At 64.6% G+C, this 57,671-nt stretch carries 49 protein-coding genes (2 of these 49 running past the window's edge); 28 read left to right on the top strand and 21 right to left on the bottom strand.

The features are described from left to right. Positions 1-1,073 carry the 3' portion of an alpha-amylase family protein gene (locus OVY01_RS02505; RefSeq protein ID WP_267845393.1) on the top strand. The gene continues 592 nt to the left of window position 1, outside the view, so 1,073 of the gene's 1,665 nt are visible here — the last part of the coding sequence; its start codon lies beyond the left edge, outside the window; its stop codon occupies positions 1,071-1,073. 24 nt (positions 1,074-1,097) lie between these two features. Here OVY01_RS02505 and OVY01_RS02500 read toward each other — a convergent pair whose 3' ends face one another. Further along, complete coding sequence (locus tag OVY01_RS02500) at positions 1,098-3,425, bottom strand: FdhF/YdeP family oxidoreductase (RefSeq protein WP_267845392.1); 2,328 nt, start codon at positions 3,423-3,425, stop codon at positions 1,098-1,100. 308 nt (positions 3,426-3,733) lie between these two features. On the opposite strand from OVY01_RS02500, the gene OVY01_RS02495 reads away from it, so the two are divergent. Both OVY01_RS02495 and OVY01_RS02490 read left to right on the top strand, forming a co-directional pair. After that, on the top strand, positions 3,734-5,176 hold the full coding sequence (locus OVY01_RS02495) for an aminotransferase-like domain-containing protein (RefSeq protein ID WP_267845391.1): 1,443 nt from the start codon (positions 3,734-3,736) through the stop codon (positions 5,174-5,176). Then, positions 5,173-5,490 carry an ArsR family transcriptional regulator gene (locus OVY01_RS02490; RefSeq protein ID WP_267845390.1) on the top strand — a complete coding sequence of 106 codons (318 nt, stop codon included), beginning with the start codon at positions 5,173-5,175 and terminating at the stop codon, positions 5,488-5,490. Before OVY01_RS02495 ends, OVY01_RS02490 begins: the two co-directional genes overlap by 4 nt. A gap of 90 nt (positions 5,491-5,580) precedes the next feature. Here the strand turns inward: OVY01_RS02490 and OVY01_RS02485 are convergent, their stop codons facing one another. Next, positions 5,581-6,273: a thiopurine S-methyltransferase gene (locus OVY01_RS02485; RefSeq protein WP_267845388.1), complete on the bottom strand. Its 693-nt coding sequence runs from the start codon at positions 6,271-6,273 to the stop codon at positions 5,581-5,583. Between the two features lie 224 nt (positions 6,274-6,497). On the opposite strand from OVY01_RS02485, the gene OVY01_RS02480 reads away from it, so the two are divergent. Further along, the gene (locus OVY01_RS02480) at positions 6,498-6,767 is read left to right on the top strand and encodes a hypothetical protein (protein ID WP_267845387.1); all 270 of its coding nucleotides are present in this window, start codon (positions 6,498-6,500) and stop codon (positions 6,765-6,767) included. Positions 6,768-6,791: 24 nt separating this feature from the next. Here OVY01_RS02480 and OVY01_RS02475 read toward each other — a convergent pair whose 3' ends face one another. Beyond that, on the bottom strand, positions 6,792-8,057 hold the full coding sequence (locus tag OVY01_RS02475; RefSeq protein WP_267845386.1) for an MFS transporter: 1,266 nt from the start codon (positions 8,055-8,057) through the stop codon (positions 6,792-6,794). Positions 8,058-8,163: 106 nt separating this feature from the next. Between OVY01_RS02475 and OVY01_RS02470 the strand changes: the two genes are divergently transcribed. Then, entirely contained in the window at positions 8,164-8,928 is a 765-nt protein-coding gene (locus OVY01_RS02470; RefSeq protein WP_267845385.1) for an AraC family transcriptional regulator, read from the top strand. Between the two features lie 115 nt (positions 8,929-9,043). After that, positions 9,044-9,547: a BLUF domain-containing protein gene (locus tag OVY01_RS02465; RefSeq protein WP_267845384.1), complete on the top strand. Its 504-nt coding sequence runs from the start codon at positions 9,044-9,046 to the stop codon at positions 9,545-9,547. Positions 9,548-9,641: 94 nt separating this feature from the next. Here the strand turns inward: OVY01_RS02465 and OVY01_RS02460 are convergent, their stop codons facing one another. Then, the gene (locus OVY01_RS02460; RefSeq protein ID WP_267845383.1) at positions 9,642-10,355 is read right to left on the bottom strand and encodes a gamma-glutamylcyclotransferase; all 714 of its coding nucleotides are present in this window, start codon (positions 10,353-10,355) and stop codon (positions 9,642-9,644) included. A gap of 210 nt (positions 10,356-10,565) precedes the next feature. Beyond that, positions 10,566-11,120, bottom strand: coding sequence for a low affinity iron permease family protein (locus OVY01_RS02455; RefSeq protein ID WP_267845382.1), 555 nt, complete (start codon positions 11,118-11,120; stop codon positions 10,566-10,568). A gap of 262 nt (positions 11,121-11,382) precedes the next feature. Between OVY01_RS02455 and OVY01_RS02450 the strand changes: the two genes are divergently transcribed. The 7 genes from OVY01_RS02450 to OVY01_RS02420 all read left to right on the top strand — a co-directional run bounded on the left by OVY01_RS02450 (position 11,383) and on the right by OVY01_RS02420 (position 19,521). Beyond that, positions 11,383-12,939, top strand: coding sequence for a methyl-accepting chemotaxis protein (locus tag OVY01_RS02450; RefSeq protein ID WP_267845381.1), 1,557 nt, complete (start codon positions 11,383-11,385; stop codon positions 12,937-12,939). A gap of 139 nt (positions 12,940-13,078) precedes the next feature. Further along, the gene (locus OVY01_RS02445) at positions 13,079-14,908 is read left to right on the top strand and encodes a CocE/NonD family hydrolase (protein WP_267845380.1); all 1,830 of its coding nucleotides are present in this window, start codon (positions 13,079-13,081) and stop codon (positions 14,906-14,908) included. 53 nt (positions 14,909-14,961) lie between these two features. Beyond that, positions 14,962-15,843: a transporter substrate-binding domain-containing protein gene (locus OVY01_RS02440; RefSeq protein ID WP_267845379.1), complete on the top strand. Its 882-nt coding sequence runs from the start codon at positions 14,962-14,964 to the stop codon at positions 15,841-15,843. 3 nt (positions 15,844-15,846) lie between these two features. After that, positions 15,847-16,380 (top strand): GNAT family N-acetyltransferase, encoded by a 534-nt coding sequence (locus OVY01_RS02435; RefSeq protein WP_267845378.1) that lies wholly within the window; start codon positions 15,847-15,849, stop codon positions 16,378-16,380. Between the two features lie 122 nt (positions 16,381-16,502). Beyond that, positions 16,503-16,931 carry a TOBE domain-containing protein gene (locus tag OVY01_RS02430; protein ID WP_267845376.1) on the top strand — a complete coding sequence of 143 codons (429 nt, stop codon included), beginning with the start codon at positions 16,503-16,505 and terminating at the stop codon, positions 16,929-16,931. Between the two features lie 190 nt (positions 16,932-17,121). Next, the gene (locus tag OVY01_RS02425) at positions 17,122-17,934 is read left to right on the top strand and encodes an alpha/beta hydrolase family protein (protein ID WP_267845375.1); all 813 of its coding nucleotides are present in this window, start codon (positions 17,122-17,124) and stop codon (positions 17,932-17,934) included. A 285-nt stretch (positions 17,935-18,219) separates the two neighbouring features. Further along, positions 18,220-19,521, top strand: a complete 1,302-nt coding sequence (locus tag OVY01_RS02420) for an MFS family transporter (protein ID WP_267845373.1) — start codon at positions 18,220-18,222, stop codon at positions 19,519-19,521. A 93-nt stretch (positions 19,522-19,614) separates the two neighbouring features. Here the strand turns inward: OVY01_RS02420 and OVY01_RS02415 are convergent, their stop codons facing one another. Beyond that, a complete protein-coding gene (locus tag OVY01_RS02415) occupies positions 19,615-20,850 on the bottom strand; it encodes a hypothetical protein (protein WP_267845371.1) in 1,236 nt (411 codons plus the stop codon). A 714-nt stretch (positions 20,851-21,564) separates the two neighbouring features. On the opposite strand from OVY01_RS02415, the gene rbsK reads away from it, so the two are divergent. Then, positions 21,565-22,494 carry a ribokinase gene (gene rbsK / locus OVY01_RS02410; protein ID WP_267845370.1) on the top strand — a complete coding sequence of 310 codons (930 nt, stop codon included), beginning with the start codon at positions 21,565-21,567 and terminating at the stop codon, positions 22,492-22,494. A 152-nt stretch (positions 22,495-22,646) separates the two neighbouring features. Here rbsK and deoR read toward each other — a convergent pair whose 3' ends face one another. Further along, a complete protein-coding gene (gene deoR / locus OVY01_RS02405; protein ID WP_267845369.1) occupies positions 22,647-23,411 on the bottom strand; it encodes a DNA-binding transcriptional repressor DeoR in 765 nt (254 codons plus the stop codon). A 120-nt stretch (positions 23,412-23,531) separates the two neighbouring features. On the opposite strand from deoR, the gene deoC reads away from it, so the two are divergent. Next, positions 23,532-24,209 (top strand): deoxyribose-phosphate aldolase, encoded by a 678-nt coding sequence (deoC, locus tag OVY01_RS02400; RefSeq protein WP_267845367.1) that lies wholly within the window; start codon positions 23,532-23,534, stop codon positions 24,207-24,209. Here deoC and OVY01_RS02395 read toward each other — a convergent pair. Continuing rightward, entirely contained in the window at positions 24,203-24,466 is a 264-nt protein-coding gene (locus OVY01_RS02395) for a DUF3820 family protein (RefSeq protein ID WP_267847640.1), read from the bottom strand. The genes deoC and OVY01_RS02395 overlap by 7 nt on opposite strands. A 357-nt stretch (positions 24,467-24,823) precedes the next feature. Between OVY01_RS02395 and OVY01_RS02390 the strand changes: the two genes are divergently transcribed. From OVY01_RS02390 to OVY01_RS02375, 4 genes are all read left to right on the top strand, one after another. Further along, positions 24,824-25,573, top strand: a complete 750-nt coding sequence (locus OVY01_RS02390) for a gluconate 2-dehydrogenase subunit 3 family protein (protein WP_267845365.1) — start codon at positions 24,824-24,826, stop codon at positions 25,571-25,573. A gap of 3 nt (positions 25,574-25,576) precedes the next feature. Next, positions 25,577-27,355: a GMC family oxidoreductase gene (locus OVY01_RS02385; protein ID WP_267845363.1), complete on the top strand. Its 1,779-nt coding sequence runs from the start codon at positions 25,577-25,579 to the stop codon at positions 27,353-27,355. Between the two features lie 13 nt (positions 27,356-27,368). Further along, positions 27,369-28,688: a cytochrome c gene (locus OVY01_RS02380; RefSeq protein WP_267845362.1), complete on the top strand. Its 1,320-nt coding sequence runs from the start codon at positions 27,369-27,371 to the stop codon at positions 28,686-28,688. 118 nt (positions 28,689-28,806) lie between these two features. Then, positions 28,807-30,357 carry a methyl-accepting chemotaxis protein gene (locus OVY01_RS02375; RefSeq protein WP_267845360.1) on the top strand — a complete coding sequence of 517 codons (1,551 nt, stop codon included), beginning with the start codon at positions 28,807-28,809 and terminating at the stop codon, positions 30,355-30,357. A 74-nt stretch (positions 30,358-30,431) separates the two neighbouring features. Here OVY01_RS02375 and OVY01_RS02370 read toward each other — a convergent pair whose 3' ends face one another. Together OVY01_RS02370 and OVY01_RS02365 are read right to left on the bottom strand one after the other, a co-directional pair. Then, positions 30,432-34,643, bottom strand: coding sequence for a CheR family methyltransferase (locus OVY01_RS02370; protein WP_267845358.1), 4,212 nt, complete (start codon positions 34,641-34,643; stop codon positions 30,432-30,434). Between the two features lie 183 nt (positions 34,644-34,826). Then, positions 34,827-35,372 carry a hypothetical protein gene (locus OVY01_RS02365; protein ID WP_267847639.1) on the bottom strand — a complete coding sequence of 182 codons (546 nt, stop codon included), beginning with the start codon at positions 35,370-35,372 and terminating at the stop codon, positions 34,827-34,829. A gap of 241 nt (positions 35,373-35,613) precedes the next feature. On the opposite strand from OVY01_RS02365, the gene OVY01_RS02360 reads away from it, so the two are divergent. After that, a complete protein-coding gene (locus OVY01_RS02360; RefSeq protein ID WP_267845357.1) occupies positions 35,614-36,417 on the top strand; it encodes a transglutaminase-like domain-containing protein in 804 nt (267 codons plus the stop codon). Between the two features lie 114 nt (positions 36,418-36,531). Here the strand turns inward: OVY01_RS02360 and OVY01_RS02355 are convergent, their stop codons facing one another. Beyond that, the gene (locus OVY01_RS02355) at positions 36,532-36,837 is read right to left on the bottom strand and encodes a hypothetical protein (RefSeq protein ID WP_267845355.1); all 306 of its coding nucleotides are present in this window, start codon (positions 36,835-36,837) and stop codon (positions 36,532-36,534) included. 10 nt (positions 36,838-36,847) lie between these two features. On the opposite strand from OVY01_RS02355, the gene OVY01_RS02350 reads away from it, so the two are divergent. Further along, positions 36,848-38,713, top strand: coding sequence for a TonB-dependent siderophore receptor (locus OVY01_RS02350; protein ID WP_267845353.1), 1,866 nt, complete (start codon positions 36,848-36,850; stop codon positions 38,711-38,713). A gap of 450 nt (positions 38,714-39,163) precedes the next feature. Beyond that, positions 39,164-40,069 carry a sensor domain-containing diguanylate cyclase gene (locus OVY01_RS02345; protein ID WP_267845351.1) on the top strand — a complete coding sequence of 302 codons (906 nt, stop codon included), beginning with the start codon at positions 39,164-39,166 and terminating at the stop codon, positions 40,067-40,069. 128 nt (positions 40,070-40,197) lie between these two features. Here the strand turns inward: OVY01_RS02345 and OVY01_RS02340 are convergent, their stop codons facing one another. After that, positions 40,198-40,419 carry a hypothetical protein gene (locus OVY01_RS02340; RefSeq protein ID WP_267847762.1) on the bottom strand — a complete coding sequence of 74 codons (222 nt, stop codon included), beginning with the start codon at positions 40,417-40,419 and terminating at the stop codon, positions 40,198-40,200. On the opposite strand from OVY01_RS02340, the gene OVY01_RS02335 reads away from it, so the two are divergent. Next, positions 40,352-41,923: a methyl-accepting chemotaxis protein gene (locus tag OVY01_RS02335; protein ID WP_267845349.1), complete on the top strand. Its 1,572-nt coding sequence runs from the start codon at positions 40,352-40,354 to the stop codon at positions 41,921-41,923. The two genes, OVY01_RS02340 and OVY01_RS02335, sit on opposite strands and share 68 nt — an antisense overlap. A gap of 21 nt (positions 41,924-41,944) precedes the next feature. On the opposite strand, the gene pncA is transcribed toward OVY01_RS02335, so the two are convergent. The 3 genes from pncA to glmS form a co-directional block, all read right to left on the bottom strand. Beyond that, a complete protein-coding gene (gene pncA, locus OVY01_RS02330; RefSeq protein WP_267845347.1) occupies positions 41,945-42,586 on the bottom strand; it encodes a bifunctional nicotinamidase/pyrazinamidase in 642 nt (213 codons plus the stop codon). 64 nt (positions 42,587-42,650) lie between these two features. Beyond that, positions 42,651-43,520 (bottom strand): MOSC domain-containing protein, encoded by an 870-nt coding sequence (locus OVY01_RS02325; RefSeq protein WP_267845346.1) that lies wholly within the window; start codon positions 43,518-43,520, stop codon positions 42,651-42,653. Positions 43,521-43,619: 99 nt separating this feature from the next. Continuing rightward, positions 43,620-45,449 carry a glutamine--fructose-6-phosphate transaminase (isomerizing) gene (gene glmS, locus OVY01_RS02320; RefSeq protein WP_267845345.1) on the bottom strand — a complete coding sequence of 610 codons (1,830 nt, stop codon included), beginning with the start codon at positions 45,447-45,449 and terminating at the stop codon, positions 43,620-43,622. Between the two features lie 163 nt (positions 45,450-45,612). On the opposite strand from glmS, the gene OVY01_RS02315 reads away from it, so the two are divergent. Together OVY01_RS02315 and OVY01_RS02310 are read left to right on the top strand one after the other, a co-directional pair. Beyond that, positions 45,613-46,098, top strand: coding sequence for an Lrp/AsnC family transcriptional regulator (locus OVY01_RS02315; protein WP_267847638.1), 486 nt, complete (start codon positions 45,613-45,615; stop codon positions 46,096-46,098). A 138-nt stretch (positions 46,099-46,236) separates the two neighbouring features. Next, positions 46,237-46,941, top strand: coding sequence for a CPBP family intramembrane glutamic endopeptidase (locus OVY01_RS02310; protein WP_267845344.1), 705 nt, complete (start codon positions 46,237-46,239; stop codon positions 46,939-46,941). On the opposite strand, the gene OVY01_RS02305 is transcribed toward OVY01_RS02310, so the two are convergent. Then, complete coding sequence (locus tag OVY01_RS02305; protein WP_267845342.1) at positions 46,938-47,756, bottom strand: GNAT family N-acetyltransferase; 819 nt, start codon at positions 47,754-47,756, stop codon at positions 46,938-46,940. The two genes, OVY01_RS02310 and OVY01_RS02305, sit on opposite strands and share 4 nt — an antisense overlap. Before the next feature lie 58 nt (positions 47,757-47,814). Beyond that, positions 47,815-48,381 (bottom strand): GNAT family N-acetyltransferase, encoded by a 567-nt coding sequence (locus tag OVY01_RS02300; protein WP_267845341.1) that lies wholly within the window; start codon positions 48,379-48,381, stop codon positions 47,815-47,817. Here OVY01_RS02300 and OVY01_RS02295 point away from each other — a divergent pair. Next, positions 48,380-48,532, top strand: coding sequence for a hypothetical protein (locus OVY01_RS02295; RefSeq protein WP_267847761.1), 153 nt, complete (start codon positions 48,380-48,382; stop codon positions 48,530-48,532). The two genes, OVY01_RS02300 and OVY01_RS02295, sit on opposite strands and share 2 nt — an antisense overlap. 52 nt (positions 48,533-48,584) lie before the next feature. Here the strand turns inward: OVY01_RS02295 and OVY01_RS02290 are convergent, their stop codons facing one another. Then, complete coding sequence (locus tag OVY01_RS02290) at positions 48,585-50,066, bottom strand: amino acid permease (RefSeq protein ID WP_267845339.1); 1,482 nt, start codon at positions 50,064-50,066, stop codon at positions 48,585-48,587. A 242-nt stretch (positions 50,067-50,308) separates the two neighbouring features. Here OVY01_RS02290 and OVY01_RS02285 point away from each other — a divergent pair, with 242 nt between their 5' ends. Continuing rightward, on the top strand, positions 50,309-50,860 hold the full coding sequence (locus OVY01_RS02285; protein ID WP_267845338.1) for a TIGR00645 family protein: 552 nt from the start codon (positions 50,309-50,311) through the stop codon (positions 50,858-50,860). An 80-nt stretch (positions 50,861-50,940) separates the two neighbouring features. Here OVY01_RS02285 and OVY01_RS02280 read toward each other — a convergent pair whose 3' ends face one another. Next, on the bottom strand, positions 50,941-52,734 hold the full coding sequence (locus tag OVY01_RS02280) for a tannase/feruloyl esterase family alpha/beta hydrolase (RefSeq protein WP_267845336.1): 1,794 nt from the start codon (positions 52,732-52,734) through the stop codon (positions 50,941-50,943). 259 nt (positions 52,735-52,993) lie between these two features. Here OVY01_RS02280 and OVY01_RS02275 point away from each other — a divergent pair, with 259 nt between their 5' ends. Then, the gene (locus OVY01_RS02275) at positions 52,994-54,751 is read left to right on the top strand and encodes an IlvD/Edd family dehydratase (RefSeq protein ID WP_267845335.1); all 1,758 of its coding nucleotides are present in this window, start codon (positions 52,994-52,996) and stop codon (positions 54,749-54,751) included. A gap of 6 nt (positions 54,752-54,757) precedes the next feature. On the opposite strand, the gene OVY01_RS02270 is transcribed toward OVY01_RS02275, so the two are convergent. Then, on the bottom strand, positions 54,758-55,477 hold the full coding sequence (locus OVY01_RS02270) for a FadR/GntR family transcriptional regulator (RefSeq protein WP_267845333.1): 720 nt from the start codon (positions 55,475-55,477) through the stop codon (positions 54,758-54,760). Between the two features lie 154 nt (positions 55,478-55,631). After that, positions 55,632-57,671, bottom strand: the 3' portion of a protein-coding gene (locus tag OVY01_RS02265) for a putative bifunctional diguanylate cyclase/phosphodiesterase (RefSeq protein WP_267845331.1). It continues 312 nt past the right edge of the window; the window shows 2,040 of its 2,352 coding nt (coding positions 313-2,352); its start codon lies beyond the right edge, outside the window; its stop codon occupies positions 55,632-55,634.

Raw genomic sequence — 57,671 nt, 5'->3', positions numbered from 1 at the left:
TCCGCATGGATGCGGTGCCGTTCGTGATCGCGACCAAGGGCGCCGACGTCAAGCGTCCCGCGCGACAGTACGACATGTTGCGCACCTTCCGCGAGTTCCTGCAATTTCGCAAGGGCGACGCGATCATTCTCGCCGAGGCCAACGTGCTGCCCGATGCCGATCTCCAGTACTTCGGCGACGTGGGCGAACGCCTGCAGATGATGTTCAATTTCCAGGTGAATCAGAACACGTTCTACACGCTGGCGAGCGCGGATACCGCGCCGCTCAAAAAGGCGCTGCTGGCTACCCGGCCGCGACCGGCCACCGCGCAGTGGGGCGTGTTCCTGCGCAATCACGACGAACTCGACCTGGGTCGGCTGACGCCCGCGCAACGCAAGACGGTGTTCGCCGCGTTCGGGCCGAAGCCCGACATGCAGCTGTACGGGCGGGGCGTGCGTCGACGGCTCGCGCCGATGCTGGGCGGCGACCGGCGCCGCCTCGAGCAGGCCTACAGCCTGATGCTGACGCTGCCCGGCACGCCGGTGTTCCGCTATGGCGATGAAATCGGGATGGGCGACGATCTCGATTTGCCGGAGCGCGAATGCGCGCGCACGCCGATGCAATGGTCGACGGAGCCGCACGGCGGCTTCACCCTGCATGACAAGCCCGTGGCCCCGGTAATTGCCGGCGGGGAATACGGCTTCGAGCGGGTGAATGTCGCCAGCCAGCGGCGCGATCCGAATTCCTTCCTGAACTGGACCGAACGCGTGATCCGGATGCGTCGCGAAATGCCGGAGATCAGCTGGGGCGATTTCGCGGTGCTGCGCCTGCCGCAAAACGACGTGCTCGGGCTGCGCTACGACTGGCGCGACAACGCCGTGCTGTGCCTGCACAATTTCAGCGGCGCGGCGCGCACGGTGCGGTTTCGCACCGCGCCGGGCAAGGCCGCGAGCCCGTCGCTGGTCAATCTCCTGTCCGACGACCACAGTCAGGCGGACGCGGGATGCTGGCACACGGTGGTGCTCGAACCGTATGGCTATCGCTGGTATCGGGTCGGCGGCCTCGATTACCTGCTCAAACGCAGCGAGGTGTAGACCCGCACCGCGTGCACCGCACCCTCAGGCGGCCACGGCCGGCGCCCGGGCGCGGTGGAGCAGCACCGGAATCGACTTCGACGTGGGTGTGTTGGCGATGTCGGCGACGCTGTTCAGCGGTACCAGCGGATTCGTTTCCGGATAATAGGCGCCCACGCAGCCGCGTGGAATATCGTAGGCGACCAGCAGGAAACCGTCTGCCCGTCGTTCGATCCCGTCTTCCCAGACCGTGGTGATGTCAACCCATTCGCCCGCCTGAAAGCCGAGCATCGCCAGGTCTTCCGCGTTCACGAACACCACGCGCCGTTGTCCGTATACGCCGCGATAACGGTCGTCCAGGGCGTAGATCGTGGTGTTGTACTGGTCATGCGAGCGGGTGGTCATCAGCGTCATCAGACGCTCGCCGTGCAATTGCCTCGCGCGGCGTATCGGCGTATCCCACTGGATGCCATGCACGACGAAATTCGCCTTGCCGGTAGGGGTTTTCCATTCGCGCTCGCGCGCCGCGACACGCAGATGAAAACCGCCGGGATGGGCGATGCGCTCGTTGTAATCCTGAAATCCGTCGAGCGCGCGCGCCATGACGTCGCGAATGCCCGCGTAGTCGGCCGCATAGCCGAGCCAGTCGATCTTCGCGCTGCCCAGCGTCGCGTGCGCGATGCCGGCCACGATCGCGGTCTCCGACACCAGTTCCGCGGACGCCGGCTTGTTCATGCCGTACGAGACGTGCACCATGCTCATCGAATCCTCGACCGTCACGCCCTGCGCGACGCCGTTCTGCATGTCGATCTCGGTGCGCCCGAGCGTCGGCAGGATGAGCGCCTGCGCGCCATGCACGAGGTGGCTGCGGTTGAGCTTGGTCGTCACGTGCACGGTCAGCGCGCAGGCGCGCAGCGCGTCCCAGGTGCGGGCCGTGTCGGGCGTCGCGAGCGAGAAATTGCCGCCCAGGCCGATGAGCACCTTGACCTTGCCCGCCAGCATCGCTTCGATCGATTCGACCACATCGTAGCCGTGCGCGCGCGGCGGCGCGAAATCGAAGACCTTGCCGAGCCGGTCGAGGAAGGCGGCCGTCGGCTTCTCCTCGATGCCGACCGTACGGTTGCCCTGGACGTTCGAGTGGCCGCGTACCGGGCACAGGCCCGCGCCCCGGCGGCCGATGTTGCCGCGCATCAGCATCAGGTTCGAGAGCATCTGGACGGTCGCGACCGAGTTCTTGTGCTGCGTCAGGCCCATGCCCCAGGTCGCGATGACCCGCTCGCCCTTCACATAGATGCGCGCGAGGCCCTCGATGTCCTCGCGGGCCACCCCGCTCTCGGCCGCCAGCGCGTCCCAGTCCTCGGTGCGCAGGTCGTCGGCGAAGCGTTCGAAGCCGAGCGTGTGTTCGGCGAGGAACGCCAGGTCGAGCACGCGTTCGCTTTCCGGTCCCCGCGCCCGGGCGTCGTCGTCGAGTTCGAGCACATGTTTGGCGACGCCCTTGATGAGCGCGAAATCGCCGCCGATTTTCGGCTGAATGAAGGTGGACGCGATCTTCGTGCTGGAGAGCGTCAGCATTTCGAGCGGATGCTGCGGGCTGGCGAAACTCTCCAGGCCACGTTCGCGCAGCGGATTGATCGACACGATGGTCGCGCCGCGCTTCGCGCAGTCCCGCAATTCGCCCAGCATGCGCGGATGGTTCGTCGCCGGGTTCTGGCCGAAGATCAGCAGCGTGTCCGCATGTTCGAAGTCGTCCAGCGTCACCGTACCCTTGCCCACGCCCACCGTGACCGGCAGGCCGCGGCTGGTCGCTTCGTGGCACATGTTCGAGCAATCGGGGAAGTTGTTGGTGCCATAGAGGCGCACGAACAACTGGTACAGAAAGGCGGCCTCGTTGCTGGCGCGCCCCGAGGTGTAGAAGGCGGCCTCGTCCGGGCTGTCGAGGCGGTTCAGGTGCGAGGCGATCAGCGCATAGGCGTCTTGCCAACCGATCGGCTGGTATTTGTCGGTGACGGCGTCGTAGACCATCGGCGCGGTGAGCCGGCCGTATTGTTCGAGTTCGTATTCCGACCGCGCCATCAGGGCGGTGACCGTGTGCTCCTCGAAAAACGCCGGCGTCACGCGCTTGCTGGTGGCTTCCGCGGCCACGGCCTTGACGCCGTTCTCGCAGAATTCGAAGGTCGAGTTGTGTTCCCGGTCCGGCCAGGCGCATCCCGGACAATCGAAGCCGTCGGGCTGGTTCTGGCGCAACAGCGTACGGTAGTTGTTCCCCGCGACTTTTTCCCTGACGAGGTGCAGGGCAACGTACTTCAACGCGCCCCAGCCCGCGGCGGGGTGGGTATAGGGGGCGATGCGACCTTCCGGCTGCGCTTTCTTCATGATCCGTGCTCCATGGGTACGGTACGTCGTCGCGCTCGCCGTGCGCGGCGGCACGTGGCGACGGCGCTCCGGCACGGCGCGGCTGTTCGCAACGCCGGGTCCGAAGACCGAAGCCTCCAGGGTAGGGGCAATATCCGGTGGGCGGGGCATACACATCCGGCCCCGCCGGAGGAGCACAGTTCGGTGGCGGCAGCCGTGCACGCGTAGAATTGTGCTGTCGGCACGTCGCCGGGGGCATGTGGCGCAGCCTGCCGACGTCGCCCGTCATCCGGCGCGCGGCAAGGTGGGGTCCGTTCGGGAGACAGGCGGTGACGTTGTTCGAAAAACTCGCCGCAGACATCGAGGAGTTGATTCAGCGCGGCGTGTTTCTGCCAGGCGAGCGCCTGCCGTCGATCCGGCAGACCGGCAAGCACCGGCGTCTGAGCATCACGACCGTGGTGCGCGCCTATCTGTTGCTCGAAGGCAGGGGGCTGGTGGAAAGCCGGCCGCAGTCCGGCTATTTCGTCCGGGCAACACCCCTGGCCGCCGCAGCGCCGGTACCGGCAAAGGAGCTGGAGGTCTCGCAGCCGAACGCGGCGTCGGCGAAGGTGGACGTGAGCCGGCTGGTACTCGCGACGCTGCGTTCGATCCGTACCGATGCGGCGGTGCCGCTCGGCTCGCCGTACCCGGACCCGGCCTTGTTTCCGGTACGGAAGATCAATACCTACGGGCATGCGATTGCGCGCCGTCAGCCGTTGTGGGGCGTGACCGACGAACTGCCGCCGGGCAACCCCGAACTGATCCGGCAGATCGCCCGGCGTTATCTTGAAAATGGCCTGTCGGTGGACCCGAACGAGATCGTCGTGACCATCGGCGCCACCGAGGCGATCAATCTCTGTCTGCAGGCGGTGGCCCGCCCGGGCGACACGATCGCGGTGGAATCGCCGACCTTTTACGCGATGCTGCACGCGATCGAGCGCATGGGCATGCGCGCGATCGAAGTCGCGACCGACCCCCGCACGGGCATCGACATCGACGCGCTGTCCGGTATCCTCGCCCGCGAGCGCATCGCCGCCTGCATGGTCATGCCGAATTTCCAGAATCCGCTGGGCTTCCAGATGCCCGACGAGAACAAACGGCGGCTGGTGGAACTGCTCGCTGCGCACGACGTCCCGCTCATCGAGAATGACGTCTACCACGAACTGTATTTCGGCGACGCCCATCCCAGTGCGTTGAAGTCGCTCGACAAGAAGGGGCTGGTGCTGCACTGCGCGTCGTTCTCGAAAAGTCTGACCCCGGCCTATCGCATCGGCTGGGCGATACCGGGGCGGTATCGCGATCGGGTGGAAAAGCTCAAGTTCCTCAACACGCTGACCACGCCGACGGTGCCGCAACTGGCGATTGCCGAGTACCTGACGCATGATGGGTACGAGCATCACCTGCGTCGCGTGCGCGGCGCATACCGGCAGCAGGCGAAGCTGATGCGCACGATGGTCAAGCGCTTCTTCCCGGAAGGCACGCGCACGTCGCACCCGGTGGGTGGCTATGTGCTCTGGGTCGAGCTGCCCGCGGCGGTGGATTCGATGATGCTGTACCGGCTCGCGCTCGAGCAGCACATCACGATCGGACCCGGAACGATGTTCTCGGCCTCGGATGCCTACCGCAACTGTATCCGGCTCAACTACAGCTATCCCTGGTCGCCGGCGATCGAACAGGCGCTGATCGTGGTCGGCAGGCTTGCCGCGTCGCTCATGCAGGGAGATTTTCATTGACCGCGAAAGAGACACCCGACATTGCCGGCAGCGCGCCGGCCCCCACGCCGTCTTTCGACGCCGAGGCGATCGACCCCTTGCAGGTCGCCGTGCTGCTGGAACTATGGACGGCGTGGCAGGCATCGCCGCGACAGCCCTGGTCGCTGGCGAAGCTGGCGAAGCGCGTGGGCGTGCCGATGAGCGTGCTGCGCCGCGCGCTGACGCAGCTCGATTCGAGCGGACTGGTCGCCCTGAGCGCCCCCGAGGCGGCGCGCGCCACCGCGGCATTGAGCGCGACGGGGTGCGAGCTGTGTGCGCAGTTGCTGCAGACCTGAAATAGTCGAAGCAGAACCCAAACTCACACTCAACACCAAACGCGAACCCGGACCGCCCGGTGCGGGACGGGCGGCGCGCGGCATGGCGTCCTACGTCCCGGGTCGCGTGTCTGCCGAGACGTCATGCGCACGGCGCTGCATCCTGTACACCACGCTGTCCAGGCAGGTGACACCGCGCGCGGCGAAGGCGGGTTCGGCCGCGAGGATATCGGCCCGCGCGATTTCCCGTGCCGACGACTGTGGCGCGAACAGCGCCTGGACCGATGCCTCGGGGAGGGAAAAAGGCGGTCCGGCCCGCTGCGCCTGCGGGTAGTCCAGCGTGATCAGCAGGCCGCGATACGTTGCGGCAAGCTGCCCGTAGACATGCGCGACATAGTGCTGCTGCATCGCCGGCGGGAGCGCGATCAGCGCCGCGCGGTCATAGATGGCGGCACAGTCCGCGAAATGCGCCGCGTCGAGCGCGAAGATGTCGCCGCGGATGATCTCGATATTTCCCGCGCGGTAGCGCTCCCCCTGGGGCGAGGCATGCCGCGTGGGCCGTAGACCGTTCTCGGCGAAGAACTGTTCGACGGCCAGCGCCGAGAGTTCGACGCCGAGCACCGCATGGCCGCGTTCGGCGAGCCAGAGCATGTCCAGGGACTTGCCGCACAAGGGAACCAGCACCTGCGTTCCCGGCGCGAGTTCCAGCGCGGGCCAGTGCGCCGGGAGATCGGGCATGACATGATCCTGGTGAAAATGCGTGCGGCCGTCGCGCCAGCGCTCCAGCCAGAAATCGGCGTCCATGGCCCATCCTCGTGCGGTGAAAGTTTTGCGCCGTCGTGCGCGGCGCGCTCGATTGTCGCCCAGGCGGGAGCGAGCGTCCAGATGTGGCGCCGCTTGCTGGATGGGTACGGCCGCCGTGCGTTCGGCACGCCGTCTTGCGACCTGAACGCCGCCACGGGCGGCATGGCATGCCCTTTGCTCGGAAGGAAGCGGGAACTTCATTGACAGCAATACGGGAAAGCACCATGACGAACGGAACACGACGCATCGCCGCATGGCTCGCCGCGATGGCCCTGGCGGCATCGGGCGCGGCATTCGCGCAGAATAGCGGCAGCGGGGCGGGCGACGATGGCGGCGGGGGCAAGGACGGCCCGGCCGGCATGGACATCGGCGCGATCGGCACGAAGCAGACAGCGGGCGGCGCGACACGCACCGCGCGCGCGACCGGCGAAAAAACACGCAGGCCGCACAAGCATGCTGGCCCGACGGCGGCGTCCGGCACGAGCCGGCCCTGACCGCGACGGATTGACGGAACGCCGCTAGCGCGCCGGGGAACGCCCGGTCGCCCCCGACGCCGCGGCAGCCGGGACAGCAGCCGGGAGTGCGCGCCGCGTCTCGGGCAACAGCACCGCGACCGCGCCCAGTAGCGGCAGGAACGCGATCATTCGATACACGATGTCGATACCGGCCTTGTCCGCCAACAGCCCCAGTACCGCCGCGCCCAGGCCGCCCATGCCGAACGCGAAACCGAAGAACAGGCCGGAGACCATCCCCACCTTGCCCGGAATCAACTCCTGCGCGTAGACCAGGATCGCCGAGAATGCCGACGACAGGATCAGCCCGATCAGGATCGTCAGCGTCGTGGTCCAGAAAAGATCGGCGTGCGGCAGCAGCAGGGCGAACGGCGCGACCCCCAGAATCGATGCCCAGATCACCGGTTTGCGGCCGATGCGGTCGCCGATCGGGCCGCCGGCGAGCGTGCCGAGCGCAGAGGCGAACAAAAAGACGAACAAATGCATCTGTGCGCTGCGTACCGACAGGCCGAACTTGCCGATCAGATAGAAGGTGTAGAACGTGCTGAGCCCGGCAATATAAAAGTATTTCGAGAAAATCAGCACGAGCAGCACGCCGATCGCGCCGCCCACGCGCCGCCGCGACAAGGTGACGGCGGCCGGGTGCCGCACCGCGCGCGTGGTGCGCCGATGATGCGCGTACCAGCGGCTGACGCCGGTCAGCAAGCCGACGCCCAACAGCGCGGCCAGCCCGAACCATGCGAGACTGCGTTGCCCGAACGGGACGATGATCGCCGCCGCCAGCAGGGGGCCCAGTGCGGTCCCCGAATTGCCGCCCACCTGGAACAACGACTGCGCCATCCCGTGCCGTCCGCCGGAGGCCATGCGCGCGACCCGGGAAGATTCCGGATGGAAGATCGACGAACCGGTGCCCACCAGCGCCGCGGCCACCAGGACGAGGCCGAAGCTCGGCGCGAACGCGAGCAGCATCAGACCGGCGAGCGTGAAGCCCATGCCCACCGGCAGGGAATACGGCATCGGCCGGCGGTCGGTGTACGACCCGACGAGCGGTTGCAGCAGCGACGCGGTCAACTGGTAGGTCAGCGTGATCAGGCCGATCTGTCCGAAGCTCAGGTGGAAGGTGCCTCTGAGAATCGGATAGATGGCGAGAATCAGCGACTGCATCATGTCGTTGACCAGATGCGCGGTACTGATCGCGCCCAGCACGCCGAATTCGGTGCGGGGAGGATCCGCCGGAAGCGCCGGCGCGGGAGAAGAGGACAGGGTCGTCATGGCAAAGGCCGGGAAGATGGCGGATACGAAGTGGCATCTTAGAGATAGAATATGCGTCTGTCTCGCGCCGTTCGGACAGCAAACCTCTCGAAAAGGGCATCGGCCGATGACATTTCCCTCGCTGGACGACGTCGATCGCAGCCCGATGCCCGTGATGTGCCGCGCGCGGAACTACGCGGCGGAACTTCGGATTCCGGACCACTCGCACATGAAGTGCCAGCTCATCTATGCGCTGCATGGCGTGGTGGTGGTGGCGTCCGCCGGCGGGCATTGGGTCGTGCCGTCCACGCGCGGTATCTGGATGCCGGCCGGGACGACGCATCGCATCCGCTGCGTGGGTGCGGTGCAAATGCGCAGCATCTATGTCGCGCCGGACGCGGTTCCCGGTCTGCCTGCCATTTCCCAGGTGGTCGGCATTTCGCCATTGCTGCGCGAATTGATCCAGGCGGCCAGCCGGATCGTCCTGCCGTATGCGGAGGATTCGCGCGATGGCCGGCTGATGCGGTTGCTGCTGGATGAATTACAGGTATTGCCGGTTTTGCCGCTGCATTTGCCGCAGCCTGCCGATGCCGGTCTGCAACGCATCTGCGACCGATTGCGCGATTACCCGGACGACCCGACCACGCTCGGCGCATGGGCCGGTATCCTGCGTATCGATGTGAAGACGATCCAGCGCCGCTTCGCGCGGGAGACCGGCATGACCTTCGGGCAATGGCGGCAGCAGGCGCGTTTGCTGCAGGGCCTGGAGCGGCTGGCGAACGGCGAGAAAGTCCTGGATGTGGCGCTGGCGCTCGGCTACGACAGCCCGAGCGCGTTCGCGACGATGTTCAAGCGGCATTTCGGACAGCGACCCAGCGAGTTTTTCCGATGATCCGGCCGGTAGCATTTCCGACGCAGTACATCGCAATTAGGGAAAAGGATTGTCGCGGGTGCGCGAATTGGCTTGTTAAAATACCGTACCTATTCCGGAAATGGAGAACATCGCCATGGGACGCGCTTTGTCGGATTCCTCGCATTCGGAGTTTTGTCTGCTGTATATCAGCCGCATGGCGCCGGGCGTCACCCGCGCGGATGTCGATCGTCTCGTGACGAAATCGATCGCGCGCAACGCGGTGGAAGGCATCACCGGTTTCCTCATCAAGGCGGGCGGCCACTTCGTGCAGTATCTCGAAGGCCCCAGACAGGTCGTGGTCGACTGCTTCGCCCGGATGGAGAAGGACCGACGGCACACCGACGTTTCCCTGGTGGCTTGCCATGCACTGCCGCGGCGCTGCTTCGCCAGTTGGGAAATGGGGTATTTCTGGGGCGACGAAAACGGCGTCGAGCAACTGGAATCCGTTTTCAAGACGTGGCACGACGGCGATGCCGCGCTGATCGACGAGGCGATGCGCATCTACGGGAAAGCGCAACAGTCGGCCATGGCCGGCGATCTTGCCGTCGGCAGCCCGCCCGAGTACGGCGTTTTGCTGAATCGGGCCGCGGCATCCTGACGCGGTCTGCCGCGCGGTCTGCCTGCGCGCGGCCTGGCCGTACGCCGCGCATCGCGTCCGATCGGATCGCGTATCAATAAGCGGCCGCGCCGCGTCAATAAGCGGCCGCGCCGCGTATCAGCGCCGCGCTGCGGCCGGCGCGTTGCCGGTGGCGCAGCAGGCATTGCCGGATCCGCACCGCGAGTTCGATGATGTACAGATCGCGCATCTGATGGTGTTCGAGCGCCGCGGCGAGCTTGAAGACGTATTCGGCATTGCTGCCCCACGGGCCCCGTGCCTCGGCAATCAGCGGCGCGACCGTCTCGATCTCGCTGTCGCATTCGTAGTGCGGATGATCCTGGTCCGCGACGAACACGATGGCACGCACCGGCGTGCCGTCTGCCATGCGTACCGGCGCCCAGATGGGGCGATAGGTACCCATCGCCATTTCCCGGATCCAGATCAGCCGCAATTCCTCTTCGCGGGTCGCCGCGGCGAGCCGATAGACGACGCCATCGGTACGTCCGCCGTTACGCAGGCCCAGCATCCTGCCGGGCGTGTGCGCCGCCGCGCGTCCGACCGTCAGCCGCTGGCAAAAACTGCGATGCCAGCCGTCCAGGCAGGCGGCGTGCCGCTCGGCGTGGTCGGTGAGGGGATTCCAGATCAGCGACCCATAGCCGAAAATCCAGATATCCGCGTCCTCCGGCTGGCCCGCCAGCATCGCCGTCATCGACCGGGCGATATCCGCTTCGGACCAGCGCAGTTCGCTGGGAAGGCCATCCAGCGCCGACAGATAGGCGCCGGAAGAGAGTGCAAGCCGTGTCAGCATCGTGTTGTCGATTGGAGGGCGTGACTCGACACTACACCTGCAAGCGCAAATGACGAAATAACGAATGCGCATATGGATATATCCAGGTGCCTGGCGTGGCGGGGCCGCCACGCCAGGGTGGCACCCTGCGCCGTCACAGCTGTGTATGCCCGTCTGGGTGGCGCGGCGTGGGGACCGCCGCGCGCCCGTGCCCGGTTCCGGCGGGCGTTTTCAGCGTGCGGGCTCGTCCGTCATGATCTGCCGGGTGTTTTTCTGGCGGAGCAGGTCGGCGATGTGTCCGGGCAGGGTCTCGGGCTGCACCGGGTCGCCGCGCTGCGCGCGCTCGGCGAGATCGTTGTAGAACCCCGCGAGCGTGCGCAACTGGTCCTCGCTGGCATCCTCGATGCCGATCAACTGGTTGTCCGCCGATTTGTGCGAGGCGAGCAACTCGTTGAGTTTCAAATGCATGGCGATGCTGTCCTTGTTCTGGCTTTGCTGGATCAGGAACACCATGAGGAAGGTCACGATCGTCGTGCCGGTGTTGATCACCAGCTGCCAGCCATCCGAATAATGGAAGGTGGGCCCCAGCGCCGCCCAGAGAACCACCACGAACACGGACGTGCAGAAGGTGATGGGCGAGCCGGCCCAGCGGGTGACGCGGCTCGCGAAGCGGTCGAAGGCGCGCATGGCCGGATGGGCGCCGGCGAACGACGGGTCGGCCGTCGTGGTCACGGAGTCGAGCGCGACATCGTGCGGGGGCGGGGTGGGACGTGCGGGATCTTTCATGGCGATGACGATAGGTGGAATTGCCGCATGCGGGAACACGCACAGGATAGCGCAAGCCATCGCCCCGGCGCCGGATGGCGAAGTGGCGGCGCACTTCAGTAATTCCGTCTGGTGCCGTTATCTGTTCCATCCGGAAGGTTTCCCTTTCCGAAACCATGCCCGACCGTGACGGCCTGCGTTCGACGAAAGGATTTTCCATCGCCGCGGACAGTGATCTCGACGACGCCGCATCGTCGGACAGCAATACCCGAAGAGGACTGATATGAACATTACGCAACGCATTTCCGCCGCCATGCTGATCTTCGCCGCCGCGCTCGTCGCCGTGGGCGGCTATGGTCTTCGTTCGCTTGGCCAGTCCAGCGATCGCTTCGACTACCTGAAGGCCAACACGCTCGCCAGCGTCTCGGACCTGGACAAGGTCACTGCGACCACGGGGATCATTCGGATACGGGTGCTGCAATCCCTGCTGACGCAGGATGCCGCGCAGCGCGATTCCGCCATCGCGGAGGTGACCCACGGTCTCGACGACCTCGACAGCACGCTGCGGGATTACGCGAAGAACGATATTTCCGACGAGAAGGACCGGCAGATGACGGCCGCCAATCAGCACGCCGCGCAGGGCGTACGCGAGAATATCGAGAAACTGTACCGCGAGGCGAAAACCGACGGCAACGTCGTGGCGTTCGACCGCAGCATCGGCGTGAACGGCGCCGTCGGCCCCTACAAGCAGGCCGTCACGGAACTGGGCGACGGGCTGCAGGCGCAAATCGACTACAACAACCAGTTGGGCGATACGCTGCAGAAACAGAACCACGCAACCTATGTCGCCACGGCCACGATTCTGTCCGCCATGATCATCGGTGCGCTGCTGGTGGCCGGCGGCCTGTCCTTCGTCACGCTGCGCTACGTGCGTGCGAGTCTCAACGGCATCCGCGGCACCCTGGAATATGCGAGCACTTCGCTGGATCTTTCGCGCCCGGCGCAGGTGCAGCGCCTCGACGAGGTGGGATATACCGCGCAAGCCTTCAACGTGCTGATGACCCGGATGACCGAGGTCCTGGGCAGCGTGCGCAGCGCGACCGAAACCGTCGGCGTCTCGACACGCGAGATCGCCTCGGGCAATCTGGATCTGTCGTCCCGCACCGAAGAGCAGGCCGCGTCGCTGGCCCAGAGCGCGGCCAGCATGAACCAGTTGACCACGACGGTCCGCCAGAACGCCGACAACGCGCACCAGGCGAACGTGCTGGCGGGTACGGCAGGGGACGTCGTGACGCGCGGCATCGACATCGTCGGCAAAATGAATACCACGATGCAGGAGATCTCCACCAACTCGCAGCAGATCGCCGAAATCACGACGCTGATCGAGGGCATCGCGTTCCAGACGAATATCCTGGCGCTGAACGCGGCGGTCGAGGCCGCGCGGGCGGGCGAAAACGGCAAGGGGTTCGCCGTCGTCGCGGGCGAGGTGCGGACGCTGGCGCAACGCTCGGCGGCGGCCGCCAACGAGATCAAGGAACTCATCGGCGCATCGGTGATCACGATCAAGGCCGGCAATGGTCAGGCGGTCGAGGTCAACAGCGCGATGCTGGAGGTCAATCAGGCGATCCGCCGGGTGACGGATGTCGTCGCCGAGATCGCTTCCGCATCCGACGAACAGCGTCAAGGGATCGAACAGGTCGACCAGGCGGTCACGCAGATGGACGAAGTGACCCAGCAGAATGCCGCGCTGGTGGAGGAAGCGTCCGCCGCGGCGCAGTCGCTCGACGATCAGGTCGTGATTCTGCGCGACTCGGTGGCGCGTTTCACGCTGGCCGCCTGAAGGCGGGGCGGCAGGCTTTTCGCATCGCGTCGTCGCGGACCGGCCTTTTCACGAAACGGCCGGCTTCGTCGTGGTCGGCGACAGGATTTTGACCATTCCGGGCTGCGGTATCATCCGCCTGTACTCTACAGGATGGCCCATGTCCGACCGCGACGACCAGCACGGTGCCTGGCACGTTCCACCGAGCGCCTATCTCGCGACGCGTCCCGCCGAATTCGGTCTGCCGGCCCAGCCGCGATCGTCCTATCTCACGATGCGCGATGGTTGCCGGCTGGCGGCCGATATCTACCTGCCGCAAAGCGATTCGCCACGGGGCGGCGCCGCACAGCGGCGCTTCCCGACGCTGCTCATCTTCACCCCGTATTACCGGCGTTTCGCGACCGACGGCAGCGTGGCGGAAGCCGCGCCCGCCGCGGCGCGTTACCGCGATCGTTTCGTGCCGCGCGGTTACGCCGTGATGGTCGTCGACGTGCGCGGCACCGGCGCGAGCTTCGGCACCCGCGATGCGTTGCGTTCCCCGGCGGAGCGCGAGGACTACGGCGAGGTCGCGCAATGGACGATCGAACAGGACTGGTCCGACGGCGTGATCGGTTCGACCGGCATTTCCTACGTGGGCGCCGCCGCCTGTTTTCTCGCCAGCACCGGTCATCCCGCGGTCAAGGCGATCGCGCCGTTGTTCGGCGTGTCCGATATCTATAGCGAACAGCTGTTTCCCGGCGGCCTGCTGTCGAAGGTCTGGACCGGCGCCTACGACGATCTGATGCTCGCGATGGATCACGACCGCCGCGACCTGCTAGGCACGTTCTCCTATTATGCGGAACCGGGCCTGCGGGGCCCGCATCCCACGGACGAGGATACGGATGGCGCCCTGCTCGCCGCGGCAATCCGCGAACATCTCGGCAATTTCACGCTGGCCGACGCGGCGCCCGAATTCGCCTTTCGCGACGAGGGCATGCTGCACGATCCCGCTCTCACGCTCGCCGCCTGTAGTCCCTATCACTATCTCGAACAGGTCGCGCCGGACGTGCCGATCTACTCCGTTTCGGGCTGGTTCGATGGTGCCGGCTACAGCAACGGGGCGATTTCCCGTTTCCTGACGCGCGGCAACGGTCGCGACCGTTTGCTGCTGGGTGCCTGGGATCACGGCGCGCGCACCAACGTCTCGCCCTGGCGCGAGGCCACCGCGCCGCAATTCGATCTGCTGGCGGAACTGCTGCGCTTTTTCGACACGCATTTGCAGGGGCGCGACACCGGGCAGGAACGCGAGGCGCCGGTCCACTATTTCAATCTGCATGCCGAATCCTGGATCGCGGCGCCGGCCTGGCCCCCGACGCGCGACAGCGTGCGCCTGTATCCGGGCGCGGGCACCCTGGAGGCCGTGCCGCCCGCCGCCGCCTCGGACCGCTACCAGGTGGATTTCACGACCGGCACCGGTATCCAGAGCCGATACGAAAGACTCGGCGCGGCCGGGGTCGTCGACTACTATCCGGACTGGACGCGGCGTTGCGCGGCGTTGCTGAATTACGAAACGCCGGCGCTGGCCGCGCCGCTGGCGATCGTCGGGCATGCGATCGCGACGCTGCGCCTCGCGATCGACCAGGGCGATGCCTCCATTTTCGTTTACCTGTCCGAAGTCGACGCGGCGGGACGCGTGCATTGCATGACGGAAGGCATGTTGCGCGCGATGCATCGCAAGATTTCGCCGGCGCCCCGGGAATACCGCACGAGCTGGCCGTTCCGAAGCTACCACCGCGCCGATGCCGCACCGGTCGAGAAAGGTCGTGCGACCGAATACGTGATTCCCTTGCTGCCGGTGGCCTGGACGCTGGCGCCGGGCAGCCGGCTGCGGCTCTCGATCGCGGGCGCCGACGCCGGCCATTTTCCGCCGATGCCGTACGGTAGGCCGCCTGTTTTCGAGATATCGACGGGCGCGGCGACGTGGATCGAATTGCCGGTGCGGCGCGACTGAGCGGCGCCAGCCGCCCGGGATTATGATAAATGCTTCCAGGCAAGGAGCGACGCATGACCGAACATCTTCACAGGCGGACTTTTCTGAAAGGCGGTGCGGTGTTGGCCGCGGCTGCGGGAGGAGGATTCGCACGGCTCGCGGCGGCCGCGGCCGTCGATCCCGCGCCCGCCGGCGGTTCCCCGGCGTCCGCGTTGCCGCCGGTGGATGCCGCGTTGCAGCGGGCCTTCGCGCCGTCCGGCACCTTGCGCGTATCGGTCAATGTCGGCAATCCCTTGCTGGCAGAGCGCGCGCCCGACACCGGACGCCTGTCCGGCATTTCCGTCGATCTTGCCCGGGAACTCGCGCGGCGGCTCGATTTGCCGCTGGAAATGATCACCGTCACCGAGGCGTCCCTGTCGGTGGACGCCGTTACCCGGGATCGCTCGGATATCGGTTTCTTCGCGCTGGCGCACGGCAGCGGCGGCGCCATCCATTTCACTGCGCCCTATCTGCTGCTCCTGGCGAATTATCTCGTGCATCGCGACGCCGCGTTTCAGTCTCCGGACGATGTCGACCGGCCCGGCGTGCGCGTCGTGGTCGCCAAGGGCAGCGCCTACGATCTCTATCTGGGTGGTGCCCTGCGGCATGCCGAACTGGTTCGGGCCGATGGCGCGGCCGCCGTCATCAAGGCCTTCATGGCCGACCCGTCCGCGGTCGCCGCCGGCATCAAGACGCAACTGGTGTCCGAGGCGCGCCAGCTCGACGGCGTGCGGCTGCTCGACGCGCCGTTCACGTATATCCAGCAGGCACTGGGAATCGGCGCGCGGCATGGCGCCGACGCGGCCGCCTGGCTCGACGCCTTCGTCGCGCTGATGCTGCGCGATGGCTTCATCGCGGCCGCGGTGGCGCGCCATCACCTGACGGGCGTGGTCGTGCCCGCCGCCAAACAACCCTGACGAATGCGCCCGGACGAATCCTGCGCGATGCATGCCGCGGTAACGTACCGTCCCGCCGTCGCGTCGGACCTTCCGGCGATTTGCGAACTGGGACAGTCGCTCAATAGCATTCACCATCGCGCGCGTCCCGACATCTATCGGGATGCCTGCTCCGACCCGCAACGGGACAGCGCGCACTGGGAGATCAGTCTGCAGGGCGGGGATCACGCGGCGTTCGTCGCCGAACGAGCCAGCCTCGCCGTAGGCTTCATCACGGTACAGCTGTCGCGCCCCACCAGCCCCTTGATGCAGCCGCTCCGGTTCGCCCAGATCCGTTCGGTGGGCGTGAGCGACGCGCAGCGGGGGCAGGGCATCGGCCGCGCGTTGATCGGCCTCGCGGAATCCTGGGCGGTGGCGCGGGGCGCGGCCGAGGTCCGGCTGACGGTATGGACGTTCAACGCGTCCGCCGTGCGCCTGTACGAGGAACTTGGCTACAACGCGTTCGCCCTCGAAATGAGCAAGCGCGCCACATCTATCGTTGCGTCGCCGGTCCGCTGATTTTTGCCGATACAATGGCGACATCCGGGTATCCTCCCGGCATTGCCATCCCGTAGCTCCTTTCACCTGCATCCAGCCGTCCCCTGCGCGGGCCGGGTGCGATGCGCAACCAGCGATATTCCATGCGAACGAGTGCCCGCAATCATTTTTCCGGCAAGGTGACCGACGTCAAGCAAGGCGCGGTCAACGACGAGATTCTCCTGCGTTCGGACGAAGGCATCGAGATCGTCGCGGTCATCACGCATGGCAGTGCCGCGTCGCTCGGGCTGGCGGCGGGCACGGCCGCCTTTGCGCTGGTCAAGGCCTCGTCGATCATCGTCATGGTGGACGCGGCCGACAACCAGGTGTCCGCCCGCAATCGTCTGGCCGGTACGGTGTCCCGGTTGACGCTCGGCGCGGTCAACGCCGAAGTCGTGATCGCGGTGGATGGCGGCGCGGAAGTGGTCGCGATCGTGACGAACGAAAGCGCGGCGCGTCTGGGCCTGGCGGCCGGCAAGCCGGCGACGGCGATCTTCAAGGCGTCCAGCGTGATCATCGGCGTAGACGCATAAACCCTCGCCTGGGGGCTCCGTGCGGAGCGCGACGCGACCCGGCGGCACGTGCGACCTGGAGGAAATCGCCGTGCGGTATTCGGCTTGCCGGACCCGGAAAACCGTAAGACTCGGCGCAGCGGTCCTGGCCGTCGGGCTAGCGACATGCGCGATTGCCGGGCAGGCCGCTCCCGCCAGCCTGGAAACCTATATGGCGCTCACCGGCCCGTCGCCGGACGCGACCTTCCGCTACGGCGGCGCGGCGTCCCAAAAAGCCGAACTTTTCCTGCCTGAAGGCAACGGCCCGTTTCCCGTCGTGGTGCTGCTGCACGGCGGTTGCTGGAACAGCCAGTACCAGGGGTTGACGCAGCTCCGCGCGCTGGCCGCCGCCTTCGCGAGCCAGGGCATCGCGGTGTGGAATGTCGAGTACCGTCGCGTGGACGAAGCGGGAGGGGGCTATCCCGGGACCTACCGCGATGTCGACGCCGCCATCGATCTGCTGGTGAAGACCGCGCCGGACGTCGGTATCGACACGCGCCGGGTGGTGGCGGTGGGGCATTCGGCCGGCGCGCAACTGGCGCTCTGGGCGGCGGCCCGCGCACGTATTCCCGCCGGCAGCCCGTTGGCGGTGACAAACCCTTTGCCCATCTCCCATGTGGTGACGCTGGGTGGCCTGCTGGATCTACGCCGCGACGCCGACGCGATTCGCGATGCCTGCGGCCTGGACGTCGCCGCGCTGACCGGGACGCCCGACGCCGCACGCACGGACGTCTACGCGGATACCTCGCCCGCCGCGATGTTGCCCACCGGAATCGCCACGGTGGCGATCAATGGCGCGGAGGACGGGGTGGCGCCGCCGGAACTCGCGCGCCGGTACGCGGCGCGTGCCACGCAGGCCGGCGACCGGGTGCGCACCATCGTCATTCCCGACGCCGGACACTTCGATGAAGTGATGCCGGTGCCGCCGGTCTGGCCGACCTTGCTCGCCACCGTGCGCCGTGCGCTGGGAATGGCGCAACGCTGATCGGCCGCGCCGTCGCCGCCGTCACGCAACGTATTCCGCGCATTGCGTTCGATTCAGAAAAAATGAATCTTGAATTTAATATTTATATTATCAGCATAAGTATAAAACCGGATTAGATGATTTTAATGAATTGCTGTAATCTGCTGCTCTTTCCGCGGCAGTTTTTTTATTAAGTCGATCGAAATCTCCCGCGAGAAACAGGAGTATGTCGCGGCCGTCCCCCCGGCGGCCGTCTTTCGCAAAAAAATAACGAGCCGGCCGCGCGGCGGCGGCAGGAGACGATACATGGCAGTCATGCCCCCGAGCACGAAAGCAATCGCCATGGACCGCAGGAAACGAATTCTCGCCATCGTGGGTGCGTCGTCCGGTAATCTTGTAGAGTGGTTCGATTTTTACGTTTATTCTTTTTGTTCATTATATTTCGCGGCTTCTTTTTTTCCGAAGGGGGATCACACCAGCCAATTGCTGAATACCGCGGGCGTTTTCGCGGCGGGTTTTCTCATGCGGCCGATCGGCGGCTGGTTGTTCGGGCGTATCGCCGACAGGCATGGCCGCCGCAAATCGATGCTGATCGCCATCACGATGATGTGCGGCGGCTCTCTGCTGATCGCCTGCTTGCCGACCTATGCCAGCATCGGCGCCGTCGCGCCCTTGCTGCTGCTGATCGCCCGTCTGTTTCAGGGCTTGTCGGTGGGGGGCGAATACGGTACCAGCGCCACGTATATGAGCGAAATCGCGCTGCGCGGCGAGCGCGGATTCTTCGCGTCGTTTCAGTACGTGACGTTGATCGGCGGGCAGTTGCTGGCGGTGCTGGTGATCGTCATTCTGCAGGCGGTGCTGAGCGATGCGCAACTGCATGCCTGGGGATGGCGCATCCCGTTCGCGCTCGGCGCCCTTTCCGCGGTCGTTTCCCTGAATTTACGCCGTTCCCTGGCCGAGACGGCATCCGAGGCATCGCGCACCCACAAGGACGCGGGTTCCCTGAAGGGCCTGTTCAGGCACAAGGCGGTCTTCGTCACCGTGGTGGGCTATACCGCGGGCGGCTCGCTGATCTTCTACACGTTCACGACGTACATGCAGAAGTACCTGGTCAACACCGCCGGCATGCCGGCCAAGACGGTGAGTTTCGTGATGACGGGCGCCCTGTTCGTCTACATGCTGATGCAGCCCCTGTTCGGCGCGTTGTCGGACCGCATCGGCCGCCGCAATTCCATGTTCGCCTTCGGCATTCTCGGCGCGTTGCTGACGGTGCCGCTGCTCACGGCGCTGCGGGACGTGCGCAGCCCCTGGGCGGCGTTCGGTCTGCTGGTGGTGGCGCTGGCCGTGGTGAGTCTCTATACGTCGATCAGCGGCCTGATCAAGGCCGAGGTGTTTCCCCCCGAGGTCAGGGCACTGGGTGTCGGGCTGGCGTATGCCATCGCCAACGCGGTCTTCGGGGGCTCGGCCGAGTTCGTCGGCCTGATGCTCAAGTCGGCGGGGATCGAAAGCGCGTTTTATTGGTATGTGACCGCGCTGATCGTCATCGGCCTGTTCTTTTCCTGGCGGTTGCCGCGGCCGGGCGAGGGATATCTGGACGAGGCGCCGTAGGCGCCGCGGTACGGCGATCTCGATCCGCCGTACCGCTCGCGCCCGTTCTCGTGTCGCGAAGGCTGCCGGGTTGACTCAGGAAGGGCGGCCGTGCTACTGCGGTGCGCCCATTTCGAGGTCGTCACGCCCATCTCCGGCGGGGGCCGCGGCCTGGCCCTCTCCCGTCATTTTCGCCTCAATCTGTCTTTTCATGGCGTCAATGGCATCCAGGGCGATATTGCCAGGCAACTTCGAAAGCTCCGACACGGCCTTGTTCGCTATGTCGGCACCTTTCGCCACCTGCTGGGCGCTTTTGGCCACGGGACCGTCGCCCAATTTTTTGGTGATTTCCGTCAAGGAGCCGTTGGCGACGGCGTCCTCGATATTGAACGCATCGATGAGCGTGTTCTTGGTGCTTTCGAACAGGGGATCATTTTCCGACAAGGTACTTCGTTTTGCGAGGCCCAGGTTCGAAAAGAAGAAAAGACCGAGAAGCATGAAGGTAGCAGTGGCCGTTTGTTGGAATGCCTGGCCCGGGTTTTCGGGCGTGCCATGCGCTGCCTCGTTGCTTGCCTTGTAGATGAGCGACGACATCAGCCCGAGCAGGGCGCCCACGCCCCGGCCCACGACGATATTGTGCATCCCGTGCTGCATCTGTTCGATCGAACCGCCTTTCTTGATCACGCTTTCGACCGCGCTTTTTATCTCGTCGAGCGTGTCCTTCGGGCTGACTTTCATCGTTCCGTGGGTGTGTTCGAACTGGCCTTCCCCGGTCTTCTGTCCGGTCGTCATTGCGACAAGGGTATGAAAAAATGCCATGGTCCCGCCCGCGATGGCGGAACCCGCCGTCGCCGACGCCGGGCTTGAAAACCCCATCGCGCTGCGGCCGCCCTGCACGATGCAGAACGACGCCAAGCCTATGGCGTTGCCGAGGGTACTGCCGATTTTCGAGGCGCCTTGCAGTGTCTTGAACGACTTTTGCGCGGCCGCGTCACCCGGAAACAATTCGTTGGCTTTCCATTCCCGCAACTTGTGGCCGCCCTGTTGCAGCACGGCCGTGCGGACGACCACCTCGGCGAACGCATGCATGAACGCGAGGGGCAGCGCGGTCGCGGTCGCTGTGATGGCGGCTCCCGTGACGGGGTATTTTTCAAGGAACATCTGGCCCAGGAGATGGCTGACGCCGGCTTGCGTGAAATTGCTCGTGGCGCCGAAATGCATGCCCGACGCCGCGGCCTTGCCGAAGAACTCCGCCGTGAGGGAGGCCGCCGCCTGCCCAATGGAGGGCGCAGTCGAGCGCGCCTGTTGGCGGGCCGCCCCGGTGTCGTGCGTCTCCATCACTTCGGCCACCGTGCCGTCGGCCGCTGCTTCCGCATGGATCGAGGGTCTGCGGCTTTCCCGTTCGGATCCAGGCAGCGATGCGCGCGGGCGGCTTGGGGCGGGGCTGGGGGCACGGTCGGGACTCGTGCGGCTTGGTGACCGGGAAAGCGGGGCAAGCTCCCCGCTTGGTGCCCGCGACGCCGGTCGCTTCCCGCCGGAAGGCCGGGAGGTGCTGCCTTCCGGCGTCGTACCGGTTGGCGCCGTATGAACACTTGCATTCGATGGAGCGGGGGTGATCGGACCAGGGGCCATGCGTGTCTCCGTTATATCCGTGCGCGGTCATGCGCAGCGGGTTGACCTTCGTGTGCCGCCCGAACGTCGATTGCAAAATGCCACGCCGGATAGCGCGCAATGCAACCTCTGCCCGGACCGGCGTGAGGCTCAGCGATCAGTGTGATCATTCGCGCCTTCCTCATACGAAAAAAAACGAATCCGCATCCTGATTGACGAAGTTGTCACCGACCAGGCGTAGCCGACATGGCACGTGCCGGTACATCACGGACCGCGATAATGCCCACGGGATGTCTACGCGCCATCGTGCGTGAGACGTCGCGCATGGCGCGGCAGCAAAGGGGCATGTCAACGCCGCCCCGTTTTCCCGAAAATGGTTTAATATTCACAAAACATGTGACTAAAATAACAATTTTGGGACGCCCAACACCGGTTCGGGCACAGGAGCGCTTGATGAGCAGAGTCGCAGTGATCGGCAGCAATATGGTCGATCTGATCACGTATATCGACAGGATGCCCGCCCAGGGCGAGACGCTGGAGGCCCCCGGCTTCGCGCTGGGCTGCGGCGGCAAGGGAGCGAACCAGGCGATCGCCGCGGCGAAGCTGGGCAGCGACGTGCTGATGGTCAGCAAGGTGGGCGACGACATGTTCGCCGACAATACCCTCGCCAATTTCGAGAAATTCGGCGTGGACACGCAACATGTGACGCGCGTGCCCGGCGTTCCGAGCGGCGTCGCGCCGATCTTCGTGCAGGCCGACTCGCACAACAGCATCCTGATCGTGAAGGGCGCGAACGCGCATCTGGACGCGGCGGACATCGAGCGGGCGGATGCGGCGCTCGCCGAATGCGGACTGATCGTACTGCAACTCGAAATCACGCTCGAAACGGTCTATGCGGCCATCGATTATGCTTGCCGACGCGGCATTCCGGTCCTGCTCAACCCGGCGCCCGCGCTCGCGGGCCTGAGTCCCGCGCATCTGGCGCGGCTGGACTTCCTGATTCCGAACGAAACCGAACTGGCGCTGATCACCGGTCGCGTCGTCGATTCGATGGACGCCGCGTTCGCGGCGGCGCGCGAATTGACGGCGCTCGGCGTGCGTCACGTGATCGTGACGCTAGGCGAGGCCGGTGCGTTGTACGTGGGGGCGGAAGGGGAATTTCGCGTCGACGGCCGCAAGGTCGCGGCGCGCGATACCACCGGTGCCGGCGATGCCTTCATCGGCTGCTTTGTCCATCACTGGTGTACGGGCGGCGATATCCGTCGCGCGATCACGTATGCGGTCGCGTATTCGGCGTGTTCGGTCACCGGGCTCGGGACCCAGTCCTCCTATCCCGACGCGCCGGCGTTCGAAACGTTTCTACGCGAAATCGGCTTCGAATAACCGGGCGCGTCGCCGTGCCTGGACCGGCCGTGCCTGGACCGGCCGTGCCTGGACCGGCCGTGCCTGGACCGGCCGTGCCTAGACCGGCCGTGCCTAGACCGGCCGTGCCTGAACCGCCATCCTGGCGTACGCGATACCGGTTGCTGGAACGCTTAGATCAGTAATCGCGTCTCTCCGGCCGTGAAGAAGTCCCGATAATCGCGGGAAATCTTCTTGTCGCTGACTACGAAGTGGAAATCCGCCAGCTCGGCGAAGTAGGCCGCGCGCACTGTATCGAATTTCGTGTGGTCGGCGAGCAGCAGACATTGCTGCGCCTGACGCAGCACCTTGCGCTTGACATCGACCTCATCGAGGTTGAAGCAGGTGACGCCGAATTGTCGGCTCACGCCCGCCGCCGAAATGAAGGCATGGGCCAGCCGGATGCCGTCGAGGACGCTGCTCTCCGTACGATTTTCGAAAACAAGATTGTGGCGGTGGAAGGTGCCGCCGCAGAGGATGATGGTGCAGTTCGGTTTTTGCTGCAGTCGCAGCAATACGTTCAGCGAGTTGCACACCGCGGTGAAAGCCAGGTCGTCGGGAATGAAATCGACGACGAATGGCGTCGTGGTGCCGCAATCGAGAAAGATGGTATCGCCCTGTCGCACGAACGCCGCCGCAAGACGTCCGATGCGGCGTTTTTCCTCGATCTGCCGGCTGTCCTGCTCGTTCACGCGGTAATCGCTGGTTTCCGCGGGATCGGCGATGCGCGTGATGTAGCCGCCCAGCAGGCGCAGGTCACCGTCGTGCTGGTCGAGATCGCGGCGCAGGGTCATTTCCGAGACGTCGAGTAGTTCCGCCATGTCGCGCAGATGAATCGCGTTCTGCTTTTGCAGGGTCTGGGCGACGGACTTGAGACGGACGGTTCGTTTGCTCTCCATCGATCTTCCAGGAAACGTTCAAAGGGAATGAAGCAGGCATCCGAAGTGTTAATATGTTAACACTTATTGTGAATTAAATAACTTTCGCGCAGGTCGCGAATCTTCGAGGAGTCGTTTCGCATGAATGTCGAACCCGCAACGGTGGCGAAGTACGTCGATCATACCCTGCTCGCAGCCGACGCCAGCCGCGAGCAGATCCGCAAGCTGTGCGGGGAGGCGCAGGCACATGGCTTTTTTTCCGTGTGCGTGAATTCGGCCCAGGTGCCGTTCGCCGCGGATCTGCTGAAGGGCAGCGCGGTCAAGGTCTGCGCGGTCGTGGGTTTTCCGCTGGGTGCGGGTCTGAGCGATACCAAGGCGTTCGAGGCGCAACGCGCGATCGTCGCGGGTGCCGGCGAGATCGACATGGTGCTGAATATCGGCTGGCTGAAGGATGGGCTGTTCGACGATGTGCGCGCCGATATCGCGCTGGTCAAACAGGCGTGTGACGCGGTGCCGTTGAAGGTGATTCTCGAAACCTGTCTGCTCGATGAAGCGCAGAAGATACGGGCGTGCGAAATCTGCCGCGATCTAAACGTCGCGTTCGTCAAAACCTCGACCGGCTTCGGCAAGGCCGGCGCGACGCTGGAGGATGTACGTCTGATGCGCCGCGTGGTGGGCGAACATATCGGCGTGAAGGCATCGGGCGGCGTGCGCGACCGCGCAACCGCGCTGGCGATGATCGAGGCTGGCGCCACGCGACTGGGTACCAGTTCCGGTGTCGCGATCGTCGGCGGAGGCGCAGGGGGCGACGGCTACTGATGTTCGTCGTCCGGCGCGCGCGAGGGTGCCCGGGAAACGGGCCTTGCAGCTGCGCGCAAAGGGACCAGCAGCGCGCGCAAATCGTTGTGATCGATTTCATACATCAACGCCAGCAGGCGACCGATCTGCCCGGGCGGAAACCCCGCACGCGCGAACCACCCGAGATAGTGGGCGGGCAGGTCCGCGATCACGCGGTCCTGATACTTTCCATAAGGCATCGTCTGCGTGACGAGGCGTTTCAGGTCGTCGGGATCCATCATCGGTTGCCGGCAAGCGCCATCATCAAAAACCTCAAGTCCTGGCGGGACATGTCGTTTACCGTGACATGAACCATTCCAAAAAGCCCGAGGGCGCGTGTGCGATCCGATACGCGAAAGCCTGTCGGAGGGCCATCGCCGCCGGGCCTTTCTCACGTGGTGGCAACGCGATCCGGCAATGTCGTAACGGCGACACATTGCCGCAGCAAATTCTTGCGTTGGCAAATGTGCGGTCTTACCATCACCCCACTTTGCGGCACCGCGTACCACGCCCTGTCTGCGCGAGCAGTGCGCCCTACGCCCGTATCGTATCAGTTGTCCCGGTCGTCACATCCTATTCTAAAATCCTGATCCCCCATGCCATCATCGAACGATAGTGGTCGCCGACGCTTTCTCAAAGGCTCGTTGACCATCGCCCCGTTGGCAGCCGGCGGCCTGTCCGCCGGCTTGCTGAATGCGCAGGAAACGCCGCCGCGCGACGACCTCGCGAAAAGCGCACCGGCCATCGCCAACCAGCCGACGGTCGAGCACTACCAGCCGACCTTCTTTACCCCCGATGAATGGGCGTTTCTGAACGCGGCCGTCGACCGCATGATTCCAAAGGACGACGTCGGTCCCGGCGGCGTCGAGCAAGGCGTGCCGCAGTACATCGACCGGCAGATGCAGACACCGTATGCCGACGGTTCGCGCTGGTACCTGCAAGGGCCGTTTTTCGACGTCGCGCCGGAATTCGGCTATCAGATGAAGCTGACGCCGAAGCAGCAGTACCGGCTCGGCATCCGCGCCATCAACGACTATTGCCGCGCGCATTACGACGGCAAGACCTTCGTGCAGCTCGACGCGGCGCAGCAGACCGACCTGCTCAAGCAGATCGAGGCCGGCAAGGCGAAGAGCCCGGATTTCAAGATGGGCACCTTCTTCAACGGTTTCCTGCTGGTCAATGTCATGGAAGGGTATTTCTGCGACCCGATGTACGGCGGCAACAAGGACATGGCGTCGTGGAAGATGATCGGCTACCCGGGCGTGCGGGCCGATTATCTGGAGTGGGTCCCCGAATCGAAACCTTACCCCTACCAGCCGATCAGCATGTACGGCAAGCGAGGCTGATCCATGGCAACCATCAAGAAAAAACACGTCGACGCGGTCATCGTCGGATTCGGCTGGACCGGCTCGATCATGGCGATCGAACTCGCGAACGCGGGCCTGAACGTCGTCGCGCTCGAACGCGGCGCGCCGCGCGAAACCGTGCCGGATTTCGCGTATCCGCAGATCGTCGATGAAATCAAATACTCGGCGCGCAACGAATTGCTGCAGAACCTCGCGCAGACCACGCTGACGCTGCGCCACGACAAGAGCGCGACGGCGGTGCCGTATCGGCAGATCGGTTCGTTCAAGCCGGGCGAAGGCGTCGGCGGCGCCGGATCCCACTGGTCGGGCGTGCAATCGCGGGTCATGCCCGACGAACTGCGCATGAAGAGTCACATCACCGAAAAATACGGCGCGAAGTTCATTCCGGAAGGCATGAACCTGCAGGACTGGGGCGTGAGCTACGACGAACTCGAACCGTCGTTCAACCGTTTCGAGAAGGTCTGCGGCACCTCGGGCCTGGCCGGCAACGTGCAGGGCCAGCCGGTGGCGGGCGGCAATCCGTTCGAAGGACGGCGCTCGGAAGCGTATCCGCTGCCGCCGCTGCCGGATCACCCCACCGGACGACTGTTCGCGAAAGCCGCGACGGAGCTGGGCTACAAGCCTTTCGCGCTGCCCGCGGGCAATGCGTCGGGCCCCTATACCAATGAATATGGCTGCCAGCTCGGGCCGTGCAATTTCTGCGGTTTCTGTTCCGACTACGGCTGCCTGAACTACTCGAAGGCGTCGCCGCAGACCTGCATCATTCCGGCGTTGAATCGCAAACCCAATTTCGAGCTGCGCACGCACGCCCACGTCACCAGGGTCAACATGGATGCGAGCGGCAAGCGCGCCACGGGCGTGACGTATATCGATGCGCAGGGCAATGAAGTGGAGCAGACCGCCGACATCGTCGTGCTGGCCGCTTTTCAGTTGCACAACGTGCATCTGATGCTGCTGTCGAAGATCGGACAGCCCTTCAATCCCGACACCAACGAGGGCGTGGTCGGCCGCAATTTCTGCTACCAGCTGCTCAACAGCGTGAACATGTTCTGGGACAAGGACACGTACATCAACCAGTTCATGGGCGCGGGCGGCGGCGGTCAGGCGATCGAAGAATTCAACGCGGACAACTTCGACCACAAGGACCTCGGCTTCATCGGCGGCGGCATCATCTGGGGCCGCCAGACCGGCAATGGTCCGGTGCGCGGCATTCCCCTGCCCAAGGGCACGCCGAAGTGGGGCAGCGAGTGGAAGCGCGCGGCCAAGGACAATTTCCTGCACACCGGGCGCATCGAGTCGCAGTGCAGCAACATGGCCTACCAGGCGAACTTCCTCGATCTCGACCCGAACTACAAGGACGCCTACGGCTCGCCGCTGCTGCGGGGCACGCTGGACTGGCAGGACAACGACCTGCGCGCGTGCGCCTACGTGGCCGACAAGATGATGGAGATCGGCCGCAAGATGGGCCCGACCAGCATGTCGGGGCGCATCCTCAAGCCGGGCACGCACTGGGATACGCGTGCCTATCAGAGCACGCACATCAGCGGCGGCACGTCCATCGGCGCGGATCCGAAGACGAGCGTCGTCAACAAGTATCTGCAAAGCTGGGACGTTTCCAACCTGTTCATCCTGGGAGCCAACAATTTCGCGCACGGCCTTGGCTACAATCCGACGGGGCTGGTTGGGGGCATGGCTTACTGGGCCGCCGAAAACATCAAATCGCAATACCTGAAGGCCCCTGGTCCGATGGTGCAAGTGTGAACGGGGCAGCGCGATGAAAAAAACCTTATCGATTCTCGGCGTGGTGGTGGTGGTCGCGGCGGCCGCGGCCATCGCCACCGTCGTGCCCGCACCCAAGGTGGCCGTCGCGGCCGCGCTCCAGCAGCGCCAGGGCGATGCCGAGCACGGCGCGTATCTGGCGCGCGTGGGCGACTGCATCGCCTGTCACACGGCGAAGGGCGGCACGCCATTCGCCGGTGGTCTGGCGTTCCCCACCCCCATGGGCAAGATCTATTCGAGCAACATCACGCCGGACCATGCGCAGGGAATCGGCGATTATTCGCTCGACGACTTCGCGCTGGCGATGCGCCATGGCGTGGGCAGGAAGCACGGCCGTCTGTATCCGGCGATGCCGTACACCGCCTATGCGAAGCTCAGCGACGAGGACCTGCAGGACCTGTACGCCTATTTCATGACCAAGGTGCCGGCCTCCGGCAAGGCCGATCACGCCAGCAGCATTCCCTGGCCCCTGAGCATGCGCTGGCCGCTGGCATTCTGGGACAAGGCCTTCCTCGACGAGCATCGTTTCCAGCCCACGGCCGGCAAGGATGCCGAGTGGAACCGGGGCGCCTACCTGGTACAGGGCCTGGCGCACTGCAGCACGTGTCACACCCCGCGGGGCTATGCGTTGCAGGAAGTCGACGTAAGCGGCACCACGGACCGCTTCCTGTCGGGGTCCGAACTGGATTCGTCGTCGCCGATCAATCTGCGCGGCAACGACGACACCGGCTTGGGACGCTGGTCGGCCGACGACATCGTCGCGTTGCTGCAAAGCGGCCGAGGGCCGCATTCGGCGGTGTCGGGGCCGATGGTGGAAGTGGTCGCGAACAGTACGCAGTTCATGCATCCCGACGACCTGAAAGCGATCGCCGTCTACCTGAAGAGTCTGTCGCCGGCGCCGCAGAACGGCGGCAGCCGCTATTCGCCGAGTGACGAAAAAGCGAGCGATTCGACCCTGCAGATGTTCATGGCCGGCAAGGCGAACGATGTGGGTTCGCGCATGTATATGGACAGTTGCGCGGCCTGCCACCGCTTGAACGGGCAGGGGCAGACACGGGTGTTCCCGGCGCTCGCCGGCAACCCGATGGTGCTGCACGGCAATCCCGACTCGCTGATCGCGGTGATCCTGGCAGGCTCGCGCCTGCCCAGCACGGCGGCCGCACCGTCGGATCTGGCGATGCCGCCGTTCAAATGGCGCTACAACGACGAGGAAATCGCCGCGTTGGCGACCTTCGTGCGCGGCGCCTGGGGCAACCATGCACCCGCCGTATCGGCAGACCAGGTGGCACGCATCCGCAAGCATCAGGAAAACTGAGCGTCGCGGGCGGAAGTCCGGGCCAAACCCGGCTTTCCGCCTTTTTTTCCTCAAGTTGTTGCCAAGGCCGTCGTTATCCAGGCAGCGATCTGCTCATGCTGCTTATCTGGAGACAATTTTGAATTCGAACAAGACCGTTTTGACCCTGCAGGCGCGCATCGCGCTGACAATGTCCTTTCTCGCGGCATTGATGGTGGTCATCGGCGCCCTGGGCCTTTTCAGCACGCTGCGCGCGATCGAGTCGAATCGCGATACCTACGAAAACAAACTCACTGCTGCGACCAATCTGGGCAATGCCGAGATCTATCTCGCGCGTACACGCCTGGTGCTGGACCGCGTGGCGCTGCATCCCGAGGACGCGCATGTCGGCGAGCAGATCGACCGCGCCACGGGATTCTTCAAGACTTCCGACGACTGGTGGCAGAAGTTCGTCTCCCAGTCGCATGAGCCGGGCGAGGCGGCACTGATCGACGCGGCCAGCGAACGCCGTCGCGCGATGTTCTCCGGCGTGTCCCGTTTCATCGACGCGATCAAGTCCGGCGACAAGGCGACCGCGGACAAGATCACGATGACGGAACTCAGCGCGCTCTACAACGCCATGAGCAAGAGCAACGAAGACATCAAGGTCGCGCTGTTCGCCAACGCCAAACATCACTTCGACGCCAGCGAATCGCAGTTCCACGGCATGACTGCGCTGTCGATCGCGATGATTCTGATCGGCATCGGCGCCGCGGCGTTCAGCTGGTTTTCGTTGCGTCGCGCCATCATGCAGCCGTTGCGTGCGGCCCTGTCGCACTTCGATGCCATTGCACAGGGCGACCTCAGCCGCCGTGTCGAAATTCGTTCGGCGGACGAGATGGGCGAGTTGCTGGAAGGTTTGTCGCGCATGCAGATCAGCCTGTCGAACACCGTGCGAGCGGTGCGCGGCAGCAGTGAATCGATCTCGACGGCAACCCGCGAGATCGCCTCGGGAACGATGGATCTGGCCGCACGTACCGAAGAGCAGGCGGCGTCGCTCGAGGAAACCGCGGCGAGCATGAGTCAGTTGACGGCCACGGTCCAGCATAATGCCGACAGCGCCCGCACGGGCAGCGAAGTCGCGGAAGAAGCGTCGCGCGTCGCGCACAAGGGCAACGATGTGGTGGCGCGGGTGGTCGGAACGATGGGCGGCATCGACGCGAATTCCCGCAAGATCGGCGACATCACCGGCATCATCGAAGGCATCGCGTTCCAGACGAACATCCTGGCGCTGAACGCCGCGGTGGAAGCGGCGCGGGCCGGCGAGCAGGGGCGGGGTTTCGCGGTGGTGGCGTCGGAAGTCCGCAACCTGGCACAACGCTCGTCTGCGGCCGCCAGGGAGATCAAGGACCTGATCGCCGTATCGAACCGCACCGTGACGGAGGGCACCGAGCTCGTGGCCGACGCGGGACAGACGATGCAGGAAGTGCTCGCGTCGATCCGTCAGGTGACCGTCATCATGGCCGAGTTGTCCTCCGCGGCGAACGAGCAGCGCAACGGTATCGAGCAGGTGGACAGCGCGGTCACGCAGATGGATTCGATCACGCAGCAGAATGCGGCATTGGTCGAGCAGGCCACGGCGGCCGCGCAGTCGCTCGACGAACAGTCGCGCGTGCTGCGGGATTCGGTCGTGGTTTTCCAACTGGCCTGAGGGCGCGGCATGGGGCGGTGGCGTGTGAAGCGGCCCACCTTCCACGCGTTCAGTTCAGGAAACGCTCGACGGCATCATCGCGCCAGGGCGAGCGCGCCGTAGATCGCGCCCAGCAGGGCATCGAACGACACCGGTTTGCCCAGGTGCAGGTTGAAACCGGCGCTCAGTGCCCGATCGACGTCCTGCGAACGTCCGAAACCGGTCATCGCCACCGCGGGGATCGCGGCGGTGTCGGGTCTGCTGCGCAGCGCCCGGATGAGTTCGTAGCCGTCCATTCCGGGCATGCCGATGTCCGACAGCACGAGATCGAAATGTTCCTCGGCGACGGCGCGCAGCGCGTCCGGGCCATTGCATTCCATTCGTACCTGCGCCCCTTCCATTTCGAGGAGGGCACGGAATGCTTCCAGGGTTTCGAGCGTGTCGTCGACCAGCAGGATCCGCTTGCCGCGCAGCACGGCGGCGTCCACCGGCGGCAGTGCCGGCGCGATGTGCGCCCCTGTCGGGCAACGGGGCAGCCATACGCGAAAGCAGGCGCCGCGCCCGATTCCCTCGGATGCCGCGCTGACCCGGCCCCCCTGCATCTGCGTCAGTTGCTGCACCAGTGCAAGGCCGATGCCGAGCCCGTCGCGCGCCCGGTTGAACGCACTTTCTGCCTGGCTGAACATATTGAAAATGTGCGGCAGGAAGGCGGGATCGATGCCCTGACCATTGTCGCGGACACTGAGGAGAAAATCGTCCCCGTCCGTCGTCAGCGCGATCTCGACGTGGCCGCCCGCCGGGGTGAACTTCAGCGCGTTGCTCAGCAGATTCCAGACGATCTGCTCGATCCGGATGCTGTCGGCCAGCACGACCGCCTGCCCCCGGGTGCCGGACGCCACCAGCGTGAGGCCGGCGGCGGCGGCATCCTCCTCCAGCGCATCGACCGCGGCGTCGATGACGTGGGTGAGGTCGACCGGGGCCTCGTCGAGCGTGAGCTTGCCGGTGCGTACGCGAGAGAGATCCAGCAAATCGTCGATGATCTTCGCTTGCGCCGCCACGGAGCGCCGAATGGCGTCCGAGGCTTCCTGGACGACGGCGAGGTGACGGGCGTCGGGCGCACGCGACAGCATCTCCGCCTTGACGTGAATCAGGTTCAACGGATTTTTCAACTCGTGCGACAGGACCGCCAGGAATTCGTCCTTGGTCCGGTTGGCCGTATCCACCTGTTCGCGCACCGAGCGTTCGAGCGAGTGCTGCAGTTGCTTCGCGCTTTCGGCGGTATGGCCGTCGGTCAGATCACGGGCGATTTTCGCGTAGCCCTGGAAATCATCGCCGTGGAGTGCCGTGGTGACACCGCTGCAATAGAGGCGGGTGCCATCCTTGCGCACCAGCCAGCCCTCGTCCTGGGAACGGCCCTGGATGCGCATGCGTTCGACCTCCGCGTCGCGGACGCCAGCCCGAAGGTCTTTCTCCGCGTAGATCAGGGTACCCGGACGTCCTAGCATCTCGGCTTCGACATAGCCGAACATGCGCTCGGCGCCCTTGCTCCATGCCACGATCGTTCCGGTCAAATCGTGAATGATGATGGCGTAGTCGTTGGTGCTTTGCGCGATCAACTGAAGCCGTTTCTCGCTGGTGCGCATCTTCGCCTGCGCCTCGCGGCGCGAAGTGATGTCGATCAGCGTCAGCACCGCGCCGTCGATCCGGTCCTCGGCGGTCCGGTAGGGCGACAGACGCGACAGATACCAGCGGCCGTCCGGCCCCGCGACCTCTTTTTCGATCAGCTTCAGCGATTCGAAGGTCGTGGCGGCGTCGCTCGCGAGGTCGGGGTAGACGAGATGATGCGTGATATCCAGCAGCGAACGGCCGATATCCGAGGGCATGACGTTGAACAAGGCGGCCGCGGCCGGCGTATAGCGGCTGAGCACCATCGAACGGTCGACGAACACTGTCGCGATATCGCTCGACGAGATGAGATTGAGCAGATCGTCGTTGACCTTGCCGCTCTTGAGAATCTTCGCCTGCAACTCCGCATTGACCGTCAACAACTCTTCGTTGATCGACTGCAGCTCTTCCTTGCTGGTTTCGAGCTCTTCCGTCGTGGAGTGCAGCTCCTCGTTCATGGCCTGCAGTTCTTCGTTCGACGCCTCCAATGCATCGGTGGACGCATCGGCATGTTCCAGCGTCGCCCGCGTTTGCCGTCTGGCGTCGCGCAGCTCGCGCTCCAGCGCTTCGATGGCCTGATGCAGTGCGGCGTCGCCGGGCACGGCGGCGAGATGCCGGGCGCCCGGCGCCGCGTCGTTCGCGGCATCGTATTCGTGGAAAACGACCAGCGCGAGCGGTTCGCTCGATGCGGGTGGTGGGGCGACAACCGCATGCGCGGATTCGGGGGCCTGCGCTGCGTCTTTCGGCTGAACCGGATAGACCGAGATCGTCACGTACACCGAGCGCCCGTTCTGGAGCAGCAGGATCGGCGGGGCGGCGGCCTCCCGGCCGGAGTTCACCGCTTCGTGCAGCGCGGCGCGCAATGCGATTTTGAGTTCCGGCCGAACGATATCGGGTAGCCATTGGGAGGGCTCGCCCCCGATATGGCGCAGATAGGGTCCGGCGCGCTCCGAAAGATGGAGCACGTCATGCCTGTGGTTCACCATGATGCTCGGGGGGCCATAGCGCAGCATCGTCTGCTCGTGCATTGCGCTGACGAACATCGGTGCGGGCGCCGGGGTCGGCGGCATCGGCGTTGCGCCGCGGATGGCGCCGGGCTGCACGCCCTGGACCGGAAATTCCATTGCCGGTCGCCGCGACCTGGCCTGCCATTTGCTGCGAAAGATGCGGTGCTGCTTGTCGACGACTTCGAACAGATCGTCCGCGCTATCCACGTTTTCCGCGCCGCCCAGGAAAAGAAAACCGCCTGGCCGCAGCGAGAAGTGGAATTGCCGCAATACCTGCCGCTGCACCGCAGGATCCAGATAGATCAGGACATTGCGACAGGACACCAGATCCAGATGCGAGAAAGGGGGATCGCGCAGGAGGTCGTGCTGGGCGAACAGCACCATCTCGCGCAGCGGTTTGCCCACCTGGTAATACGGCGGCTCCGAGCGGAAGTGCTGCAGCAGAAGAGCCTGCGGCAGGTCGGACGCGATGACGTCGGCGTACCGGCCGAGTCGACCGCAGCCGATGGCGCGCGCATCGACATCGGTGGCGAAAAGCTGCGCGCCGCGCTGCTCGCCATGTTGATCGGCATGCGCGCGTAGCAGCATTGCGAGCGAATACGCTTCCTCCCCGGTCGCGCAGCCCGGCACCCAGATCCGTAGCGCCTTGTCGGGCGCTCCCTGTTCGAACAGTGCGGGGACGATCTGCTGCCGCAGGGCCGCGAACGCGTCCTGATCGCGAAAGAATTGCGTCACGCCGATCAACAGGTCCTGCAACAAAGGACGTGCTTCCGCAGGCGTGGCCAGGAGGAAAGCCCGGTATGCGCGGAGGTGCGGCAGACCATTGATCTGTATGCGGCGCTCGATCCGGCGCAGCACGGTGGCGCGTTTGTAGTGGCTGAAGTCGTGCCCGGTGTGCGCAAACAGCGCCGCGAGAATTTCCCGCAGCGCGTGGTCCAGTTCGAGGACCCGCTGACGGCGCTCGACCGGGCGTGCCGTATCCTGTCCAGGGGCGTTACTTTCCAGCGAGCAAGCACTCCCCCATAGTTCACCGAGTTTGGATGAAATATCCTCGACGGGAAGGACGAAATCGGCAGCGCTCGCATCCGCGGCGCATGCTGTCGTTGGCGGCGTTTCGGTCATGCGCGATTCTGCGATGACGATGCCGCCTTCTTCCTTGATGGACGTCATGCCCGCCTGGGCCGCGCTGCCGGTATCCGACAGCATCACCGCCAGCGCACAGCCTTGGTGCGCATCGGCCAGGCCGCGCAGGAAAGTGTCGAATGGCGACCCGATACCGCCTGGCGCCTCGCGCGCCGCTGCCACCGTGTCGGTACCGACGAGCGGCAGCGCCGGCGACGGAATCACGTAGACATGGTTGCGCTGCAAGGAGAGTGCCGCTCCCGTCACCGCCGTGACCGGCATCGTCGTGACTTCCTGAAGCAACCGGGGAAGATCGTCTGCGATCGGGCCGTCGCACGCGACGACGAAGGCCATTTCCAGCGTGGCCGGTGCGTCACGGAGCAACGCGATCAGGGCGCGTGCGTCGGTTCCGGCGACACAAATTCCTACAACGGGGTAGGGAAATTTACTTGCCGCTGCCGCTGTCGAAGATCGATAAGCCACTGGCTGCGTGTCGTGCCATGCGTGTTCCATGCGGCACGTCCCCAGGGACTCTCGCGTCCGTTGGTAAGGCATGAGGGAGGCGGGATGCGCTTGGGCACACAGCCTGGAATAATACCGAAACATTACACGCAAATTTCATACCTGTAATGAATCGCCGGCCCGCACGCATGTCATGCTTCTTGCCGTTTTTTCGTCCGGACTTTCCCGACAGGGTCATGCACCGGGTTTCGCCCCCGCGTCGTCTATCTGACGGCGCGTCAGGGCCAATTCCTCCAGCAGGTCATCGGCGTAACGGTGCGACGTTTCCTTTTCGAGACGGGCGATCGTCACCGCGCAGCGGTGCGCGTCCCTGGGCGTTGCGAGATAGACCTTGATGGACGCGCCCGTGGTGAAGGCTTCGAACAGGGGCAGGCGTATATCGTCGGGAAGCGGACGCGCGGTCCACTGATAGGGTTTGCCCATGTGCACCAGTTGCGGGGGCAGCACGCGTTCCTTCCTGGACGCGGGGATGAGGCCATACACACGGGCGGCATCCCCGATCTGCTCGGATGAGAAGAGTTCATCGGGGCTGATGTCGAATTGTGCGATATGGGCTTCGATCGCCTGCATCGCCAGGGCGCGATCGTCCCTTTTTTTCTGCGCTCGCGCGACGATATCGCGGAGTTCGTCCGCTTCCTCGGAGGTGATCGTGAAGCTGGACTGTTTCTGTTGAAGGTCGGCGAAGCGCTGGAATTCGGGGTCGGACAGGAGTTTTGCCATGGAATCGATCGCCGCAGGCATCGCGGAAGGCACACGCGATGCCTGCTGTTTTTGAAAGGGCCTGTATTCTACCGCGTCTTGCCGGGCCAGCCGTCGACACGGCGGCACGAGAACGCCCGACGGCGGATCGCAAGGTCAGCGGGACGGCGGGGTCCGCCGGAATAATTTGGCACAAGCCTTGCTAGGTTAAACTGGTCGCTGGTGATGCGCCAAACCGATTACTTGAAAACAGGTCAGTTCGATGAAACTCCGCGTTGGTTACGATCTGGTATATGAGTGCCCTCAGCCGACTCCGATGATACTGATGCTGAACACGCATTATTCGCATGTCGATGATGTGATCGTTCCGGACTGGCTGGTCGTCGATCCACCCGTGCCGGTCAGCCGCTATCACGACGCGTTCGGCAACCTGTGCAGTCGCCTGGTGGCGCCGGCGGGCCGCCTGGCGCTGTCCACCCGGGCGTTGCTCGAGGTGCCGGGGGAAATGGAAGTGCCGGAGGCGGACGGTACGCAGCACCCGGTCGAAGCGTTGCCCGACCCGTGCCTGCAATTCCTGCTGGGCAGCCGCTACTGCGAAACGGACCTGCTGTCCAACGACGCGTGGAACATGTTCGGCAACACGCCACCGGGGCGGCCGCGCGTGCAGGCTATTTGCGACTTCGTGCACAAGCACATTAAGTTCGACTACATGTGCGCGCGACCGACGCGGACCGCACATCAGGCCTTCCAGGAAGGCGTGGGCGTCTGCCGGGACTACGCGCATCTGGCGGTGGCGCTTTGCCGCGCGCTGAACATCCCGGCACGCTATTGCACCGGCTACATCAGCGACGTCAACCTCCCGCCACCGTACGCCGCGCAGGATTTCTGCGCCTGGTTCCAGGCCTATCTCGGCGGCTCGTGGCAGAACTTCGACCCCCGCAACAATGCGCCGCGCACCGGGCGCGTGCTGATGGCCTACGGTCGCGATGCGGCGGATGTGGCGCTGACCAACACCTTCGGTCCCAATCTTTTGACGAAATTCGCAGTGATCTGCGCTCCGGAATAGTCCGGCCGTACGACTCTCCGCGATCCCGTTTGCGACAGCCTCCAACCCTGGAGGCTGTCGCCGTTTCAGCCGTCGCGCCTCCCTCTCGAAATAACGTCATGGTTGCACTGTCAGCTATTTGTATGGAATAATATGTGAATAATAATCATTCTCATCAATTGTGCGATTTTCCCTATCCTGCCGGTTTGCTACGGCTGCTGCTGTAACGATTTTTCCTGCCGCCTCGTTTGCCCAAGCCGCCGTCGCGATTCCCGGGAGCGAAGCAGCCGCCACCCCGCCGCCGGTTTCGGCGGCATTGCCGGCGGTCAGCGTCGTCGCCACGCCCACCGACGACGCGGCATTCCATGCCGCCTCCCCGCCTGGCGTCCTGAAATCCGCGACGCCGCTGAGCGAGACGCCGCAATCCGTGACGGTCGTCACGCGCGCCGTGATGGACGACGAACAAAACCTCAGCCTCGCGGACGCGCTGTATAACGTTCCGGGTGTCGTCGCCAACACCTATGGCCGCCGCGGCTGGGACGATTTCATCATCCGCGGGGAAACGGCATCGAACGCCATTTTTCTCGACGGATTGCGCACGGCCGCGAACAGCCGCGTCGCCGAACAGCTGTTCGACATGGAACAGGTCGAGGTGTTGAAGGGCCCGGCGTCCCTGCTGTCCGGCTTCGTATTGCCGGGCGGCGTCGTCAACATGGTGAGCAAGCGGCCCCTCGATTACACGTTCGCCAACGTCGACACGACGGTCGGCAGTCACGCGTTGTACCAGGCCAGCGTCGACATGGGCACGCCGCTTTCCGCGAACGGCAAGGCCGCGTTCCGGGTCAGCGCACTGGCGATGAACGCGCATGACGAGACCGATTACGTCTGGTCGAAGAGCCGTTCGATCGCCCCCAGTTTATCGCTCGATTTCGGGCCGCGAACCGATTTCACGATTCTGACGAGCTACCAGGAAAGGACCTACATCCGGCAGCAAGGCTTGCCGCTGAAAGGCTCGGTGTTGCCCAATGCCAATGGCGCGATTTCCCGCAGTACGTTTACCGGCGAACCCGGCGAGCAACCCTACGACGGCAACGAGGCGCGAGTCGGTTACGCGTTCACGCACCGCTTCGACTCCGGCTGGACGGTCAACCAGAATTTCCGCTGGCAGCGGTACACGATGGGCGGCGTGCTGGTGGCGAATGGCACGCTCGCCGCCAACGGGCGAACGCTCAGTCGCACCGCCACCGATCAGACCTGGTCCGGAAACAGCGAGTCGATCGACACGAACGTTCAGAAGACCTTTCATACCGCGTTCGGCGATCATCAATTCATCGCCGGCACCGACTACTCGCGCGACAACGAGGAACTCACGCAATACACCTGCACGGTCGGTACGCTCAACGTCTATGCACCCGTGTACGGCAGCGCGATCAAATGCGGATCGACGCCGAAAACCCGCACTTCCACGACGATTCGGGATCTGGGGTTCTACCTGCGTGACCAGATCGCGCTGGGTCCGAAGTGGCGGATTCTCGCGGGCCTGCGCTACGACCGCGCCGACACCGACAGCCTCGACCAACTGGGAGGCGCCTATTCGACGGTTCCCGCGAGCGCCGTGACCGGATCGGCCGCGGTCATGTACGAACTCTGGACCGGCGTGCGGCCGTACGTGAGCTATGCCAGCTCGTTCTACCCCAATGCGGGCACCGATATCGACGGCCAGCCGTTCAAGGCGGAGAAAGGGCGGCAATGGGAGGCCGGCGTCAAGTTCGGGCAGGACACGAGCGCGAGTACCGTGACCCTGGCGGTATTCGATCTGCGGCGCAAGAACGTTCTCGAAACCAATCCGGTCGACGACGACTACAGCATTGCCGTCGGCGAGGAGCGCTCGCGGGGCGTCGAGCTGGGTTTCACGTCGGACCTGACCCGGCAACTCAGCGTCACCGGCGGATACGCCTATACGAATGCGGTCATTCTCGACGATGGCGGCCAGAGTCCCTCCACCAATGGCGAACGCCTCGACAACGTCCCGCGCCATAGTTTCACCTTGTACACGCGCTACCGCTTTCCGGGAAGCTGGCACCGGTGGGAAGTCAACGGCGGCATTCGTGGACAGAACAGCGCCTATGCCTACGGCTACATGATTCCCGGATATGCCGTGTCGAATCTGGGGGTGGCCTATCACGCGAACCGCTGGCATGCCGCGCTGCGCGTGGGGAATGTCTTCAACAGACACTACTACACGGGCGGCCTCAAGGCGGCGGTCGCGCTGGGCGACGATCGTTCGGTGATGCTGACTGCCGGCTTTCAATACTGAGTGCCGTACGCCGTGGCGCGAGTCCCGCACCCCGTTTTCATCGCTGGCCGCAACACGCGCAAACCTTCGTCACCGGCGATGCGGCCCTCCCGCATGCCGCGCGTCACGCGCTGCGCGTACACCATGGCGATCCTCGCGCCGAACCCCATGAAGCGCGGTTCGACGCCAGGAATGGGTCCGCCCGGACCATGTCGTCAGCGATTCCGATTATCGCCTCAAGGTCGATGCCGAAGTGCCGATAAAAAGGAACGACGGGCGCGACTTTCGTCATTCGACCCTGACGCTCCGATCTGACGCTCCGATGCGTGGCATCCCAAACAATGCGTTCATCCCGCTGCGCCGAAGCCATCGCGGGCACCGCGGAAATCGCAGGCGACTTGGATGTGTACGCCGTACGGCAATGCCCTTGAAAAGACCAGAAAACCGAGTGCATCGGGAAGGATGACCGCGATGTTTCATAAAAAGGCACCGCTATGTTCGCTCGACCAATGCACGATAAACCAGGCGTATCGCTGTTTCCAAACCGCGGTCGGTGCGTTGCCGCAAGGCCTGTGTCTTTACGACGAAAAAAACCGGCTGCGGCTGTGGAATGAAAAATTTTCAAAACTCTACGAATTGAGTGGTCGCCTGTATGCAGGCATGCATCTCGATGAAGTCATCGACCTGACGGTGAACGCCGGTAAATACGGCAACAGGGCAAGGGCGGATATCGTCAATGACAGGCATGCGTTCATCGAGAAAAGGATGCAGGCGCGCTTCGACCAGTCACTGGACACCGGAACCATCGTCGAGATCATCCACGTTCCGCTCGAAGACGGCGGCTGGGTGGCAACGTTCGAAGATGTCACGATTCTGAGATCCACGGAACAGCAACTCGTCCACCTCGCGAATCACGACCAACTGACCGGATTGGCGAATCGCCGGAAATTCACCGATGTCGCCAACCGCCTCATCGAGGAACCGAGCAGGTCCGCGACAACGCTTGTCCTGATCGATCTCGACGGCTTCAAAGCCGTCAACGACTCGATGGGACATGCCGCGGGTGATCTACTGCTGAAGGAAGTGGCGCAGCGCCTGCGTCTGGCGGCAGCGGACGCATGTTTGATCGCGCGTCTGGGCGGCGACGAGTTCGCGCTGTTGTTTGAATCGTCAATCGCCGATAACGGCCGCTTCTCTCGCGCATGCGATATCGTCAGCGTAGTGGTGGGCAAGACGAAGATCGGTGCGACCGAGATAAACATCGACGCCAGTTTTGGCGTGGCGACCGTCGGTGATGTGACGAACGTCGATGCGCTGGTCGCCGAGGCGGACACGGCGCTTTACGACCATAAACGGCGCAAGCGCGCGCAACGATAGGGGCCACGCCGGGCGGGATCTTCCGCGGAACCGAGCGCCGGCATCGACAATCGCCCGGATATCCGAAAACGAAACGTCGAAATTAAATATCTCAATTTATTATACGAACGTCCGTTTACAACCATTAGCTATGCCAAGCGCATCGGACGGAAAAAGGGAAGCGACGCCGTTTGATCTTCTGACGGAATATTTTCGCCATGCTCCAACTCCAGCGATCGCGCGGCGGCGTACAGGACCTTGGCATCACGGAAAAAATAGTCGATCTTCTCTATCAGGACCACCATGCTCGCTTCGTTGACACTACGAAAAAAGTTGTTTTTCCCATTATTGGTGTGCTGTCTCGCGCTCATCATCCAGGCATCCGTGGGTGCGTGGCAATTGCGGAGTTCACAGCTTGCCGCGCGCAAGCTGGGTCTGTCCAACGTGATCGATATGTCGCTGAGTATCGCGGGTCATTACGCACAACTCGCGACCGACGGAAAAATCTCGCTTGACGAAGCAAAAGCCCGCGCCAGGGATGCCGTCGGTGCGTTGCGCTTCGGCGAATCCGGCTACGTCACCAGCGTGCGCGCAGACTCGGTGGTCATCGACAACCCGATGAGTCCGAAGTTCAATGGCAAGGACATGAGTCAATTCAAGGATGCGCACGGCAAGCTCATGTACCAGGGCATCTCGGCGATCGGCTCGTCGCCGTCCGGAAGAGGCTATCTGGAATACTGGTGGCCCAGACCGCAGGCGACCAAGGCCAGTCCCAAAATCGGTTACGTGGCGCGCTACACGCCCTGGGGATGGGACTTCATCGCGGGCGAGTACATGGACGACATCGACGCCGACTTTTACGCCGGCCTCATGAATGCCGCCCTGATATTGGCGATACTGGGCGCGATCGTCGCCGTGCTCGCCGTGAGCGTGGCGAACGACATCTACCGTTCCATCGGCGGAGAGCCGGGCGACGCCGCCAGCGTCGCCTCGCGCATTGCCGCCGGCAATCTGGAGACGGAGGTCGTCGTCAAAAAGGGCGACGGGTCCAGCCTGCTTTATTCGCTGTACGTGATGCGCAACCGGCTGGCCGATACCATTTCCCATATCAAACTCGCCGCCGGATCGATCGAACTGGCATCCGCCGAGATCGCCACGGGCAACCAGGACCTTGCGCGACGTACCGAGCAACAGGCATCGGTGCTCCAGCAAACCACCGCGAGCATGGGCGAGTTGGCCGATACCGTGGAACGCAATGCCGCCAATGCAGCCAGGGCCGCCGATGTGGCCAAGCATGCGTCCGAGGCGGCGCAGCATGGCGGCAGCGTGATAACGGACGCCGTGAGCACCATGCACGCCATCACCGAAAGTTCGAAACGTATCGCCGATATCACCGGCGTGATCGATGGAATCGCATTCCAGACCAATATTCTCGCGCTCAACGCGGCGGTCGAGGCCGCGCGCGCGGGGGAGGAGGGGCGGGGTTTCGCGGTTGTCGCTGGCGAGGTCCGTCATTTGTCGCAACGCACCGCATCGGCCGCGAAGGAGATCAAGGGGCTGATAGACGCCTCGGTGAGCCAGATCGACAGCGGCTCGACCCTGGTCGAGCGTTGCGGCGCGACGATGGCGGAGGTGGTGGACGCCGTGGGCGCCGTGACGGATATCATGGTGGATATTGCCAGCGCGTCCCGTAGCCAGAGTGCCGGCATCACGGAAGTGAACCAGGCCGTGCGCCGCATCGACGAGGTCACCCAATCCAATGCCGCGCTGGTCGAGGAAGCGGCGGCCGCGGCGCAATCCCTGGACGATCAGGCGAAGCGGCTCGGCAGTACCGTGGCGGTGTTCAAGACGCCGGACACGATGGCAATCGCGTAGTGGACGCCGCGCTCCCCGTCGTCAAACGCCGCCGATCCGGTTCGACGTGATCCGCTCGACGCCGCACGCCTGCATGCGCGACCACGCGAGGGTCATCGAACCCTGGATATCGATGCCGCGCGTGGCGTCCTCGATCACGACTGCCGCGAAACCGAATTTGCGCGCGTCCATCGCGGTCCAGGCCACGCAGTAATCCGTGGCGAGTCCGACGATGTACACCGTATCGATGTCGCGTTCGCGCAGATAGCCGGTCAGCCCGGTACCGGTGCGATGATCCGCTTCCTCGAACGCCGAATAACTGTCGATCTCACGCCGGTAGCCCTTGCGGATCACGAGTTGCGCGGTGGGCAGGTCGAGGTCGGCGTGCAATGCGGCGTCTTCGCTGCCCTGGATGCAATGGTCCGGCCAGAGCACCTGGGGACCATACGCCACCTCGATGGTGTCGAACGGCTGCTTGCCGGCGTGACTGCTTGCGAACGAAACATGCCCCGCCGGATGCCAGTCCTGCGTGATCACGATGTTGCGGAAGGCCGGCGCGAGCCGGTTGATGACGGGCACGACTTCATCGCCGTTGGGGACGGCGAGATTGCCGCCCGGCGCAAAGCCGTTCTGCACGTCGACGGCGATCAGCGCGCAACGCGTGTCCGGGGTGCTTACTTTCATCTTGCATTCCTGTGGTCGATTTCGATGGGGACAGGCGATGGGGTGCGACGCTTCGCGGGTGGGGTCAATCGCCGAAATCCAGTTCCGCCTCGATGCGCTGCCCCGTTGCCAGATGCGCGCCGACGCCGGCCGTCACCACGCCGTTCCAGCCGAAGGTCACCGCGTCGCCGACGCGGGCGTCGCGCCGATAGGTTGCCAGCGTGTCCGTCGGTTCGTTCGGCCAAAGGGGATCGCGCGCCGCGGTTCGCTGATCGATCGTCGGCATGGGACATCGCGAACAGGGTGCCACGAGGCGGATCCCGACGTCGGCGCCGGGCGCGCGGATCGTGAGATCGGTGATGTGATCTTCCTCGTACGCTTCCCAGCCATCAACGATCAGGTTCGGCCGAAAACGGTCCATCGGTATCATGGGGGCGCCCTTGCGCGACAGGCGCGCGTTCAGGTCGTCGAGCGAGGCGACGCTCGTCACCAGCAGCGGAAAGCCGTCGGCGAAATGAAACGGCGCCGGTGCGCCGACGTGCCACGAGGAGGCGACCCGGCGCTCGACGCGCGGGTCGAAACGCAGCAGACGCGCGGGCATGCCGAGGAAGTCCGAGAACCAGGCGGCGCAGGCGGGGCCCGTGTCGAGCGCCCGAAGCGCGGCCTGCCATACCTGGGTCGCCACGCTTGCCGAGGCGTCGGGGTCGGTTACCTCCAGCGGCGTGCGCAGTTCGCCCATGCCCGGCGCCCAGACCCGCAGATCCGGCGCGTCGAACGCGGTGCGGACCAGGGCGAGCCGCGGCACGGTGCGCTGCGTCAGCATCGTGCCCGCGGCGTCGACCACCATCCAGGTGCGGTCGTAGGCCAGGCCGGTACGCCATACCGGCGCGTCGGACAGGACGATGCCGGCGCAAGACTTGATCGGGTAGACGTGGAGGCCGGCGAGGACGGGCATGGGGGCGGAGGCGAGGGGGAGAACACGATCAGTGTATAGGATGGCGGCGGGAATGCGGACCTCCCCACCCGCGAGCCGGCGACTCCCATCCAACGCCCTTCACTCGACCGTCACCGATTTCGCCAGGTTGCGCGGCTTGTCGATATCCGTGCCGCGGGCAAGCGCCGCATGAAACGCCAGCAGCTGCATCGGGATCGTGTGCAGGATGGGCGAGAGCAGACCATGATGTTCGGTGAGACGGATGACCTCGATGGCGGGGCCCGACATGATGCGGCAGTCGATGTCGGCGAACACATACAGTTTCCCGCTGCGGGCGCTGACCTCGTGCATGTTCGACTTGAGTTTTTCCAGCAGACGATCGTTGGGCGCGACGGCCACCACCGGCATCTCGTCGCTCACCAGCGCGAGCGGGCCGTGCTTCAACTCCCCGGCGGCATAGGCCTCGGCATGGATGTACGCGATTTCCTTCATCTTCAACGCACCTTCCATCGCAATCGGATAATGCATGCCGCGCCCGAGAAACAGGATGTCCTGCCTGCGTGTCAATTGCTCCGCCCACGCGACGATCTGTGGTTCCAGCGCCAGCACCCGGGTCATCGCGTCGGGCAGATGCCGCAGCGCGAGCAGGTGCCGCTGCTCGTCCTGTTCGGACAGACGGCGGCGGCACTGCGCCAGCGTCAACGCGAGCAGAAACAGCGCCACGAGCTGGGTCGTGAAGGCCTTGGTCGAGGCCACGCCTATTTCCACGCCGGCACGCGTGAAGAAGGTCAGCGAACATTCGCGTGCCAGCGCGCTGGTCGGAACATTGCATATCGCCAGGGTGTGGTGCATGCCTTGTCGCTTCGCCACCTGCAACGCACCGAGCACGTCCGCCGTTTCGCCGCTTTGCGAAACGGCGACAACCAGCGTTTTCGCGTTCGGCACGCCATCCCGATAACGGTACTCGCTGGCGATCTCGACGCTCACGGGAAGCCGGGCGAGACTTTCGATCCAGTATTTCGCCGTCAACGCGGCGTGGTAGCTGCCGCCGCATGCGAGGAGGAGCACGGAATCCACCGCGTTCAGGACGCGCCACCCGTTGTCTCCGAACAGTTCGGGCATGATCGATGTGACGTCCTGCAAGGTATCGACTACCGCACGCGGCTGTTCGAAGATCTCCTTCTGCATGTAATAGCGGTACGGGCCCAGGTCCGCCGCACCGCCATGCAGGGCGACCGTATGGACCGGGCGTTCCACGCGGTGGCCTTCCGCGTCGACGATCCAGTGGCGATAAAGCTGGACATCGACGACATCGCCATTTTCCAGATACACGATCCGATCGGTGACGTTGGACAAGGCGATGGCGTCGGAGGCCAGGCAATGCTCGCCCTCGCCGACCCCGACGACAAGCGGCATCCCGTCGCGGGCCCCCACGAGACGATGCGGTTCGTCGCGACACAGCACGGCGATGGCGTAACTTCCCTCCAGTTGCCCGACGGCTTCCCGCACCGCCTCGAAGAGATCGCCGTCGTACAGATGATCGATCAGGTGGGCGATGACTTCGCTATCGGTCTGACTGGAAAACACGTACCCGTATCGTTCCAGCATCGTGCGCAATGTTTCGTGATTCTCGATGATGCCATTATGGGAAAGGGCGATGCGGGGAACGTCGGCGTTTGGCGAAAAATGCGGATGGGCGTTTTCGGCGATGGGCTTGCCGTGCGTCGCCCAACGGGTATGCGCGATGCCGGCGTAAGCCGGCGCGCCCAGGCAGGTGATGTCGTCCTGCAATTTCGCGACACGCTCGACGCAGCGGGCGCGCAGCAGCCGCCGGTCGTGATGGAACGCGACGCCGCATGAATCGTAGCCGCGATACTCCAGGCGCCTGAGGCCATCGATCAAAATGGGCAGGACATCGCGTTGCGCGACTGCGCCGACAATTCCACACATGGCATTTCTCCGCGCCTGGGCTTGATGGGAAAGCGTGAGACGATGGTAACGGGCGGGTTATGAAATTAATCTTCATTTTTCCGGGTAATTTGGAATTTGACGACATCATTTATTTATGATGAAATTTAATTTCATACGGGATGAGACGCGCCGCGGAGAAAGGATGCCGGGAATTTATTTGGACGAACTGGATATGAGAATTCTCGGCATACTGCAATGCGATTCATCGCTTTCCAATCTCGAATTGGCCGCACGCGTCCATGCGTCGCCGGCCACTTGCCTGCGCCGGGTCCGCGGCCTCAGGAAAGCGGGCGTGATTCAACGGGAGATTGCGGTCCTCGATGCCGCCAGGCTGGGCCGGACGCTGACGGCGATCGTCGAGGTCAGTCTCGACCGGCAAAGCATGGAGGACCTGGGCGCGTTCGAATCCTACATTTGCGCTGAGCGCGCCGTGACGCAGTGCTATCGCGTTTCGCCAGGCCCTGATTTCGTGCTCGTCGTCGAGATGACGGACATGAACGAATACGACGAACTTGCACGGCGGCTGTTCAAAAGCGCCACGAATGTCCGCAACGTACGAACGTTTTTTTCCACCCATCGTGCAAAATTCGAAGCCAATGCAGGCGTTCGGGCGGCGGTATGTAAGTAGAGCGCGCTAGCTGTGCGTTCAACGGGTGCATCGCGGACCTGCTGGCGCAATGGCATGCGCTGCATCCGTTTATGTCACGATCGCTCAGAAAAATACCACATGCACGCGCTATCTTCGTACCTGTCGACAGCCTCGGCGATGCTGATCACCGCGCCGTGGACCTTTCTGTCGAGTTGGCCGGTATCGAGAATTCAATACCGGTATCTGGCGGCGGCATTCGCTGTTTTCGCCTTGAGTGTTTTTCTCCTTTCCCTTCCTTTCGTTTTTCCCGTGCTGTACCTGGGCCATGTCAATTGGAGCGGCAAGCTGTTCAGCATCGTCGGTGTCTACACGATCATTCTGTCCCGGAAACGCAGCGATCCGGCGCGCGAATTCATGACGTTCAGGCAGAAAGAAGGGACCCTCTGGCAAAGCCTTGGCATCGTTCTTTTGTTGCTGCTGTTTTCCGTCGCTGTTTCGCTATTGGATAGCGAGGGCGGTCGACCGCCGACCGATCGGGCGCTGCTCGCGTACGAAGCCACATTACCCGGGATCGACGAAGAGGCCGTTTTTCGCGCCGCCTTTCTCAGGTACGTACTCGCGGCGGCAGACGGGAAGCCATGCGGGAAGGGGGGGCGGGCGTTCTGGAGGGTAGCGGGGCCCATATCGGCCAGCGCGATGCTGTTCGGTCTGGTTCATGCACTGCATGTCGACGCCGCGTTGCACATGCACTTCGACATCGCCACTCTCGCGATTGCCGGAACGGTCGGCGCGGGCCTGGCACTCTTGACGGTGAATAGCGGTTCGATTCTCCTTCCGGTGATCGCGCATAATCTGGCGAACCTCGTGGCGACGCTTGTTTAATGCGGACTCCGGCGGTCCGGTGCGACGAAGGTCGGTTTGGTGTAGGCGAGGGTGAAGCCCGCACGCTCTGCGTTTCGCGCGCTGCCGTTATGCGGCCGGGCGGTAAGCGTCGCAAGCACACATCCCATGTCGCGTGCCTGCTGCAAGCGCGCGTGCAGCAAAGCGGCTTGAACGCCTCGTTTTCTGAATTCGGGCAGCGTTCCCGCGATATACAGGTGAGCCGTTTTGCCGAGGGATGTATCGAAAATAGCCATCGCGGCGCTGCCGGCGGGCGCGCCGTCGATGTCGAGCATGCGCAAGATCGTGTCTAACCGATGCGCCGCGTTGCGCGCAAGGATCTCTGCCAATGCGACCGACCTCCCCGTGTCGACATGCGAAAACGCGGCAACCGATGTCTTTATCCATTGCGCCCTGGCTTCTTCGCCATCGACGAGGCGCGCCGCGAACCCATTCGGCATGGCCGGTGTCGCGGGCAGCGCGGCCAGCGTCAACGCATAGCTGTTGGAAAAGGCGTTGACGGTATAGCACCGGCGTGCCAGCACCGCGAGGCAGTCCGGTTTCACATGAGGGCACAGGTCGAACTCAGCCCGTAGTCCGATCGCTTCGTACTGTCGCTCCAGACGAGCGATCCGGTCATGATCGAACGGGGACAGCATTCCCGCACCGGCGACGTGATTCAGCTTTCGGCCGTAACGTGTTTCCGTAAGCATCGCGGTCCCGCCGGCGATATCGATCGAAACGGCTTTCTGGCCAGGGTAAAGATGCGCATGGGTGGCGGCTTGCCGGGCGAGGTGACACGCATCCATCTCTTCCATGGCGAGTGCCGTGTCGAATGTGGTTATTTGCACGATGTCAATGTGAAGGTCGTCCCGCTCAAACGAAGCGCGCCGGCGAACGCCCATCGCTCGCCAGCAACCCGTACAACGCGCTGTCCGATACTTCGCCGCCAACCCGCCAGCGCTCGCGCAGCAGTCCTTCACGAATGAAGCCAAGCCGTTCGAGAAGACGCGCCGAAGCGGTATTGCGTGGATCGATATCCGCTTCGATTCTGTGCAGATGCAGGGTGTCGAACGCGTGCGTGAGCAGTGCCGAAGCGGCCTCATGCATGTAGCCTTGCCCCCAATGCAGGCGTTGCAGGCAAAAACCGATCTCTGCGTGCCGGTTGGGCACGTCCATACGGCTCAACGCGCAGTCGCCCATCACTTCGCCGGTGGTCCGCAACACCAGCACGCAAATGAGATGCTGTTGGTCGGCCGCGGCGTTCGATTGGCGCGCGATGCGATCCACCGCCTGATCCAGCGAATGCATCGCCGGAAACGAAAAATAGCGCATCGCCTCCACGTCCGACCAGATGGCGAACAGCGCCTGCGCATCGTCGTCCTGCAACGGACGGAGAGTCAAACGGGGCGTTTCGAGCGTGACCGGCTTGAATGGTGGCATGGAGAGTCTGGAAGCAACGGGCAAATCCCGGAAAAAACCAGGGGTCAAACCGCTGTTGATCGAGCCGCGCGGTACCGTCAATACCGGCGATGGCGCCATGGATGAGCGGACGGTCGAGAACGACCGGTGGATTCGACGCTGTTCTCGATAACGTCGAAGATCGCCATGCCGTGCATGCGGGCCGACGGATCTTCAATCCATCTTCAACGCACCTTCGCCGGATGCTCCTTGCCGCGCAACGCCGAATGGTGCCGTCCATACGAGAAATACACCGCCAAACCGAGAACCAGCCAGATCACCAGCCGCGCCCAGGTTGCGAGCGGCAGGCCGAACATCAGGAGCAGACAGAACAGGATACCGAGGATCGGCACCACCGGCACGGCGGGCACGCGGAACGGGCGCGGCCGGTTGCGCTCGCTGCGGCGCAGATAGATGACCGCCGCGCATACCAGCGTGAAGGCGAACAGGGTGCCGATGCTGACCATCTCGCCGAGAATGCCGATCGGCACCAGCGCGGCGACGATCGCGACCACCACGCCGATCATCGCCTGGCTCAGATACGGCGTGCGCAGGCGCGGATGGATGCGCGCGAACACCGCGGGCAGCAAGCCGTCGTGCGCCATCGTGTAGAAGATGCGGCTCTGGCCGTAGAGCAGCACCAGGATCACCGTGGTCAGGCCGGTCAGCGCGCCGAGCTTGATCAGGATAGAGAACCACGGCAAGCCGATGACGTCCACGCCCTTGGCGATCGGATCGGCGACGTTCAACCGTGCGTACGGCACGAGCCCGGTGAGCACCGCGGCGACGGCGATATACAGGACGGTGCAGATCACCAGCGAACCCAGGATGCCGATCGGCATGTCGCGCTGCGGACGCTTCGCTTCCTGCGCGGCGGTGGAGACCGCATCGAAGCCGATGAACGCGAAGAATACGACCGAGGCGCCGCGCAGGATGCCGCTCCAGCCGAAATGACCGAAGGTGCCGGTGTTCGGCGGAATGAATGGCGTCCAGTTGATGCGCCGTACCGAAAATGCGCCCAGCGCGATGAAGGCCACCACGACCACGAGTTTGACGGCGACCATGACGTTGTTCAGCTTCGCGGATTCGCTGGTGCCCAGCATCAACAGTCCGGTCAGCAGGAGGACGATCGCGGCGGCGGGGAGATTGAGCAGGGCGGTGGCGTGCGCGCCGCCGTCCAGCACGATGGCGGTGCCGGGCGCCGCGGTGAAGACGGGCGGCAGCGTGACCCCCACGTTTTTCAGCACGCTGACGACATAGCCGGACCAGCCGACGGCGACCGTCGCGCCGCCCATCGCGTATTCCAGGATCAGGTCCCAGCCGATCATCCAGGCGAACAGTTCGCCGAGCGTCGCGTAGGTATAGGTGTAGCTGCTGCCGCTCACGGGAATCAGCGCGGCGAGTTCGGCGTAGCAGAGGCCGACGAACGCGCAGGCGACGCCGCCGAGGACGAAGGACAACATGATGGCCGGCCCGGCGTAGCGCGCCGCCGCGGTGCCGGTCAGCACGAAAATGCCGGCGCCGACGATCGCGCCGATGCCCATCGCGGTGATACTGGTCGCGCCGAGGGTTTTCGTCATCGGCTGACCGCCGCCCCGTACTCCGTGGGCACCGTCGACGATATCCGCCACGCTCTTGCGTGCGCTGATTCCGGAATGCTCTGTCAAGGCGTTCTCCTGGAAATCGACGATGCCGTCGCGGTGCGGCGGTGCCGGGCCGGTGTTGCCCCGGTGTTGCCCCGGTATTGCCCGTCTCGTTCGATGCAGCATACGCCCGCCGAAATGACGCGGGAAAGAATTCGGCGTCGTTGGCACACCACGATTACCCTGGCTCGCGCCGCCACCTTACAATTCGCTTTATCATGCGCCATACCGTTACACGGCGACGCCGGACATCACAGGAAAAGGCAATGACCCCGCAGGAAAAGACCCAAGGCCGGCCGGAAAATCCGGTCGAGCATCTGATCGAGCAGGGCCTGTTCGCAAGCCGCTGGATCCTCGCGCCCATCTACATCGGTTTGTCGTTGAGCCTGCTGTTGATCCTGTTCAAGTTCGGACAGGAAGCGTGGGAGATGGCCAAGCATATCGTCTCCATCAGCGTCGAGAACACGATCCTCGGCATCCTGGGTCTGATCGACCTGTCCCTGATGGCGAATCTGCTGTTGATGATCGTCTTCGGCGGATATCAGAATTTCGTGTCGAAGCTGGAGCTGGACGGTCATGAGGACACGCCCGACTGGATCGGGCATGTGGGGTTCGGCGATCTGAAACTGAAATTGATGGCGTCGATCGTGGCCATCTCGGCGATCGAGCTGCTCAAATATTTTTTGACGATCGAGCAGGTCAGCAACCGGACGATGACCTGGGGCATCGCGATCCACATCACGTTCGTGGTGTCGGCGGTGCTGCTGGCGGCGATGGATTATGTGATGTCGCGCGTGCGCAATGACGCTGCGCAGTGATCCTGCATGAGCACGGTTCGGGGCCGCCGTCGACGGGGGATGTCGATCGGCGGCCCGGCTGACGACCGATTTCGCGCCGCTTACGGTGCGTTTCCGGAGAGGTCGCGTACGGTGTAGGGCTTCTGGAAGCCCGGGGCGAGCATGAACCGGCCATACCAATCGATCGTCGCCGGCTCCACCACCGGACCGGGGCCCGGGCGGTAACTCGATGCCAGATCGGGGTCGCCGTGCCCGACGTAATGCGCGATCGCCGGGAAGGGGTAGATGGGCCGGCTTGCGAGCGCGGGCTGGTTCGGCGTGGCGACCGGCGGACGCTCGGCCATTTTCCCCATGCCGCCGCCGCGGCCGTCGCTGCCTCCCATCGGGCCGTTCCCGCGTTGTGCGACGCGATCGGCGACGAGTTGGGCCGGCGCCCTGGCGTTTTCGACCCACGCGATCAAGGGGCTCAGCGTGTCGATTTGCGTAAAGCCATCGCCGCCGCCGCAGTGTCCCACGCCGGGAATCATGAAGAGGCGCAGGAAACGGTCGGTGGGAGCCACGCCCATTTGCGCCTGGACGGCCCGATAGTACGCGACGGAAATTGCCGGCGCGATCGAGAAGTCGGCCCATCCCTGCCACATGAGCAGCTTGCCGCCATGGGAAGCGAACCCGCGCAGGTCGGGATCGGTGGCATCGTTGAGCCCGTGCAGGGCTTGCAGGTGGTCGAACTCGGCCGTGGTGAACGGGAACGTGCGCGGGTCCGATTCGGCGGGCGTGGGGGCGAGGCTGACCACCGGCACCATGCTCTTGAACAAGGCCGCCGACATGACGGGCGCGCCGGCTTTGGCGGGCACGAACGACGTCCACATCAGCTCGGAACCGGGTTCGAGACCGCCCGGCAGGAAGCGGTGCCCGGCGGCATCGGTCGGGCCTTCATACATCTTGCGCGCGGCGCCCCATTCCTCGGTGGTGAGACAGTTCGCCGTGTTGCCGGCGTTCGCCCGGCATGCCACCCATTCCGGCTGCACGCGGCAGGCGCGCGGGTCGCTGAGGAGCCCGTCCTTCACGCCGTCGAGCATGTCGCAGTGCGCGATCACGGCGCGGTGCAGCACGGCAAGCTTCGGCACGAGCAGGATGGGACTGCCGTCGGCGCGCAGGTTGGCGGCCACGCTCCACGCATGGAAAAAGGAATTTTGTATCTGGAACAGCATGGCGGGCGCGCCGGCCGAGATGCCGTCGAAATCGTCCGGATAGCGCTGCGCTTCCATGAGCGCCTCGCGGCCGCCGTCGGAGCAGCCGGAGAAGTAGGCGTAGCGCGCGGGCACGCCGTAGAACGCCCGGATCAAGGCCTTGGCGGCGAGCGCGGTGACGTGATTCGCGCGATAGGCGAAGTCGATGCGTTTTTGCGGATCGGCGGCGAAGGCGGATTCGTCGGCACTGCCCATCGCTGCGGTGTGGCCCATATCGGTAGCGGCGACGGCGAATTCGCCGTCGAGCGCCGGGCGGCACGAACCGGCGTTGCCGATGCTGGCGTTGATCGATCCGCACAGCCCGCCGCAACCGGCCTGCAGGTAGCGTCCCCGCCATTTCGAGATTGGCAGGTCGAGCTTGAAACCGATGGTGGGCGCGATGTTGCCGCTGACCTCGCAGAACGCGCCTTGAGGCGTGGTCAGCTGTTTCGTGGTGAGCGTGGCGGGCGCGCCGACCACATCGTCCAACGCGGTGCGCGCCAGGTTTTCGCAGCTCTGCACCGGCGTCACGGCGTGCGCCGGGCCGTTCGTCGCGGCCCGGGCGGGCGCGGCGGCGGCGAGTGCGAGACCGAGGAGCAAGGCGGTCCAGACCGCCAGGACGACGCGGTTTACGGCAGAACAACGATCGATCGACAAAACGTGCATTTCGGGAAAGGTGTGCGGCAAAAGGGGGTCTCAGTATATCCCGGCCCCGGTGCCCGTCGTTCCGCGCGCGGCGCGGTCGTTTCTTACGGCAGGTTGACGGCGGCCGCGCATGCAGGCGGCATGGCCGGAGATCGCGTCGGGCGCGCGATCCCGGAATAGTCACACTCTGTCTCCGGACGAACCGCACGCGCAGCGGTGTTAACCCGCATTGGAAAGGCGAATAGTCTTACTATAATGAGCGGCAAAATGGAGATAACCTGTGTCCGCTCACACGCCCAAGCCGCCCAAACGCCCGTTGCGCTCCGCTCAGTGGTTCGGCACCGCCGACAAGAACGGCTTCATGTACCGCAGCTGGATGAAAAACCAGGGCATTCCGGACCATGAATTCCAGGGCAAGCCGATCATCGGCATCTGCAATACCTGGTCGGAACTGACGCCTTGCAACGCGCACTTCCGCAAGCTGGCGGAGCATGTCAGGCGCGGCGTATTCGAGGCGGGCGGTTTCCCGGTCGAATTTCCGGTGTTCTCGAACGGTGAGTCGAACCTGCGGCCCACGGCGATGTTTACGCGCAACCTCGCCAGCATGGATGTCGAGGAATCGATCCGCGGCAATCCGGTGGATGCGGTGGTGCTGCTGGTGGGCTGCGACAAGACCACGCCGGCGCTGTTGATGGGCGCGGCGAGCTGCGACGTGCCGGCGATCGCGGTGAGTGGCGGACCGATGCTCAACGGCAAGCATCACGGCAAGGACATCGGGTCGGGCACCGTGGTCTGGCAACTGAGCGAGCAGGTGAAGGCGGGCAAGATCACGCTGCACGAGTTCATGTCGGCGGAAGCGGGCATGTCCCGTTCGGCGGGCACCTGCAACACGATGGGCACCGCGTCGACGATGGCGTGCATGGCCGAGGCGCTCGGCGTGACGCTGCCGCACAATGCCGCGATCCCGGCGGTGGACGCGCGCCGCTACGTCCTCGCGCATATGTCCGGCATGCGCATCGTCGACATGGCGCTGGAGGACCTCACGCTGTCGAAACTGCTGACGAAGGAAGCCTTCGAGAACGCGATCCGCATCAACGCGGCGATCGGCGGCTCGACCAACGCGGCCATCCATCTGAAGGCGATCGCCGGACGCATCGGCGTCGCGCTGGAACTCGACGACTGGACGCGCGTGGGCCGGGGCACGCCAACCCTGGTCGACCTGCAGCCTTCGGGACGTTTCCTGATGGAGGAGTTCTATTACGCGGGCGGTTTGCCGGGCGTGATCCGCCGGCTGGGGGAAGCGGGCCTGCTTCCGCATCCCGACGCGCTCACCGCCAATGGCGCGTCGCTCTGGCGCAATTCGCAGGACGCGCCGATCCATGACGAAGAGGTGATCCGGCCGATCGGGAAGCCGCTGGTGCCCGACGGCGGGTTGTGCGTGGTGCGCGGGAACCTGGCGCCAAACGGCGCGGTAGTGAAACCGTCGGCGGCCACCGCGTCGCTGTTGAAGCATCGCGGCCGTGCCGTCGTGTTCGAGAATTTCGACGACTACAAGGCCCGTATCGCCGATCCCGAACTCGACGTCGATGCGAATTCGGTGATGGTCCTGAAAAACTGCGGTCCGAAGGGTTATCCGGGGATGGCGGAAGTCGGCAACATGGGCTTGCCGCCGAAGTTGCTGGCGCAGGGCGTGACCGACATGGTGCGTATCTCGGACGCACGGATGAGCGGCACCGCGTATGGCACGGTGGTGCTGCATGTGGCGCCGGAAGCCCGCGCGGGTGGCCCGCTCGCGGTGGTGCGCGACGGCGACTGGATCGCGCTCGATTGTTTCGCGGGGAGTCTGCAACTGGAAATCGGCGACGCCGAACTGGCCGAGCGCCTTGTCGTCTGGCACGCGGCGCAAACAGCCCTGCCGGCCGACGGCAGCGGCTACCGCAAGCTGTACGTCGACCACGTCCTGCAGGCCGACCAGGGTTGCGATTTCGACTTCCTGGTGGGCTGCCGCGGCGCCGACGTGCCGCGGCACTCGCACTGAAGACGCTCAGGGCTGGGGGCCGTCGAGCAGACTGTCCGCATCGGCCCGGGCGCTTTCCAGCTGCACGAGGCTGGCCTGGCGCGCCGCCAGCGGATCGCGGTTCTGGATCGCGGTGAGGATGGCTTTGTGACGCGGCAGCGACAAGGCCCGCGTGTCGGGGTGCAGGCTCGTGAGCCGGATCGATTCGGACAGCGCGAGGGACAGCATGTCGCCGATATAGGCCAGCATGTCGTTGTGCGTGGCGGCCATGATGGCGCGGTGGAATTCGAGATCGGGCTCGAGCAGATCGGCGGCGCGCTCGGCGTCTTCCATCGCATGGTACGCGGCGTCGATGCGCACCAGGTCGTCCGCGTTCGAAAGCGTCGCCGCGAGGGCGGCGGCGGCCGGTTCGATGATGCGCCGCACCGTCAGCACCGAACGGAAGAATTCTCCCTCTGGCACGCTGCTGAGCGTCCAGTGCAGCACGTCCGGGTCGAGCATGTGCCAACTGGCGCGCGGCGTGACGACGCTGCCCACGCGCGGCTTCGACACCACGAGTCCCTTCGCCACCAGCACCCGGGTCGCTTCGCGCAGCACGGGCCGGCTGACGCCGTATTTTTCGCATAGCAGGGCCTCGGCGGGCAAGCGCTCGCCGGGGGCGACCGTGCCGCTGACGATATCCCTGCCGAGATCCTGCACGATGCGCCCATGCATGCTCTTGCGTTGCGGAAGCTGTCGGTAGTTCATGGCTGAATGAGGGCGGCTCGATGCGTGCGGCGGGACCGATGGCGCGATAACGACGAATGCCAGATAGTACGACGTTCCGGTCCCGGCCGACGATCTTTGCCTTTTTCCCTCGATTGCGCGCACGGGGCGTCGCCGGGCGCGGGACGCGCGACTTTCAGCTGAGCGGAACGTCCGCCGCGTGCGTGGCGAAGGCGGTCAGCGCGGCGGGCGACGGACTGTCGATATAGTCGCGGATGCCGTTCGCCGGCAGGGGGCGGCTGAAAAAATAGCCCTGCACCTGCATGCAGCCCTGCGCGTGCACCAGTCCGAGCTGTTCCTGGGTTTCGACGCCCTCGGCGATGACCGTCATGCCCAGGCTGTTCGCCATCCCGATAATGGCCCGCACGATGGCGAGGCTGCCGCTGTCTCCGGTGCTCGCATGCACGAACGACTTGTCGATCTTCACCTTGTCGAAGGGGAAGCTGCGCAGATAGCTCAGCGAGGAATAGCCGGTCCCGAAATCGTCGAGCGCGAAACTCACGCCGCGCGAGCGTAACGCGTGCAGGGTCGCGAGCACCGTGTCGTCCGCTTCGAGGAACACCGATTCGGTGATTTCGAGTTCGAGCCGTTCGGGCGGCAGGCCGCTGTCGCGCAGCGCCGCGTCGACGACCCGCAGCAGGGAGGCGTCGCGGAACTGGACCGGCGAGAGATTCACCGCGACCCGAATGCCGGCGGGCCAGTGCAGCGCTTCCTCGCAGGCATGCCGCAGCACCCATTCGCCGATCGGCACGATCAGGCCGGTTTCCTCGGCAAGGGGAATGAATTTGTCCGGCGGTACCGGTCCGCGTCCGTGATGCGTCCACCGCAGCAGCGTCTCGACCACGGCGACGCGTGACGTGGCGAGGTCGATGATGGGCTGAAACATCAGACTGAATTCCCGGCGATCGAGCGCGAGGCGCAGATCGCTTTGCAGAGACCGTCGCGCCTGGGCGCGTGCATCCATGGCCGCTTCGTAGAAACGCCATGTGCCGCGCCCCTCGGCCTTCGCCCGGTACAGCGCCAGGTCCGCGCATTTGAGCAGATCTTCGGGGGAGCGCGCGTCGGTGGCGGCCAGCGCGATGCCCAGGCTCACGCCGATGCCCACGCGCATGTCCTGCAACTGATACGGCGCGGTGATCGATGCCACGACCCTGCGCGCCAGTTCGGTGGCGCGCGGCGTGTCCGACACCGCCTGGAAGATGGCGAACTCGTCGCCGCCCAGACGGGCGACGACGTCGCTTGCATCGACGCACTCGCGCAGTCGCGCGGCCACCATAGTCAGCAGCGCGTCGCCGGCCGCATGCCCCAGGGTGTCGTTGACGATCTTGAACTGGTCCAGATCCAGCCAGAGCACCGCGAAGCCCGGCGTCGGGGCCGTGAAGGCACGCGCCAGCGTATCCTGGAAACGCAGACGATTCGGCAGGCCGGTCAGGCTGTCGTGACTCGCCATGTGGGCGATCTGCGCCTGCGCTTCCTCGGCGATCGTGACGTCGCTGCCCACGCCCCGGTAGCCGCGGAACGCGCCATCTTTCTCGAAAATGGGTTTGCCGGTGATGCGCCACCAGAATCTCTGACCGTCGATCCGGCCGGGGATCAGCAGGTCGCGAAACGCGTCGCGGCGGTCGAATGCGTCGGCGAGCATGGCGAGGCGGCTCACGGCGACGGTCGAGTCGTCGATCAGCGCGGTGATCCAGTCGAGGAAGTGCAGCCCGTGCAGGTCGTGTTCCGATATCCCCAGGGCCTGGACCATCCGCTCGGAAATATGTTCGAGACGATGATTCGCCTCGGTTCGCCACAACCAGTCGCTCGATTCCTGCTCGAATTCGCGCAGCAGCAGGCCGACGACCTCGCGCTGTTCCTCCAGCTCCATCCTGCCCACGGTGCGCTGGACGAAACTGCGATGGTTGTGCAGCGTGCTGACGATGATCAGCGCGGTATAGACCAGGACGAGGGCCCCCAACAGCGGGCCGGCCGCGCCGCGATTGATCAGCATCGAGACGAAGGTACCGGCCGCGACCGGAATGGATATGGCGAACGCCGCGAGGAGCGTCGGGGCGATCACGACGGAGGACGCGATCAATCCGGAACTGACCCAGACGATCAGCAGGATCTGGTTGGCGTTGGCGAAGGGCGCCAGGTTGATCGGCATCGTCGACCAGAGCAGGCCGATCACGCC

The sequence above is a fragment of the Robbsia betulipollinis genome (genome assembly GCF_026624755.1).
Taxonomy (GTDB): Bacteria; Pseudomonadota; Gammaproteobacteria; order Burkholderiales; family Burkholderiaceae; genus Robbsia; species Robbsia betulipollinis.
The sequence above is the reverse complement of the archived record's forward strand: the minus strand, read 5'-3'. Positions and strand labels throughout refer to the sequence as shown.

Bases quoted from the DNA above. Each gene is read 5' to 3' on its own strand.
- OVY01_RS02500 (WP_267845392.1), bottom strand. From the start codon at position 3,425: ATGAAGAAAGCGCAGCCGGAAGGTCGCATCGCCCCCTATACCCACCCC.
- OVY01_RS02485 (WP_267845388.1), bottom strand. From the start codon at position 6,273: ATGGACGCCGATTTCTGGCTGGAGCGCTGGCGCGACGGCCGCACGCAT.
- OVY01_RS02480 (WP_267845387.1), top strand. From the start codon at position 6,498: ATGACGAACGGAACACGACGCATCGCCGCATGGCTCGCCGCGATGGCC.
- OVY01_RS02475 (WP_267845386.1), bottom strand. From the start codon at position 8,057: ATGACGACCCTGTCCTCTTCTCCCGCGCCGGCGCTTCCGGCGGATCCT.
- OVY01_RS02470 (WP_267845385.1), top strand. From the start codon at position 8,164: ATGACATTTCCCTCGCTGGACGACGTCGATCGCAGCCCGATGCCCGTG.
- OVY01_RS02465 (WP_267845384.1), top strand. From the start codon at position 9,044: ATGGGACGCGCTTTGTCGGATTCCTCGCATTCGGAGTTTTGTCTGCTG.
- OVY01_RS02460 (WP_267845383.1), bottom strand. From the start codon at position 10,355: ATGCTGACACGGCTTGCACTCTCTTCCGGCGCCTATCTGTCGGCGCTG.
- OVY01_RS02455 (WP_267845382.1), bottom strand. From the start codon at position 11,120: ATGAAAGATCCCGCACGTCCCACCCCGCCCCCGCACGATGTCGCGCTC.
- OVY01_RS02450 (WP_267845381.1), top strand. From the start codon at position 11,383: ATGAACATTACGCAACGCATTTCCGCCGCCATGCTGATCTTCGCCGCC.
- OVY01_RS02445 (WP_267845380.1), top strand. From the start codon at position 13,079: ATGTCCGACCGCGACGACCAGCACGGTGCCTGGCACGTTCCACCGAGC.
- OVY01_RS02440 (WP_267845379.1), top strand. From the start codon at position 14,962: ATGACCGAACATCTTCACAGGCGGACTTTTCTGAAAGGCGGTGCGGTG.
- OVY01_RS02435 (WP_267845378.1), top strand. From the start codon at position 15,847: ATGCGCCCGGACGAATCCTGCGCGATGCATGCCGCGGTAACGTACCGT.
- OVY01_RS02430 (WP_267845376.1), top strand. From the start codon at position 16,503: ATGCGAACGAGTGCCCGCAATCATTTTTCCGGCAAGGTGACCGACGTC.
- OVY01_RS02425 (WP_267845375.1), top strand. From the start codon at position 17,122: ATGGCGCTCACCGGCCCGTCGCCGGACGCGACCTTCCGCTACGGCGGC.
- OVY01_RS02420 (WP_267845373.1), top strand. From the start codon at position 18,220: ATGGCAGTCATGCCCCCGAGCACGAAAGCAATCGCCATGGACCGCAGG.
- rbsK (WP_267845370.1), top strand. From the start codon at position 21,565: ATGAGCAGAGTCGCAGTGATCGGCAGCAATATGGTCGATCTGATCACG.
- deoR (WP_267845369.1), bottom strand. From the start codon at position 23,411: ATGGAGAGCAAACGAACCGTCCGTCTCAAGTCCGTCGCCCAGACCCTG.
- deoC (WP_267845367.1), top strand. From the start codon at position 23,532: ATGAATGTCGAACCCGCAACGGTGGCGAAGTACGTCGATCATACCCTG.
- OVY01_RS02395 (WP_267847640.1), bottom strand. From the start codon at position 24,466: ATGGATCCCGACGACCTGAAACGCCTCGTCACGCAGACGATGCCTTAT.
- OVY01_RS02390 (WP_267845365.1), top strand. From the start codon at position 24,824: ATGCCATCATCGAACGATAGTGGTCGCCGACGCTTTCTCAAAGGCTCG.
- OVY01_RS02385 (WP_267845363.1), top strand. From the start codon at position 25,577: ATGGCAACCATCAAGAAAAAACACGTCGACGCGGTCATCGTCGGATTC.
- OVY01_RS02380 (WP_267845362.1), top strand. From the start codon at position 27,369: ATGAAAAAAACCTTATCGATTCTCGGCGTGGTGGTGGTGGTCGCGGCG.
- OVY01_RS02370 (WP_267845358.1), bottom strand. From the start codon at position 34,643: ATGGAACACGCATGGCACGACACGCAGCCAGTGGCTTATCGATCTTCG.
- OVY01_RS02365 (WP_267847639.1), bottom strand. From the start codon at position 35,372: ATGGCAAAACTCCTGTCCGACCCCGAATTCCAGCGCTTCGCCGACCTT.
- OVY01_RS02360 (WP_267845357.1), top strand. From the start codon at position 35,614: ATGAAACTCCGCGTTGGTTACGATCTGGTATATGAGTGCCCTCAGCCG.
- OVY01_RS02350 (WP_267845353.1), top strand. From the start codon at position 36,848: ATGGACGACGAACAAAACCTCAGCCTCGCGGACGCGCTGTATAACGTT.
- OVY01_RS02345 (WP_267845351.1), top strand. From the start codon at position 39,164: ATGTTTCATAAAAAGGCACCGCTATGTTCGCTCGACCAATGCACGATA.
- OVY01_RS02335 (WP_267845349.1), top strand. From the start codon at position 40,352: ATGCTCGCTTCGTTGACACTACGAAAAAAGTTGTTTTTCCCATTATTG.
- OVY01_RS02340 (WP_267847762.1), bottom strand. From the start codon at position 40,419: ATGAGCGCGAGACAGCACACCAATAATGGGAAAAACAACTTTTTTCGT.
- pncA (WP_267845347.1), bottom strand. From the start codon at position 42,586: ATGAAAGTAAGCACCCCGGACACGCGTTGCGCGCTGATCGCCGTCGAC.
- OVY01_RS02325 (WP_267845346.1), bottom strand. From the start codon at position 43,520: ATGCCCGTCCTCGCCGGCCTCCACGTCTACCCGATCAAGTCTTGCGCC.
- glmS (WP_267845345.1), bottom strand. From the start codon at position 45,449: ATGTGTGGAATTGTCGGCGCAGTCGCGCAACGCGATGTCCTGCCCATT.
- OVY01_RS02315 (WP_267847638.1), top strand. From the start codon at position 45,613: ATGCCGGGAATTTATTTGGACGAACTGGATATGAGAATTCTCGGCATA.
- OVY01_RS02310 (WP_267845344.1), top strand. From the start codon at position 46,237: ATGCTGATCACCGCGCCGTGGACCTTTCTGTCGAGTTGGCCGGTATCG.
- OVY01_RS02305 (WP_267845342.1), bottom strand. From the start codon at position 47,756: ATGGAAGAGATGGATGCGTGTCACCTCGCCCGGCAAGCCGCCACCCAT.
- OVY01_RS02295 (WP_267847761.1), top strand. From the start codon at position 48,380: ATGGAGAGTCTGGAAGCAACGGGCAAATCCCGGAAAAAACCAGGGGTC.
- OVY01_RS02300 (WP_267845341.1), bottom strand. From the start codon at position 48,381: ATGCCACCATTCAAGCCGGTCACGCTCGAAACGCCCCGTTTGACTCTC.
- OVY01_RS02285 (WP_267845338.1), top strand. From the start codon at position 50,309: ATGACCCCGCAGGAAAAGACCCAAGGCCGGCCGGAAAATCCGGTCGAG.
- OVY01_RS02280 (WP_267845336.1), bottom strand. From the start codon at position 52,734: ATGCACGTTTTGTCGATCGATCGTTGTTCTGCCGTAAACCGCGTCGTC.
- OVY01_RS02270 (WP_267845333.1), bottom strand. From the start codon at position 55,477: ATGAACTACCGACAGCTTCCGCAACGCAAGAGCATGCATGGGCGCATC.